At 42.7% G+C, this 57,671-nt stretch carries 47 protein-coding genes, 1 pseudogene and 1 CRISPR repeat array (1 of these 49 running past the window's edge); of the genes and pseudogenes, 30 read left to right on the top strand and 18 right to left on the bottom strand.

What is annotated here, in order from left to right; translation table 11 throughout:
* The 6 genes in view from ASV53_RS02755 to ASV53_RS02730 are tightly spaced (at most 41 nt apart) and all read left to right on the top strand, a layout consistent with a single transcriptional unit that may run on beyond the window.
* Window positions 1-233 carry the final stretch of a TIGR03087 family PEP-CTERM/XrtA system glycosyltransferase gene (locus ASV53_RS02755; RefSeq protein ID WP_094956000.1) on the top strand. It extends 982 nt beyond the left edge of the window, so only the last 233 of its 1,215 coding nucleotides appear in the window; its start codon lies beyond the left edge, outside the window; its stop codon occupies window positions 231-233.
* Window positions 226-1,635, top strand: a complete 1,410-nt coding sequence (xrtA, locus tag ASV53_RS02750; protein WP_094955999.1) for an exosortase A — start codon at window positions 226-228, stop codon at window positions 1,633-1,635. The genes ASV53_RS02755 and xrtA overlap by 8 nt, the downstream gene beginning before the upstream one ends.
* Before the next feature lie 36 nt (window positions 1,636-1,671).
* The gene (locus ASV53_RS02745; RefSeq protein WP_094955998.1) at window positions 1,672-3,567 is read left to right on the top strand and encodes an XrtA/PEP-CTERM system amidotransferase; all 1,896 of its coding nucleotides are present in this window, start codon (window positions 1,672-1,674) and stop codon (window positions 3,565-3,567) included.
* Window positions 3,568-3,581: 14 nt separating this feature from the next.
* Window positions 3,582-4,763 carry a glycosyltransferase family 4 protein gene (locus ASV53_RS02740; protein WP_094955996.1) on the top strand — a complete coding sequence of 394 codons (1,182 nt, stop codon included), beginning with the start codon at window positions 3,582-3,584 and terminating at the stop codon, window positions 4,761-4,763.
* Window positions 4,764-4,797: 34 nt separating this feature from the next.
* On the top strand, window positions 4,798-5,931 hold the full coding sequence (locus ASV53_RS02735) for a glycosyltransferase family 4 protein (RefSeq protein ID WP_094955995.1): 1,134 nt from the start codon (window positions 4,798-4,800) through the stop codon (window positions 5,929-5,931).
* A 41-nt stretch (window positions 5,932-5,972) separates the two neighbouring features.
* Window positions 5,973-6,818 (top strand): glycosyltransferase family A protein, encoded by an 846-nt coding sequence (locus ASV53_RS02730; RefSeq protein WP_094955994.1) that lies wholly within the window; start codon window positions 5,973-5,975, stop codon window positions 6,816-6,818.
* Here the strand turns inward: ASV53_RS02730 and ASV53_RS02725 are convergent.
* Window positions 6,815-8,134 (bottom strand): putative O-glycosylation ligase, exosortase A system-associated, encoded by a 1,320-nt coding sequence (locus ASV53_RS02725; RefSeq protein WP_094955993.1) that lies wholly within the window; start codon window positions 8,132-8,134, stop codon window positions 6,815-6,817. The genes ASV53_RS02730 and ASV53_RS02725 overlap by 4 nt on opposite strands.
* A 305-nt stretch (window positions 8,135-8,439) precedes the next feature.
* On the opposite strand from ASV53_RS02725, the gene ASV53_RS02720 reads away from it, so the two are divergent.
* Genes ASV53_RS02720 through ASV53_RS02700 form a run of 5 tightly spaced genes read left to right on the top strand, consistent with a single transcriptional unit; the run spans window position 8,440 to window position 13,768 of the window.
* Complete coding sequence (locus tag ASV53_RS02720) at window positions 8,440-9,468, top strand: GHMP family kinase ATP-binding protein (protein WP_062687602.1); 1,029 nt, start codon at window positions 8,440-8,442, stop codon at window positions 9,466-9,468.
* On the top strand, window positions 9,456-10,037 hold the full coding sequence (locus ASV53_RS02715; protein ID WP_094955992.1) for a D-sedoheptulose-7-phosphate isomerase: 582 nt from the start codon (window positions 9,456-9,458) through the stop codon (window positions 10,035-10,037). The genes ASV53_RS02720 and ASV53_RS02715 overlap by 13 nt, the downstream gene beginning before the upstream one ends.
* The gene (locus tag ASV53_RS02710) at window positions 10,030-10,758 is read left to right on the top strand and encodes a nucleotidyltransferase family protein (RefSeq protein ID WP_189337811.1); all 729 of its coding nucleotides are present in this window, start codon (window positions 10,030-10,032) and stop codon (window positions 10,756-10,758) included. The genes ASV53_RS02715 and ASV53_RS02710 overlap by 8 nt, the downstream gene beginning before the upstream one ends.
* Window positions 10,746-12,251, top strand: coding sequence for an oligosaccharide flippase family protein (locus tag ASV53_RS02705; protein ID WP_094955990.1), 1,506 nt, complete (start codon window positions 10,746-10,748; stop codon window positions 12,249-12,251). Before ASV53_RS02710 ends, ASV53_RS02705 begins: the two co-directional genes overlap by 13 nt.
* A gap of 29 nt (window positions 12,252-12,280) precedes the next feature.
* The gene (locus ASV53_RS02700) at window positions 12,281-13,768 is read left to right on the top strand and encodes a polysaccharide lyase domain-containing protein (RefSeq protein ID WP_094955989.1); all 1,488 of its coding nucleotides are present in this window, start codon (window positions 12,281-12,283) and stop codon (window positions 13,766-13,768) included.
* Here ASV53_RS02700 and ASV53_RS02695 read toward each other — a convergent pair.
* A complete protein-coding gene (locus tag ASV53_RS02695; RefSeq protein ID WP_094955988.1) occupies window positions 13,749-14,873 on the bottom strand; it encodes a GNAT family N-acetyltransferase in 1,125 nt (374 codons plus the stop codon). The two genes, ASV53_RS02700 and ASV53_RS02695, sit on opposite strands and share 20 nt — an antisense overlap.
* A 157-nt stretch (window positions 14,874-15,030) precedes the next feature.
* On the opposite strand from ASV53_RS02695, the gene prsT reads away from it, so the two are divergent.
* The 3 genes from prsT (at window position 15,031) to ASV53_RS02680 (ending at window position 19,151) form a co-directional block, all read left to right on the top strand.
* Window positions 15,031-17,814, top strand: coding sequence for an XrtA/PEP-CTERM system TPR-repeat protein PrsT (gene prsT / locus ASV53_RS02690; protein WP_189337810.1), 2,784 nt, complete (start codon window positions 15,031-15,033; stop codon window positions 17,812-17,814).
* 133 nt (window positions 17,815-17,947) lie between these two features.
* Window positions 17,948-18,742: a S1 family peptidase gene (locus tag ASV53_RS02685; protein ID WP_189337809.1), complete on the top strand. Its 795-nt coding sequence runs from the start codon at window positions 17,948-17,950 to the stop codon at window positions 18,740-18,742.
* Between the two features lie 4 nt (window positions 18,743-18,746).
* The gene (locus ASV53_RS02680) at window positions 18,747-19,151 is read left to right on the top strand and encodes a VanZ family protein (protein WP_094955986.1); all 405 of its coding nucleotides are present in this window, start codon (window positions 18,747-18,749) and stop codon (window positions 19,149-19,151) included.
* 119 nt (window positions 19,152-19,270) lie between these two features.
* Here the strand turns inward: ASV53_RS02680 and ASV53_RS02675 are convergent, their stop codons facing one another.
* Both ASV53_RS02675 and ASV53_RS25375 read right to left on the bottom strand, forming a co-directional pair.
* Window positions 19,271-20,356, bottom strand: coding sequence for a right-handed parallel beta-helix repeat-containing protein (locus ASV53_RS02675; protein WP_189337808.1), 1,086 nt, complete (start codon window positions 20,354-20,356; stop codon window positions 19,271-19,273).
* Window positions 20,357-21,237: 881 nt separating this feature from the next.
* On the bottom strand, window positions 21,238-21,375 hold the full coding sequence (locus tag ASV53_RS25375) for a hypothetical protein (protein WP_189337807.1): 138 nt from the start codon (window positions 21,373-21,375) through the stop codon (window positions 21,238-21,240).
* A gap of 100 nt (window positions 21,376-21,475) precedes the next feature.
* Here ASV53_RS25375 and ASV53_RS02665 point away from each other — a divergent pair, with 100 nt between their 5' ends.
* Entirely contained in the window at window positions 21,476-22,771 is a 1,296-nt protein-coding gene (locus tag ASV53_RS02665) for a DEAD/DEAH box helicase (RefSeq protein ID WP_094955984.1), read from the top strand.
* Between the two features lie 166 nt (window positions 22,772-22,937).
* Here ASV53_RS02665 and ASV53_RS02660 read toward each other — a convergent pair whose 3' ends face one another.
* On the bottom strand, window positions 22,938-23,171 hold the full coding sequence (locus ASV53_RS02660) for a hypothetical protein (RefSeq protein ID WP_062689001.1): 234 nt from the start codon (window positions 23,169-23,171) through the stop codon (window positions 22,938-22,940).
* A 187-nt stretch (window positions 23,172-23,358) separates the two neighbouring features.
* Here ASV53_RS02660 and adhP point away from each other — a divergent pair, with 187 nt between their 5' ends.
* Window positions 23,359-24,372 (top strand): alcohol dehydrogenase AdhP, encoded by a 1,014-nt coding sequence (gene adhP / locus ASV53_RS02655; protein ID WP_062688999.1) that lies wholly within the window; start codon window positions 23,359-23,361, stop codon window positions 24,370-24,372.
* Between the two features lie 124 nt (window positions 24,373-24,496).
* Here adhP and ASV53_RS02650 read toward each other — a convergent pair whose 3' ends face one another.
* A complete protein-coding gene (locus tag ASV53_RS02650; protein ID WP_062688998.1) occupies window positions 24,497-25,402 on the bottom strand; it encodes a LysR family transcriptional regulator in 906 nt (301 codons plus the stop codon).
* A gap of 177 nt (window positions 25,403-25,579) precedes the next feature.
* On the opposite strand from ASV53_RS02650, the gene ASV53_RS02645 reads away from it, so the two are divergent.
* The 4 genes from ASV53_RS02645 to ASV53_RS02630 all read left to right on the top strand — a co-directional run bounded on the left by ASV53_RS02645 (window position 25,580) and on the right by ASV53_RS02630 (window position 29,194).
* Window positions 25,580-25,717: a VOC family protein gene (locus ASV53_RS02645; protein ID WP_205049174.1), complete on the top strand. Its 138-nt coding sequence runs from the start codon at window positions 25,580-25,582 to the stop codon at window positions 25,715-25,717.
* Between the two features lie 67 nt (window positions 25,718-25,784).
* On the top strand, window positions 25,785-26,309 hold the full coding sequence (locus ASV53_RS02640; RefSeq protein ID WP_094955983.1) for an NADPH-dependent FMN reductase: 525 nt from the start codon (window positions 25,785-25,787) through the stop codon (window positions 26,307-26,309).
* A 297-nt stretch (window positions 26,310-26,606) separates the two neighbouring features.
* Window positions 26,607-27,617, top strand: coding sequence for a manganese-dependent inorganic pyrophosphatase (locus tag ASV53_RS02635; RefSeq protein ID WP_094955982.1), 1,011 nt, complete (start codon window positions 26,607-26,609; stop codon window positions 27,615-27,617).
* A gap of 383 nt (window positions 27,618-28,000) precedes the next feature.
* On the top strand, window positions 28,001-29,194 hold the full coding sequence (locus tag ASV53_RS02630; RefSeq protein WP_094955981.1) for a NupC/NupG family nucleoside CNT transporter: 1,194 nt from the start codon (window positions 28,001-28,003) through the stop codon (window positions 29,192-29,194).
* Between the two features lie 128 nt (window positions 29,195-29,322).
* A CRISPR array of direct repeats spans window positions 29,323-32,472; the repeat unit is 28 nt; unit sequence TTTCTAAGCTGCCTGTTCGGCAGTGAAG.
* A gap of 136 nt (window positions 32,473-32,608) precedes the next feature.
* Here ASV53_RS02630 and cas6f read toward each other — a convergent pair.
* From cas6f to ASV53_RS02595, 7 genes are all read right to left on the bottom strand, one after another.
* Entirely contained in the window at window positions 32,609-33,163 is a 555-nt protein-coding gene (gene cas6f, locus ASV53_RS02625; RefSeq protein WP_094955980.1) for a type I-F CRISPR-associated endoribonuclease Cas6/Csy4, read from the bottom strand.
* Between the two features lie 2 nt (window positions 33,164-33,165).
* Window positions 33,166-34,149, bottom strand: coding sequence for a type I-F CRISPR-associated protein Csy3 (gene csy3, locus ASV53_RS02620; protein WP_094955979.1), 984 nt, complete (start codon window positions 34,147-34,149; stop codon window positions 33,166-33,168).
* An 11-nt stretch (window positions 34,150-34,160) separates the two neighbouring features.
* Window positions 34,161-35,096, bottom strand: a complete 936-nt coding sequence (gene csy2 / locus ASV53_RS02615; RefSeq protein WP_094955978.1) for a type I-F CRISPR-associated protein Csy2 — start codon at window positions 35,094-35,096, stop codon at window positions 34,161-34,163.
* Entirely contained in the window at window positions 35,096-36,400 is a 1,305-nt protein-coding gene (gene csy1, locus ASV53_RS02610) for a type I-F CRISPR-associated protein Csy1 (protein ID WP_094955976.1), read from the bottom strand. The genes csy2 and csy1 overlap by 1 nt, the downstream gene beginning before the upstream one ends.
* A gap of 216 nt (window positions 36,401-36,616) precedes the next feature.
* Complete coding sequence (cas3f, locus tag ASV53_RS02605) at window positions 36,617-39,952, bottom strand: type I-F CRISPR-associated helicase Cas3f (RefSeq protein ID WP_094955975.1); 3,336 nt, start codon at window positions 39,950-39,952, stop codon at window positions 36,617-36,619.
* A 2-nt stretch (window positions 39,953-39,954) separates the two neighbouring features.
* Complete coding sequence (cas1f, locus tag ASV53_RS02600) at window positions 39,955-40,938, bottom strand: type I-F CRISPR-associated endonuclease Cas1f (RefSeq protein WP_094955974.1); 984 nt, start codon at window positions 40,936-40,938, stop codon at window positions 39,955-39,957.
* Window positions 40,939-41,289: 351 nt separating this feature from the next.
* On the bottom strand, window positions 41,290-42,270 hold the full coding sequence (locus tag ASV53_RS02595) for an IS1595 family transposase (protein WP_094955973.1): 981 nt from the start codon (window positions 42,268-42,270) through the stop codon (window positions 41,290-41,292).
* A gap of 184 nt (window positions 42,271-42,454) precedes the next feature.
* Between ASV53_RS02595 and ASV53_RS02590 the strand changes: the two genes are divergently transcribed.
* On the top strand, window positions 42,455-43,363 hold the full coding sequence (locus ASV53_RS02590; RefSeq protein ID WP_239928710.1) for a lipase family alpha/beta hydrolase: 909 nt from the start codon (window positions 42,455-42,457) through the stop codon (window positions 43,361-43,363).
* Between the two features lie 5 nt (window positions 43,364-43,368).
* Window positions 43,369-44,226 carry a lipase secretion chaperone gene (locus ASV53_RS02585; RefSeq protein ID WP_094955972.1) on the top strand — a complete coding sequence of 286 codons (858 nt, stop codon included), beginning with the start codon at window positions 43,369-43,371 and terminating at the stop codon, window positions 44,224-44,226.
* 16 nt (window positions 44,227-44,242) lie between these two features.
* Here the strand turns inward: ASV53_RS02585 and ASV53_RS02580 are convergent, their stop codons facing one another.
* On the bottom strand, window positions 44,243-44,944 hold the full coding sequence (locus ASV53_RS02580) for a lipoate--protein ligase family protein (RefSeq protein WP_094955971.1): 702 nt from the start codon (window positions 44,942-44,944) through the stop codon (window positions 44,243-44,245).
* A gap of 12 nt (window positions 44,945-44,956) precedes the next feature.
* Window positions 44,957-46,243 carry a polysaccharide biosynthesis protein gene (locus ASV53_RS02575; RefSeq protein ID WP_094955970.1) on the bottom strand — a complete coding sequence of 429 codons (1,287 nt, stop codon included), beginning with the start codon at window positions 46,241-46,243 and terminating at the stop codon, window positions 44,957-44,959.
* Window positions 46,244-46,449: 206 nt separating this feature from the next.
* Here ASV53_RS02575 and ASV53_RS02570 point away from each other — a divergent pair.
* Together ASV53_RS02570 and ASV53_RS02565 are read left to right on the top strand one after the other, a co-directional pair.
* Window positions 46,450-46,674, top strand: a pseudogene (locus tag ASV53_RS02570) (EamA/RhaT family transporter); the annotation flags it as partial.
* Between the two features lie 82 nt (window positions 46,675-46,756).
* Window positions 46,757-47,611, top strand: coding sequence for a bifunctional helix-turn-helix domain-containing protein/methylated-DNA--[protein]-cysteine S-methyltransferase (locus ASV53_RS02565; RefSeq protein WP_094955969.1), 855 nt, complete (start codon window positions 46,757-46,759; stop codon window positions 47,609-47,611).
* A gap of 24 nt (window positions 47,612-47,635) precedes the next feature.
* On the opposite strand, the gene ASV53_RS02560 is transcribed toward ASV53_RS02565, so the two are convergent.
* Window positions 47,636-48,511 (bottom strand): LysR family transcriptional regulator, encoded by an 876-nt coding sequence (locus ASV53_RS02560; RefSeq protein ID WP_189337806.1) that lies wholly within the window; start codon window positions 48,509-48,511, stop codon window positions 47,636-47,638.
* Window positions 48,512-48,654: 143 nt separating this feature from the next.
* On the opposite strand from ASV53_RS02560, the gene ASV53_RS02555 reads away from it, so the two are divergent.
* Together ASV53_RS02555 and ASV53_RS02550 are read left to right on the top strand one after the other, a co-directional pair.
* A complete protein-coding gene (locus tag ASV53_RS02555; RefSeq protein ID WP_094955967.1) occupies window positions 48,655-49,725 on the top strand; it encodes a linear amide C-N hydrolase in 1,071 nt (356 codons plus the stop codon).
* Between the two features lie 116 nt (window positions 49,726-49,841).
* Entirely contained in the window at window positions 49,842-51,143 is a 1,302-nt protein-coding gene (locus ASV53_RS02550; protein ID WP_094955966.1) for a lipase family alpha/beta hydrolase, read from the top strand.
* Here the strand turns inward: ASV53_RS02550 and ASV53_RS02545 are convergent.
* Both ASV53_RS02545 and ASV53_RS02540 read right to left on the bottom strand, forming a co-directional pair.
* A complete protein-coding gene (locus tag ASV53_RS02545) occupies window positions 51,140-52,279 on the bottom strand; it encodes a PcfJ domain-containing protein (protein ID WP_094955965.1) in 1,140 nt (379 codons plus the stop codon). The genes ASV53_RS02550 and ASV53_RS02545 overlap by 4 nt on opposite strands.
* Window positions 52,280-52,288: 9 nt before the next feature.
* On the bottom strand, window positions 52,289-53,866 hold the full coding sequence (locus ASV53_RS02540) for a DUF4145 domain-containing protein (protein WP_094955964.1): 1,578 nt from the start codon (window positions 53,864-53,866) through the stop codon (window positions 52,289-52,291).
* Window positions 53,867-54,229: 363 nt separating this feature from the next.
* Between ASV53_RS02540 and ASV53_RS02535 the strand changes: the two genes are divergently transcribed.
* The 4 genes from ASV53_RS02535 (at window position 54,230) to ASV53_RS02520 (ending at window position 57,589) form a co-directional block, all read left to right on the top strand.
* Window positions 54,230-54,946: a FadR/GntR family transcriptional regulator gene (locus ASV53_RS02535; protein ID WP_083541031.1), complete on the top strand. Its 717-nt coding sequence runs from the start codon at window positions 54,230-54,232 to the stop codon at window positions 54,944-54,946.
* Between the two features lie 103 nt (window positions 54,947-55,049).
* A complete protein-coding gene (locus tag ASV53_RS02530) occupies window positions 55,050-55,949 on the top strand; it encodes a 2-dehydro-3-deoxygalactonokinase (RefSeq protein WP_094955962.1) in 900 nt (299 codons plus the stop codon).
* On the top strand, window positions 55,939-56,580 hold the full coding sequence (locus tag ASV53_RS02525) for a 2-dehydro-3-deoxy-6-phosphogalactonate aldolase (RefSeq protein ID WP_062692361.1): 642 nt from the start codon (window positions 55,939-55,941) through the stop codon (window positions 56,578-56,580). Before ASV53_RS02530 ends, ASV53_RS02525 begins: the two co-directional genes overlap by 11 nt.
* A 25-nt stretch (window positions 56,581-56,605) precedes the next feature.
* The gene (locus tag ASV53_RS02520; protein ID WP_094955961.1) at window positions 56,606-57,589 is read left to right on the top strand and encodes a TRAP transporter substrate-binding protein; all 984 of its coding nucleotides are present in this window, start codon (window positions 56,606-56,608) and stop codon (window positions 57,587-57,589) included.
* Window positions 57,590-57,671: the final 82 nt, after the last annotated feature.

Genomic DNA, 57,671 nt, shown 5'->3' with positions numbered 1-57,671 from the left:
CGATGGCGAAGCCTGTTCTCTCATCCACCATCGGCATGGAGGGGCTTGAAAACTACCCGACGCAATACCTTTCTGTCGAGGATTCCCCTGAAGAAATCACAGCTTGGATTATTGAAAAATTAGAGAATCCAGTACTTACCGCAACGGAGTCCCGTCAATGGCTTGAAGCCAATTTTAGCTGGGAGGCCAAACTCACCCCCCTATTAAGCTATTTAGGAGAGAGCCATGAATAACTCTATCATATTACGCTTAATGCTTCCTTTGGCCGCGTGGGGGCTGGTTTTTTCAGGCTCTTTACAAACAATGGTCAGTGTATGGATGCAATCAAAAACCTATGAACACTGCTTTTTGATTGTTCCTATTTCATTATGGCTAGTATGGCAAAAGCGACAAGATATTCGGAAAGTACCTTACACCTCTAGTTGGATCCCTCTTTTCTTACTCATTTTTCCTGCGATGTTATGGCTTCTTGGGCGCGCAGCCGATATATCTTTATTTCAGCACGTGGCCAGTGTAGTCAGTTTGCAACTCATCATATGGGCAGTCATTGGCACCCCAATGGCAAAGCTACTTTGGTTCCCTATCCTCTTTTTGATTTTTGCGGCGCCCTTTGGCGAAGAGCTGGTACCGGCACTTCAGATTATCACAGCTGATCTTTCCGTTTTCTTCTTAAATATTGTTAATATTCCGGTATACCGTGAAGGCCTTTACCTCACGATTCCTAATGGCCAATTTCACGTTGCTGAAGCATGTTCTGGTATACGCTTTCTTATTTCGAGCATTGCCTTGGGAACGCTTTTTGCCTACTTGCAATTCAACCATTGGTGGAAACGAATCCTTTTCACTGGCTTTTCTTTTATCTTCCCTATTGTTGCCAATGGACTCAGGGCTTTTGGCATTATCACTATTGGTTACCTCAGCGATATGGAGCACGCAACAGGTGCTGATCACCTCGTATATGGTTGGGTATTTTTCAGTATTGTTATTTTGGTTATCTTTTTCACTGCCAATATCTTTGCCGATCCTCCTGCGAAAAGCACTGACTTTGCCTTTCATAATGTCTCTACCGAGAAAGCAGATAAAAGTCTGAAAGTTATCGGTTGTTTAACCATGGTTTTACTAAGCTTAGGGTTATGGGAACAATCCTTTAAAACTAACGATATCGTCGCGAAAAACGCAAAGCTGATGCCAAACAATGTCACGCCTATCAGTCAATCAAAATGGGGAATTCAGTTTCAACACGCTCAACAACACGTCTTAGGTCAGAGTCAAGATGGCAGTGTTGAGTACTTCAATGCAATATTCAGTCTTCGTCAAGATGAAGGCGAAATTATCAATCAAAACAATCAATTATTTAATAAGAAACACTGGAGGGAAGTGGCTTCACAGGTTATTCAGTTAACTCCAGATCTCGATGCCACCGAAGTCCTTGTTTTAAATGATACTGGCACACAGATGAAAATCATCTACTGGTACTGTGTCGATGACTTTTGCTCAAGTAAGCCCATTGATATTAAGTGGGCACAAGCGACCCGCTTAATTACAGGACAAAATGCAACGGCAGAAGTACTCGCGGTTGCCAGTACAACTCTTAGCGAGAGCACAATACGAGAACTAGCAAAACAATGGCAGTAGCCATGATGACGGACGCTCACCATAAAAGGATTATCTATGTGTGGAATTGCGGGGATTTTCAATCTTTATCGAACCGCCCCATTACAGCCAGAGCTACTTAAAACCATTAATCGTCGGCAAAGCCATCGCGGTCCAGATGATGAAGGTTACTATTTTGACAGTTACATTGGCTTGGCGCACCGTCGTTTGTCTATCATCGATTTATCAGGCGGTCATCAGCCGCTATTCAATGAAGATGGTAGTATCGCAGTCGTTTTCAATGGTGAGATTTATAACTTTCAATCCTTAGTTGCTGAGCTAACACAAGCGGGTCATGTCTTTAGTACATACAGTGACACCGAGGTCATTGTGCACGCATGGGAAGAATGGGGAGAAAAAGCGGTAACGCGTTTTCGCGGTATGTTTACCTTTGCCATTTGGGATACTAACCGTCGTCAATTATTTATTGCTCGTGATCGTTTGGGCAAGAAGCCTCTTTTTTACAGCCAAACAGCCCAAGGGCAACTTGTTTTTGCATCTGAATTAAAAGTACTGCTTGAACACCCAGAAGTGAGCCATGCGTTACGACCTGAAATGGCAGAAGATTTCTTCATGTATGGTTATATCCCAGATCCCTACACGGCTTACCAGCATATCTATAAACTTGAAGCTGGCCATACCATGCTGCTAACACCCGGAGAGCAATTAAGAACATCCCCTTATTGGGATCTTTCAGCGCCTGAAAATTATTTAAGTTGGGAGCAAACCCAAGGGGCATTGATTGAACAGTTAGAAGACGCAGTAAAAATACGTTTAATGGCAGATGTACCATTAGGGGCATTTCTTTCTGGTGGTGTCGACTCTAGCGCCATTGTCTCTATGATGGCTCGCTTACAAAATAACCCTGTAAACACCTGTGCTATTGGCTTCAATGAAGCTGAATTTGATGAAAGTGAATATGCCCTTCAAATCGCGAACCAATACAGTACCAATCATATCGCTCACATTGTGGATGCTGATGATGTCAGCTTAATTAAGCAACTCAATGATATTTACGATGAACCGTTTGCCGACAGTTCTGCATTGCCTACATACAGAGTATGTCAGCTCGCCAGAAAGTCGGTTAAAGTTGCACTATCAGGTGACGGTGGTGATGAGATATTCGGTGGATATCGCCGCCATCGCATGCATTTAGCAGAGCAAAGAGTCCGCCAAGCAATCCCTTCCCGTTTCCGTAAAACCATATTTGGCTCACTCGGCAGGCTTTATCCCAAGGCTGATTGGGCACCACGCCCATTACGCGCCAAAACAACGTTTCAATCGCTGGCATTAAACCAAGTAGAAGCGTATGCCAGCTCTATATCTAAGCTGCGTGTGGATGAACGCGAACAATTATTTAGTACCCAATATCACCAGCAGTTGAATGGCTATAACGGTATCGATCAATTAACACAACATGCCAATAATGCCCCAACCGATGATCCCCTCAAGCTCATTCAATACTTAGATATAAAAACGTGGTTAGTCGGCGATATTCTGACTAAAGTTGACCGCGCCAGTATGGCTAACTCGCTAGAAGTCCGTGCACCTTTATTGGACCATGAGTTTATCGAGTGGGCTTTTAGCGTTCGTAGCCAAGACAATATTCAGAGCGTGCAAGGTAAAGGGGTACAAGGAAAGTACGCGTTCAAAAAAGCCTTAGAACCCTATATTAACCAAGACATTTTGTATCGACCTAAAATGGGATTCTCCATGCCGATTAGCCAATGGTTTAGGACATCCCTTAAGCAAACGCTACACGATTCTGTTTTGTCCACCAATATGCTGGACAGTGGTTACTTCAATGTCGACCACCTTAAAAAAATGCTACAAGAACACAGCGAAGGTTATCGCGATCATGGTGCGTCATTGTGGTGTTTACTGATGTTCTCTCAATTCATGATGAAGCAATAGGAAACAGTCTCAGTATGAATATATTAACGATTTCGACACTGTTCCCAAATAGCATGGATCCTAAACATGGCGTATTTATTGAGACAAGGCTAAAGCATTTAAAAAAACATTATCCCGACGTGAACATTACGGTTATCGCCCCTGTCCCATGGTTCCCATTCAAGTCCGCTTACTTTGGCCAGTACAGCCTATATGCCAACACACCACAGCATGAACAGCGCAATGGGTTTGAGGTGTATCACCCTCGCTATCTTGTCATACCCAAAATAGGCATGACATTAACACCTGTCACCCTTGCTCATAGTATAGAAAAGCAAATTCAGGCCCTTCTTGATCAAGGGCTGACGTTTGATGCTATCGATGGCCACTATTTCTATCCCGATGGCGTTGCTATCAACCAAGTCGCCAAACGTTTTAACATCCCTTATACAGTAACGGCTCGCGGGACTGACATTAACCTTATTCCACAATTTAGTAAGCCTAAACGGCAAATCCAACAAGTGCTTCAAGACAGTAATCACAACATGGCAGTGTGTGAAGCACTGCGCCAAGAAATGCTCTCACTTGGTGCTGAGCCACAAAAAGTAAGCACACTCCGTAACGGAGTCGATTTGGATCTGTTTCAATTCAGCAATGAAGATAAACAACAGCAACTTCGTGAAGAATTAGAACTACCAGCTGATAAAACGATCGTGATTTCAGTTGGCTGGCTGATTGAACGTAAAGGGCATCATCATGTGATCCGTGCTATCAATGATGTACCAAACGCGATTTTATTGATTGCAGGCAACGGCCCTGAAGATAAAAAGCTCAAGCAACTGGTTACATCACTAGGGCTAGAGGGGCGTGTTCACTTTTTGGGACAACAACCGCAGCCTATGCTGTGTAAATACTATGGTGCTGCCGATACATTAGTTTTAGCTTCCAGCCGAGAAGGTTGGGCTAACGTATTATTAGAAGCGATGGCCTGTGGCACCCCTGTGGTTGCCACCAAAATTTGGGGTTCACCCGAAGTTGTACAACATCCCCATGCTGGGGTATTAGTCGACAGAGAGCCACAGCAAATTGCCAAAGCAATCAACCAGCTTAGCCATAAAACCTTCACACGATTAGATACCCGCAAGTACGCAGAACAATTTGACTGGCAGAGTACATCTGACAAGCAATATGCACTATTTAGTGAATTAGTGAATTAGTGAATTAGTGAATTAGAAAAAAGGTTTATCACGGATGAAGATACTCTACCACCACCGCATCGCTTCCAAAGATGGCCAATATGTTCATATTGATGCCATCGTATCTGCCCTGCGTGATCAAGGCCATACCGTCATCATGGTGGCACCGAACGTAGCAGAAAAAGCAAGTTTTGGTAGTGATGGTGGCTGGGTTTCTCGTCTGCGTCAAAAGTTACCAAAGGTCATCAGTGAGTTACTGGAGTTTGGCTATTGTTTCTATGATTTTATTAAACTCTGCCAAGCAATCAAAAAACACCAACCCGATGCAATTTATGAGCGCTATAACCTCTACTTACCCTCAGGTATTTGGGCGAAGCAGCTATTTAACCTACCACTGATTCTTGAGGTTAACTCTCCACTTTATCAAGAGCGAATGAACTACGGTGGCGTTGCCTTTGGTATGCTTGCAAAATGGTCTGAATATTATGCCTGGCGCAATGCCGATCACCTGCTTCCTGTCACTGAGGTACTTGCAGGCTATATTCGAACAGCGGGTGTCACTAACGACAAAATCACTGTCATTCACAATGGAATCGATAAGCGCGTTTTTTCGTCTATACGCAAAAATGAACGCCATGATCGCTTCAAAAATAAACTTGTCGTTGGTTTTGTCGGTTTCTGTCGCGAATGGCACCAACTAGATCAGGTACTCACGATGTTAGCGCGCCATCAGGCAGATAATGTCATGTTTTTGATTGTTGGTGACGGACCTGTTTTAGAAGCGCTAAAAGACCAAGCTAAAGCCATGAGAATGATTGATCGCATTCACATTACAGGGTTAGTTAGCAGGGAAGACATGCCCTACTGGCTAGAACAAATCGATATCGCGATTCAACCTGCAGTCACACCTTGGTGCTCTCCTCTAAAGCTGATTGAATACTTAGCGACAGGTAAAGCGGTTGTGGCACCTAACACAGCTAATATTCGAGAACTTATCACGGACGAAGTAAACGGCCTTCTTTTTGAATCCAATAATATGCAGCACTTACTCGCTAAAATTGAACAACTCATCAATGATGCAACTTTACGGGAACAACTGCAGAAAGAAGCAGTAAAAACCATAGAAATAAAAGAATTAGAATGGCAAAAAAATGCCAACAAAATCGTTGATTTGATCAACATTCAATGATTATCGACATCTTTACCATCCCCACCTGTAGAGGTTAAATAATGTCTAAAATACAAATCTGTGTGTTTGCTTACAACCTAGAGCATCATATAGAGAAGTCAGTTAACAGTATTATAAAAAACCAAGGAAATTATAGTGCTGACATCTACATCATGGCCAATGGATGCAAAGACAAAACAGCAGAAGTCGCTTACAAGATCGCAAAGAAAAACAAAAAAGTGCATGTCGTAGAGTTGTCAATTGGCGACAAATCTAATGCCTGGAATATATTCACTTACGATTATTATGATCATTCTTCAATCCCTATCTTTGTCGATGGAGATTTAGAATTGGAAAACGATGCCATCAAAAACATCATTGATTTTCACCTCAGTCACCCAGCCTACAATAGTATTTCAAGCTTTCCGTTTGAACATGGAAGAAGTTCTATCGCTTGGAGAAAAGAGTTACTAGAAAAACATCAGTTTACCGGCAACCTATACTTACTATCTCAACCGTTTATATCAAAAATAATAAGCCAAGACGTTAAACTGCCTGTTGGCCTGATTGGCGATGATAGTATGCTAGGCTATTTATCAGCGACGAACTTAGAACAAAACAGTGATCACCCCAAACAACGGATTGGCGTTTGCCAAAGTGCTATTTTTACCTATGAACCCTTAGCTATTTTCTCTATTAAAGACATCAAACTTTATTTAAGACGCCGTGTACGGTATTCAACCCGTTATATGCAACAATCCTCTATTGTACCTAACCTTAAAGTACATGGTTTGTCAGCTATGCCTGAAGATGCATCAACTATTTCTAAAGAACTATTACCAGCAATTCGCTGGAAAAGTTCCAACCTTATTTTTGATATAATTGCGAAGCATAAATTATCAAATTAAACTTTAACTGCAGTCATATCCTGACTACGATGCTGCTTGCAAAAATAGGAATGAACATAAAGGCAATTACTCACCGCGACTAAAGCCCAAAATAACTCAAGGTACGCGAGGGAGAGCGCTGCACCTGCTGCACAAAATGCAAGAAAAGAAACCTTAAGCATTTTGGCAAGCTCATACTCCCAAGCATTTTTTTCGCTTTTATCATTTACAAAATACTTCTCTACCGCAGTTAACTGGAAATAGGTCAGCGATAGAATAAAAGCAAAAAGAATAAAACCAACAAATCCCTGATCACCAATCACTTGAAAGTAAATACTATGTGCTGCGAGGCCTTTTTCACCGGGTTCAGGTGAAGGAATAAAGCTCAAAGCATCAATATTAAGTGCCGTCAGTTGCCACAGGTGTGCATACTGCGCAGCTTTAAAACCACCGCCAAAGATAGGATTATCCATCGCCATCAGGGTATGGATCTTCCACGACGTTACCCGATGCATAAACGAACCATCTTGATCAGCTTGCTCGATGGTATTCATTCGATCAAACCAGCTATCAGGGAGATAGAATAAGGCAACCGATAGCACCAAGCACATCACTATAAGCGATACCATCTTGCTACTACTTCGCATCCAAAAATAACCACCTATAATGATAAGGCCTAATAACCCCCCTCTTGAATGTGTACCCAATACTGAAATAACACAGAATGCAGTTATCCCACAAAGTATGTACTTTATTATTTTACTTTCCTCTTGAGAGAACAAATAAAGCGCCAAGGGGATGGTCATACACAAAGCAACAGCTAAGTGATTATTATCACTGAGTAAATGACTATTAGGGCCTGCTATTTTATGTCCACCAAAAGACAAAATAAACTTTAACCCTTCAACACAACCGTAAAAGCCGATTGATAAAACAACGGCCCAAACAACCATATCAAAATGTGCTTTTTTCCTAACTAACAAGCACACAAAAATAAAAGTAAGAATTATTTTAAAGAATTTAACCCACTCAAACCAAACCAACTCAAAATACGCAAGGGTAAATTGTGTCGCCAATAATGTATGAATACAAAAAAGAAGGACACAAACGAAAAGACCTGTCAGTTTGAATCGAGGTTTGTCCCTTAAAATAAGGTAACCCAGCATAGTTAAAGCCGCAAAAGCAGAGTTATAACTAAAAGAAGCAGCAAATCCACCTAACCAGTGTGTTGGGACAAACAAGCCAGACCAAAGCCATAACGATAATGCAATAAACGGCCGTCTAATAGCAAAAACAGCCATGAAAGCAAACGCTGTAACAAACACAAGATCACGCATCAATCATCCTTTTCTGCTGTTATCTTGGTTGATTTCCAGCACAAGTACACTAATAGTACGAGGCAACCTAAAAAAAGTAGTGATTCCATACTTCATCCCTGAGAAATCTCAAATCAGATTTCGCTGTTGCATATTTATATTGTACTTATTTGCTTTAGTCACGAGACAAACTTGCACAAAACATACTCTGCATCCATCCTAAATATAGGATGACTATTTGATGTAAACCAAGTTTTATCCGCAACAAATACAAACGAGTAGTCGCCGAAATTTCAGTAATTCATGCGCAAGTAAGGATGCTTATTATGATTGTTCGCTCTCGTTCTCCACTTCGTTTAGGCCTTGCTGGTGGCGGCACCGATATATCTCCCTATTGCGACCAATATGGTGGCTGCGTGTTAAATGCAACTATTAATATGTATGCACATTGCACCATAGAGCTACATTCGCCCGAAAAAGGCATTTCTTTTGTCGCACAAGATATTGACGTCACTTACCACTCCCCTTTACTTAACTACCTCGAATTAGAGGGTGAACTCCTCCTACATAAAGCCGTTTACAACCGTATTGTCAGCCAATTTAACGACAACAAACCATTAGCAGTGACGGTTTACACCCACTCTGAAGCCCCACCAGGAAGCGGGTTAGGCTCGTCTTCAACTATGGTTGTAACCATCATCAGTGCTTACCAAAAACTGCTCAATTTATCGTTAGATGAATATGAAGTTGCTCGATTGGCTTACGATATAGAACGTATTGATTGCCAACTCTCTGGTGGTAAACAAGACCAGTATGCAACCACTTTTGGTGGTTTTAACTTCATGGAGTTCTATGAAAACGAGCGCGTTTTAGTTAATCCGCTTCGTATTCGCCAGCCAATTATTAACGAACTAGAGAGCCAGTTAATGCTTTATTTCACTGGTGTTTCACGTTCGTCAGCTCAAATCATTGAAGATCAGGTTAAAACGACCACTTCTACAGATAAAAAACCACTTGAAGCGATGCATGACGTTAAGCGGTTCGCTTTTGAGATGAAAGAACGACTATTGCACTCTGATATCTGCGGCATGTCTGATCTGCTCCAAGAGTCATGGAATGCAAAAAAAGCCACATCAGATTCCATTGCAACTCCCCATATTAATTTGATTGAAGATCGCGCACTAACATCTGGGGCTAAGTCGCTCAAAATTTCAGGCGCTGGCGGTGGTGGCTTCATGATGCTGTTTGTCGACCCTATCCACCGACTCAGTGTTGAGGAATCACTCTCAGATTTAGACGGCAAGATCCAGCCATTCCACTTCACTTGGCAAGGAACACAATCATGGAAAGCCTAACGTATTTTAACCAGCAAATTCGTTCTTCTATCGAAACCAAGCAACGCTTACTTGAGCACGATGACGTGTTAGAAGCAATGGCGCGTGCGGGAGAGATCTGCTTAGAGGCTTATCAAGCCGGTAATCAAGTGCTGCTCGCAGGTAACGGTGGCAGTGCAGCAGATGCCCAGCATATTGCTGCTGAATTTGTGAGTCGTTTTGAATTTGATCGCCCCGGCCTCCCTGCACAAGCGCTTACTACGGATACATCGATACTTACTGCCATAGGGAACGATTACGGCTTTGAAAAACTGTTCGCTCGCCAACTGCAGGCCAATGGGAGAAAAGGCGATGTATTCATTGGCATTAGTACATCAGGTAAATCTCCAAATATCTTACGAGCAATCGAGATAGCAAAAGAAAGAGGCATTACGACCATAGGATTAACAGGTAAAGGTGGCGATATGAAAGCCATGTGCGATTTGTGTATCTCTGTTCCATCATCACATACTGCACGTATACAGGAATGCCACATCCTTATTGGTCATGCTATTTGCGGGTTTGTCGAGAAAGGATATTTCAATGGGTAATACCACCACAACGGCCATTATCCTTTGTGGTGGTCTAGGTACAAGATTGAGCAGCATCACCAACAACAAACCCAAACCTATGGTCAATGTTGCCGGTGTTCCCTTTCTTGAACATCAATTTGACTATCTTATTTCTCAGGGAGTATCGCGGGTTGTTTTAGCAGTATCCCACTTAAAAGAATGCATTATTCACCACTTCGGCGACCAATACAGAAGTCTACATATTGAATATATCGCTGAAGCATCACCACTCGGTACTGGCGGCGCGATTAAAAACGTATTACTCAATGCTTCGTTTCAACCGAATGAAAGCATAGTCATCCTAAATGGTGACACTTTTGTTGAATTTAACTTATCAAAGCTAGAACAAGATAAAACCGATAAATTACTGATTATTGCCGCAAAGGCAATTGACGACACTGCTCGCTACGGCAAACTCACCATCGATAACGACATGCTAGTCACTGGGTTTCAAGAAAAAAAAGCGGGGTCTAAAGGTTACATCAATGCTGGTGTTTATTTAACTCAACCAGAGTTACTTACAAAGCTTCCTAAGCTTGATTGCTTTTCTTTTGAAGAAGACTTTCTGCACCATGAACTTGCTCATCAAACGATAGGCGCCAGTATTCTTGATGGGTTTTTCATTGATATTGGCATCCCTGAAGATTACTACACTTTGTGTGATCTTATGGGATCAGGTCAAATTCAATGTCTTTCGTAAAAAAATTAGCTTCAGCTTCTTTCTGGCTAACCATCGCCTCGTGGGTATCTTCTGCTGTTGGCATACTTACCATGCTAATTTTCGCTCGAATTCTATCCGTTGATGAATTCGGGCTTATCGCAACCGCGACCTTAGTTACCGCTTTTTTTGACCTATTTTCTCGATTAGGTACTGAAGCCTACTTAATTAAAGAGGTTGACCCAGACTCTGAAGACATCAACACCGCGTGGACTATTCAACTCATTATTAAACTGCTTATTGCTTTAACTATATTTAGCTTTTCAAGCTGGACTGCCTCTTATTTTAATGAACCACAGCTTGAGAATATATTAAAAGCGTTAGCATTAATTCCACTCTTTCTCGCCTTTGCCAATATTGGCATTGCGCTATTAAAAAAAGACATGGCATTTAAAACGTTGATGTTCTGGGATGCAAGCGCAAAAATAACCTCCTTTATAATAACACTCATTCTAATTTTAATAACCCCGACATATTGGGCCTATATTGTTGGCATGGTGAGTTATTTCGCTATTATCACGACAACAAGTTATTATTTTTCCAGCTACCGACCAGCACTCTGTTTAAGTCGATTGAACAAACAAATTTCGTTCTCTCAGTGGACATTACTAAAAGGCATCGTCAATTATTTCAACAACAAATGCGATCAACTCATAATATCAAAATTTGTTGGTTCAGCAGCGTTAGGTGCATTTAGTATCACCCAGAGAATATATGAGACAGCATCAGATGTTCTTGTTTTGCCATTTATATCAATACTTTACCCTGGTCTTGGTCAACTTGACAGGAAATCACCACAATTCACGACCATTTTTCACAACACCTTAATTACCACCAGTGTCGTTGTCATACTGTTGACGGGCTTGTTAGCGATAAACGCTGAGCAGCTTGTGATAATAGCATTAGGTAGTGCTGAAAAATGGTCTGTCGTTGCTAACCTCTTACCGATTGCTGCACCGTTATTAATTACACGCATACTCTTATTTGCGCTTTTTGATGTATTAACGTTGCTTGATAAAATAAAGTTTCTCTTCAAATTTGAGTTAATAACAGCCATTGTCTCGAGTATTGTCTTATTTCTTGCTGTGTACTGGGGGGACATTGAAGCGCTTGTTATTGCTAGGATAATACTAACAGCAGTAAGTTGCCTTGTTCTGCTTTTCGTGTTGCAACGCCTGATCTCTTTATCTGTTGCGGCCTATCTTCTCGAATCGCTCCCCTTTGTCATTGCTTCGGGCGCGGCTTACTTGATCACAGCACCGTTTCAGCTGTTACTCATAAATGAAGTGACTAATCTGCTATGTGTATTAGCAACAAGTTTTGTCTACACCTCTATTTACGTTGCTGTATTAATCAGCTTTATCACCCTATTTAAAAACCATTCCACGACCTATGCCCTTATTTCACTTCAACTTAGTAAACTAAAAATGATGGTTTGGCAAAAACTAACAAAGTCAGATGCTAAACAGATGTAATAACGCTAATCAGACTCAATGAGGCAAATATGAAGTTCCCAATAAACAGTATAAAAAGCTACTTTGCCGCCGTTGGTCTTTTCGCCCATATCCTTATCATTTTTTTGGGTTATAGCGTTTACAACCAAGTTAGCAACCAAGCAGAAGCGCTTCCTGAGACACTCCAACGTATTGGACATACGATAAAAAAAGATTACCCTACTGTTGCTATCGCAGGTGACACCCTATTAAACGCCAGTGAAACGCTAACGACCAACAACTATTTTTGGCGAGAGTTTGATAGTAGCAATTGGCCAACGGTAGGCCCTAACTTCTCTACAGCATATGCTGACCTTCCCAGTGTGAGTCGCTCTATTATTGTCGATAATGAACAAGACATCATTAAAGCCATTAATACCGCACAACCCGGTATGGAAATAGTCATCAAAAATGGTGATTACTACCTTGAACAAAAACGGATCAACAGTAGCCTTGCTTATCCTACAGCAAATAACCCCGTTATCGTTAGGGCTGAAACTGCAGGGAAGGTGAACTTAGAACTCAGTACGTTAGAAGGTTTATTTATCAATAGGCCCAACTGGATTATCACAGGGCTGCGCTTCATTGGGAACTGCCAACCTCACTGTGAGCATGCAATGCATATTGTCGGGCATGCCGATAATTTACAAATCACTCATAATGAGTTTGTGGATTTTAACGCCGCTATAAAAGTTAACGGAGTTAACAACAACTATCCTGATTTTGGCAAAGTTTCTCATAATTATTTCTACTTTACCGAACCCAGTGAGTCTTCCAGCTCAGTCACTCCCATTAACCTCGATTCAGGTAACAGTTGGGTACTTAACAACAATATTATTAGAGACTTTATTAAGTTGGGGGGCAATCAAGTCAGTTATGGCGCTTTTATCAAAGGGGGCTCTAATAATGGTGTGATCGAAAACAACCTCATCGTCTGTAACAGTACAAGTAATGATTATGGGGGTTATCAAGTTGGTGTTTCTTTGGGGGGCGGAGGAATGAAACGCGCCACCAGACGAGATAAATCAAATTTTGAAACAAACCTTTCTGTTGTCCGCAACAATATTATGATGCATTGCAACGATGTTGGGGTGTATATCAACCAAGGGAAAGACAGTATCGTCAATAACAATATCCTGTATAACACCAGTGGTATTGATGTTCGCTTTAGGCAATCAACCGCTTTAGTTACCAATAACATCTTAAGCGGTAGCATAAGAGAACGAGATAAAGGCGTTGCTGAACAATTCAACAATACAGTATTGCGCAAAGATTTTTGGGGTGGCGGCGAGAAACTGGATGGTTGGTTTAAAGCGCCTTCTGTCGGCGACTTCACACCCACGAAAGCACTTACCCGTACAGAAACGCCCTACCCGTTTCTAACGACGAGTGAATCAACAGGTAAGACACCATTGCATGATTTTTGTGGAAACCCAGTATTGAATGGAGACACCTTTATGGGAGCATTTAAAGAGGCAATCAGCTGCTTTGAACCATAAGACGCTTAGCACTCCTAGCCATATTTTGTAGCGATAGGGCAAAATGTGGCTGGTGATATTCTATTATCGAAAGTCGCTGACGGTTGTTTGAAAATGTTTGTTTGTATCGAGCCTCTCCCCCCATAAAATCATACATTTTCATCCCACCAGCAAGTGCCTGTTCGATCAATAAATAATGGGCAACTAATCCAGGCTTTAGCTGCGGATCATCACTATATGAAAGTGCACTTAAATAGAAATAAACCACGCCGCCAAAATGAAAGTTATAAATAATACCTAGATCACTTTCACCCGCTGTAACTCGGTGGATTTGTATCATACCTTTTGAGAAATTATGACGAATAAAAGCCTGATGAAATTGAACAAATTCAGGATTCGCAAAGCCACTCTCCCCGAGATTACTCCCCCAGCGATTCATGTGCCTATGCTTAGCCTGCTCAAACAATATTAACGCCTTTTCACAAGAATCTGCTGTATGCACTTTTAAAAACCCGCTGCGCTCATACTTTTTAATACTTCGCCGTATTTGCTTACGTGCACTTTTCGACAGCGATTCATCTAGCGTCTGGCCATTACTATTTAATCGTTTAAAATCGATAAAATAACTGGAGCTTTGCCATACCGTTCGCGGGAACATCGTCCTCGTCTGATCCGTTATAAAAGCATCATGAAAAATAACCTCTTCGCGGCTTGCTCCTACGGATAAACAGTCTCTCGGTTGCAGCCTTAGTTTAACGGCACTAAACATCGCTTCTCTTATTTGCGCTTCATGTTCGCACTCAAGAAGGAAGTCATTATATTCAATCCAAATTTGATCGGCTTGTTCATCTCCGAGTCGATGCAAAGAATAATGGTTGTAACTTTGCCCCAACCAATTTCTTTTCTGTTTCACCGTAAAAATGCCGAGCCCGACTACTTGGTCACTGTTGCAGGCCGTTAGTAACCAAAAATCATCAACAAAGGTTTCGAGCCATGGCCCAATCCAACACCATGAAATAAAGGGATTGGGCTTGGTATTAGGTTCAAGCGCCAGCCACTGATCTTTTACTTCGTTTATCGAAGGGCTATGTAACCATTCGCACTCAATCTGATTTTGGTAATCCATTCAACCATCCATCTTTCAACAGCGTCCTCTGCCTATTAACTAAGAGTAGCAATCAATAATGTAAAGTACTGGACATCCTTCAATTCTTTGCGCTGACAAACTTATTTAGGTCTATCATAAAAATGTCCAGCAATTTTTTGTCATCACAGGGATGCTTATGACTCACAATAAAAGCAAAACTTTCACCCGACTCGCTTTAGCCAGTTTCATAACGCTTTCTTTGGCGGCATGTAATGATAAATCTACCGAAGAATATCTCCAGCAAGCGCAAACCTATCTTGAAGACCAAGATACCAACGCCGCTATTATTGAATTAAAAAATGCCATTAAACAGGCACCAAAAGATAGCCAAGCACGGCAGATACTTGGCCAAATTTATCTTGAACGCGGTAATTTTGCATCTGCTGAAAAAGAACTCGAAAAAGCCCTACGCTTGAAAGGCGACAGTGATTCATTATCTCCTCTTGTTGCTCAAGCATTGCTAGGACAAGATAAAACAGAAGCATTAATCGAATTAGTTGATAACACGCGAACCACAGAGCAGAGCGTTAAAACCGAATTGCTGGCATTTAAAGCACTCGCCCTTCTTAAGCAAGGGAAAATGGAAGAGGCGCAATACAGCCTTTCTCTTGCTGAAAACGCAGGCCAAGACACCCTGTATCAGTCCATCGGACGCGCAACACTCGATGCAGCCAACGAGAACATTGATTCGGCACTTTACATTGTAAATAACATCGTTAAAGAGCACAGTACAAGCAGTGATGCTTGGCTATTAAAAGGACATTTAGAGACAGCGAAAGGTGATAATAAATCAGCGGCTCGGAGCTATCAAAAAGCCGTGGATAACGCACCAGATGCGATTCAATACACGCTATACCTCGCGCAAGCACTTGTCAGAGATGAAGCTTATAAAGATGCAGATAAATACGTTAGCAACCTGCTGAAAATGTCAAATAGCCACGTCATCGTTAATGAACTAAAAGCAAATATACTCTACGCAGAGGGAGATAGTGACGAAGCTAAAGTACATGCTGATCTTGCCATTCAAAACGGCTCTCAAAACGTATCCACTTACCTTATTTCCGGTGTGGTTGCCTTCCAGCAAGGTAAGTTTGAACAAGCGAATGAACACTTCAAAAAGATAGACCCACTGGTTCCCGATAATCACTTTGTAAAACGCCTATACACCATCACTCAATTTAAGCTTGGTGACATTGATGATGCGATGAGCACTCTAAGTAACTTTAACGGGCAAACAGAGCAAGATAGTACCTTCCTTTCTTCTATGAGTGTAGAACTCGCGCGTTTAGGCCGTGAAGATGAAGCGCTTGCTCTCGCACACAAAGCGTCTGCTAATGGGTCAAGTAATAGCCAAGTGAAATTGGGGCTAATCCAGCTTGCCAATAATGACACTGGCGGGCTTGATACTCTACAACAAGCATTAAAAATCAACCCTGATTTGAAAGAAGCCAAGCTAGGCTTAGCCTATTTTTACTTGAAGATGGGTAAGGTCGATGATTCAGAAAAAACAGTTGATGATTGGTTAGCTGAAAGTCCTGCTAACGCTCAGGCAATGTTACTAAAAGGGTTAATAAACCAAATAAAACAACAGCCAGATAAAGCAAAAGAATGGTATCAAAAGGTATTAGCAGCCGATGGTGAAAACATCCAAGCCCACCTCGCCATTGCGCAGCTCGCCGATAAACAAAAAGGCCCAGAAGCGGCCTACTCTCTCGCAATAAAAGCGTATCAGCTCGAGCCAACAAACCCTATGGTCTTCCGCCATATTATTCGTTTTGCTTACCAAGCCGATAAGATGGCTGATTTCAGTCAAATCATCGATGAGCAACGCGCAGCAGATCAAGATAACGATGGCTTAAAAATTCAAAAAGCAACTACGCTCGCTATCAGTACTGAGTATCAAGATGCCATTGAATTACTTGAAACTATTTCACCCCATAATCAAAACAGCAGTTCTTTACGCTTACTTGGCGATCTCTATAACCAACAACGAGATTATGATAACGCGCTCACCTACTACAGTCAGTGGCTACTAAAAGAGCCCCTTAACCCAAATGCATACATTAAAAACATACAACTTAATGAGCTTGTAAATAGAGCAGATAACAGCTTAAAGCTAACAGAAAAAGCACGCAGCCTGTTTATCAACGATACACGATTTACCCTTATGCAAGCTGGCCTGCTACTTAAAACCGGCAAAAGTGAACAAAGCCAAGTCTTATTAAATCAGCAGTCAGATGAAATTAAACAAACCGCTTACTTCTTGCGTTTACAGGCGATGATCTACCTACAAAACAAAGCGTACCCAGAAGCTATTCAAGCGCTAGAACAGCGTTATGACACGCTTCCAAATCCAGATTCAGCCGCTGATTTAGCCGTCGCTTATGAAATGTCGGGCAAAACAGATCAAGCCATTAAATTCTTAAAATCGGTTATCAACGAATATGGCAACAAAGCCGATTCCTTACAGATTCGATTAGCCGACCTACAAGTGAAATACCGCCCCGATGAAGCAATCGGTCAGTACGAAACAATTTTACAAAGAGAGCCAAACAATATTATTGCACTGAACAATATTGCTTGGTTATACCTTGAAAAAGGTGATTTCAACAAAGCATGTAGCTCAGCCAATAAAGCACATGATTTAGCAGCGAAGCGCGGTAATATTCCTGAAGTATTAGATACCTACGGCTATTGCTTGCTGAAATCAGGGCAAATCGCACCCTCGCTTCAGCCGCTGAAAGAAGCCTACGCTAAGAAACATGATGATGCCGAGATTGCACTGCACTATGCCGAAAGTTTATTGGAAAATAAGCAAGCAGATAACGCCAAAGATGTGTTGGAAAAAATCAACACCTCAGATCCTCGCTTAATGGCGATAAAAGGCCAGCTCCAAAATAAACTGACAGCTGTCAATTAGTGCCATAAATCTCATCCTATGCTTACCGCCCGAATAGGGCGGTTTTAGCATCATGACTAGCAATAGAAGGTTCAGTAAAAATACACATGAAGAGCCCCTCCCCCTCTCTTCCGATGTTTAAACAGGTGCGATTATGAAAACGACTCACAGATTCCAGGCATTGTTCACTTTACTGCTTATGATGGCTATTAGCATACCGATAACAGCCACTGCAGCCTTGCCAGATACCATCAGCAAAGTAAAACCTGCCATTGTCGGTATTGGGATCTATAACAAGCTCGCGACACCGCGCGCGCAGTTATTAGGTACAGGTTTTGCCGTTCGCATCTCTAGTCAATCAACGAAGAGCCAGATCATCGCAACCAATGCGCATGTGGTACCCAGTCGATTACTGAACGATGGTAAAACGCAGTTTGTTGTTTTTGTTGGTCAAGGAAAAAGCCCCGACGTTCGAAATGCGCGTGTTATTGCCCGTGATGAAAAGCATGATTTAGCCTTATTAAAAATCACCGGTAAAGCAATACCCACCCTATCGATGGCCAACTTTCAGGTTAGGGAAGGTGAAGAATACCCCTTTACAGGATTCCCTATCGGCGCCATTTTAGGGCTTTATCCTGTTACTCATAAAGGCATGATTTCGAGTATTACACCCGTTGCGATTCCCGCAAGAAATGCAAAAGAACTAACGATAAAACAGCTTAAGCACCTTAAAAACCCCTACATGGTCTACCAATTAGATGCCACAGCTTACCCTGGAAATAGTGGTAGTCCGGTTTATCACCCTGCAACGGGCAGCGTGATTGCCATCGTTAATAAAGTGCTACTAAAATCAACCAAAGAGTCCGCACTTACCAATCCTAGTGATATCACTTATGCGATCCCTGTAAAGCATTTACAACAACTGATTAAACGCACGGCACTAAATTAAGAATATGAAATCATATTGGTTAGCACCTCAGTACAAACTGCTGAAGGTCTATATTGCTTGGGGGGCTTTTAGCTGTTATTTCGTTTTTATAACGCTAATATCACTTGCTGCGGGGGCAGAAACAGACAGTCTGTTAGATTTAAAACAATACGGCATCTTATTTCTAGATAAGATGCTTCATCTAGGGGCTTACGGTTTATTCGTAATACTTGCTAGCCAGTTGGGTTTATCCTTCCACAAATTTATCTCACTGTGCATCGCGCTATCAGCCTATGGACTGTTTCTTGAGTTTTGCCAAGGACAGTTTATTTTAAATCGTGAAGCCTCATGGCTAGATGCTATCGCCAATGTAATGGGTGTCGTTATTGGGTTTATGCTGTTCTATAAATCAGCACGACGAAATAAGTAGTTTTTTACTGTTTATTGTCTGTCACCAATACACAGACAAGAAAGGCCAGCAATTGCTGGCCTTCTCGATCACATTATCTTCACTACATTAGTTACCTTAAAGCAACTCACGATAGTTCGTTACAGCCCGATACTCGGCAATTCAGGAAAAGGGCCTAAACCAAAAGCCGCGCGATCAGCATAAAACTGGTTACCACTTTGATAAAGAGCGGAATCATTCATCGAGCCTACAAATTTATTTTGGGTCACAACCTTAGAGACATCTTTCGCACTGTCTGAAATACCAAAGAAATGGTTACTGCCATTACGCTCTAAAATAATAATATTATCTCTAATCTCTACTGAGTGTGAAATTGCAGGATCAACAGGGTTCACTTCATAACCATAACCGAGTAGCTGGTTATTTGCAGAGTTTGGCCCTTGCTCTAACACGCTCCCGCGAATAACTAATTTTCCTGCATTCGGTACATCGACTAAACGGCTATCATTACCTGTTAACGATGCAATTTCGCTATATTCAATGATCGTTTCTTTTGCGCGGGATTTAATTTCATGCCCTTCATCTTTAGAGCTATAAAATTTACTGTAACGTACTTCTAAACGATCGGCTTTATTCACATAAATCGCATGAGCTCGACCCGCCTTGCCTAAATTTTCAAAACGACTGTATTCAATTCGGATCGTCCCAGTGCCATCATGGGCAAGGATCCCTTGCTCACTATCGTGAAAATACGCATATTTGAGTAACAGGTTCTGCCCCTCTTGACGAATACAAGCGCCATTTTGATCGGGTACTGTGACGCCACTACACTCAATTTGCTCCATGGTTGTGTCGTTGCCTTGGATTACAAATGTCGCTTTACCACTCACAGCCCCCGCTATGAAGTGGGTATTAGGGCTACCTTGGATAGTGACATTACTCGGCTGAATCGTCATGCCCTGACGATAAGTGCCATTACCAATCACGAGTGTACTATTGTCTTTCAATGCATTTTGCGCGTCAGATATATTGGAAAAACTCACGCCATCCACAAGAAAGGTGTTATCCGCAACATCAGGGGTGGGCGGCAATGGCTTAGGTGGCGGGATCGGTGTGGGCCCTGGTTCTGGTGTTGGGTTCGGTGTGGGTCCCGGAGTAGGCGTAGGCCCTGGCGTCACAGATGAATCATCTCCAGCACTTCCCCCTTGGCACGCAGTCAGACCCATTATGCAGCTTAACAATACAGCATATCGTACTTTATTTTTTTGGTTTGTGTTCTTCAACATACTTATCAACCGCTTCCTATCTGGTGTGTTTTTAATTAAGCGAAGCGATTCTATGCGGCTGTTTGTAAGGTATGTCAGCGGTATGTTAGAAGACATTGTTCGATTTATATCCTCCTGTTTCTGAAAGACATTTAACCGACGAACAGTTAAAACCTTAAATAACAAAGACTTAAACAAAAAGGTACACAAAGGCATTCATTCCCTACCATGAATTGTCTTTTTATACTGACAGTCTCACCTAGCGTTTTACCTATAAAAGAAAACAACTGGCTAATAGCGCCCCGGTCGCATCACTACCTCTTTTATAAGATGGGTTACTCGAACATGCTTATTCTCAAAGGTTCTCTCAAAAAATCACAATACTGAAATAATTCCACTAAATTTTAATACCACCACAATGCGCTACCGATCACGTTTTGTATGGCTACACACCCCTTTAGTGGTATGCGCTTAAAAGTATTGCTTCTTTTATCTTCCATTTAGCCCAGAGCGACTACTCTCGATATGAATATGTCAAATAAAGGTAATTACCATGGAATGTACTTCCCCAAAACATCCGATGGAACGAGAGGACAATACAGTTTCATCAGGAAAGGAATCAATGGAAGATCTACTTGAGAGAGTGACTAAACTAGCGCTAGATTCAATGCACCAATTATCCTATGAAAACAATGATTAACGCTTCATTGAAAAATAAGCAAGCAACAATACATTTACTCAAAGGCCGCGATTAGCGGCCTTCATCAAAAATTGACAGGGCAAGATCACATCGAGCACGCAATACCGTCTTACACGTATATCAGTGAAAATAGGGATTAGAATTAACGATACAGCTCATCAACCTCAATAAAATCAGCCAGCGACTCAACTGTAGCCACTGAAACTGTGTATTTTTGGGTTTTATCGGCTTTAACTGTACAAAATCCCTTCATACCTTCACAATTAGTCACCACAGCCACTGATTATTCCTCTATAATCAGCGACCGTATTTTTGGTCAGGCGCTGTTTCTCTTTCTACGATGAAAGCCATACAACAGCCATCTGCTTTAGGAACAAAGAATGTCATTTTCATCACAAGGTTTTTCACCTGATATTGTGCGCGCATTAACCGAGTGTGGTTATGAAAAACTCACTCCCGTTCAACAACAGGCTATTCCACACGCTCGTCGTGGGCACGATATCCTTGCACACGCACAAACAGGTACAGGTAAAACCGCGGCATTTTCTTTGCCTATCATTCAGCAGATTTTTGACAAACAAAAATCACGTAGCCGTTTTAATGTTCGTGCATTAATTCTTGCGCCTACACGTGAGCTTGTTGATCAAATTGCACACAACATCGAAAGCTACACTAAATACACCGACGTTTCTGTTGCGGCTGTTTTTGGTGGTGCAAAAATGTCATCGCAAGAGCGTAAGCTTGAAGCTGGTGTTGATATTCTTGTAGCTACACCGGGTCGCTTAATCGAGCACATCGAGCTGGGTAACGTGAGTTTTGCTAACCTAGAATTCCTTGTATTCGATGAAGCTGACCGTATGTTAGATATGGGCTTTATTAATGCGATTCGCACCATTATGGGCGGAATTAGTCAGCATCCGCAGACCATGCTGTTCTCTGCAACATCGTCTACGCAAATGAATTCATTAGCACAAGATTTATTACGTAAACCAAAGCGTGTCATCGTAACAGCTGAAAACTCAACAGCAGAAACGGTTTCTCACGTTGTGTACCCAGTTGATGAAGACCGCAAGCGTGAATTACTTTCTGAATTGATTGGTAAGAAAAACTGGCAACAAGTGCTGGTATTTGTGAACTACAAAGAAACAGCAAACCAAGTAGTGAAAGAGCTAAAACTTGATGGCATTAAAGCTGTTCTTTGCCACGGTGACAAAGCACAAAGCGCACGTCGTCGTGCACTAGAAGAATTTAAAACAGGCAAAGCACGTGTAATGGTCGCAACAGAAGTTGCTGCTCGTGGTCTGGATATTCAAGGTCTACCGCACGTTGTTAACTACGATATGCCTTTCCTTGCTGAAGATTACGTTCACCGTATTGGCCGCACAGGTCGTGCTGGTCAAGAAGGCCATGCTGTGTCTTTTGTTAGCCGTGAAGAAGAGCTAACACTCGTGCAAATTGAAAAACTCATTCAGCAACGTATTAAACGTATTCAACTTGCAGGCTATGAGCCAGCAGACCGTGATGCGCTATTGCTTAAAATGAATACAAAACCAGCATTTAAAAATCGTCAGGGCCGTACTAACAACCCAGAAGAGCAAGGTTCAGCAGAACGTCGTCTTCGCCTTCGCCGTGCGATTCAAGGCAAATCAAGCAAAGTGACTCGCCTTAAAAAGTAGAGCCATCCAGCGCTAGTAAGCTAAAATGCAAAAGCCCGCTTTCATCATAGCGGGCTTTTTTAATTCACTGTCTAATACCAACCTATCTCTCTACTAGACCAACCTAAGTAATTGCTGATGAGATTGGTATTCTGACGTACTTTGATTGATGATCCGACTTACTGTATTAGCGGTGGCTAACGTCTTCGTATTCACCATCAATGGTATTACTGCCGTGTGGTGCAGCGTGCATGTTAGCGCGATTGAATCGAGTTTCCGCGTGTGCGTAAGCAACTTTACGCTTAATGAATGGCGTTGTTAGTAAAGCTGCAACACTAATGAAAAGACCCATTACTGTTGCCATAATCAATGTAAACGCACCTACAATAAGTGCTGCAATACCAGTCAGTATATTCTTCATCGTCTATGCCTCTTCTTTATGTTCTTTCAGACTAACTGAACAAAGATGAACAATATCTGAACGAAGCCATAAATTGATCCATCTCACAGCAACACGAAAACTTTCAATTCGTGATTTACATCATTTTAAATTCAAAACCAATAGATGAGAATGATTATCAAAATCATCAATCAGTGTGGAATGAATCATGAAAGCAGCTGTAGTAAACGAATTTAAAGGTCCTCTTGTCATTAAAGATATACCACTCCCACAAGTAAAACCTCGTGATGTTTTAGTTAAAATCCATGCATGTGGTGTTTGTCATACCGACCTACATGCGTGCCATGGTGATTGGCCAGTAAAACCTAAAATGCCACTTGTGCCAGGCCATGAAGGTGTTGGAGAAATAGTTGAGGTTGGCAGCGAAATAAAACACCTTTCAGTCGGCGATCGCGTTGGTGTACCTTGGCTGTATAGTGCCTGCGGCCACTGTGATTACTGTTTAGAAGGCCAAGAAACATTGTGTCTAGAACAACATAATGCGGGCTACTCTGTTGATGGCGGTTACGCAGAATATTGTCTGGCTCATGGTGAGTACACTATCAAAATTCCAGATGGGATCAGCTACGTTGATGCAGCTCCACTCTTCTGTGCAGGTGTAACAACATATAAAGCATTAAAAGTTACTGCTGTAAAACCGGGGCAATGGGTCGCAATTGTGGGTGTGGGTGGACTTGGTCACCTTGCTATTCAATATGCTGTCGCTATGGGCATGAATGTCGTTGCTGTCGATACTGGTGCTGAAAAACTATCATTAGCGAAAGAACTTGGGGCCACCTACTGCATCGATTTTTTGAAAGATAAACCATCTGACAAAATTCAACAGCTTGTCAACGGTGTTCATGGTGTTGTGTGTACAGCCGTTTCAAAACCCGCTTTCGAAGAAGCGTACCGCTCGGTCCGTCGTGGCGGCACTTGCGTACTGGTTGGATTACCGCCAGAGGATATGCCAATCCCTATTTTTGATACGGTATTGAATGGTATCAAAGTAATCGGCTCTATCGTTGGCACGCGTAAAGATCTACAAGAGTGCTTACAGTTTGCGGCTGAAGGCAAAGTAAAAGCCATTACTGAAGTGAAGCAATTAGAAGATATTAATGATATTTTCGACGATATGTTGAAAGGAGAAATTACGGGCCGAATAGTAATGGATTTCTCCTAAGCCTTTAATTTTATGAAAAATAAAGCCGGCTTACACTAGCCGGTTTTTGTTAGAGTAAATAAGTGAGGAAAAATTTACCCTTCACTTATTCCATCATCTAAATCGATATAATGCAGTCGCCTTTTTAATCATCCCCTAGCTCTTTTAAAACAAAATCAATAAAACTTCTCACCTTTGAAGACATGTGCTTCCTACTGGGGTACATCATATACACATTGATGATTTGCAATTTAAAGTCCGTAAAAAGGGGAACTAGAAGCCCCTGTTCAATTTCTGACCTTAAATTGAATTTGGGTAACCGTGTAATACCTTGGCCCGCAAGGCAAAGACCCAACTCCATTTCTGAGCTGTTCGTCAGTACTTTGCTATGTATTTGGATCGGATGTATCTGATTATTTTGATCCGTAAATTGCCATACATTCGGCGTTTTCAAGTTGCTATAGCTAATGCAGCGGTGATTCACCAAATCAGCTGGGTGTGTCGGTGTTCCATAGCGTGATAAATATTCTGGCGAGGCAAGAGTGATCCCATGTGACTTAAATATAGGACGGCATATTAAGCTTGAATCTTCAATCGTAGCTGATGCTCGGATTAAAAGGTCAAAGCCCTCGGCAACCATATCAACCCGACGATCATTAAGATCCAGCTCCAAGTTCACTTCAGGGTATTGCATCATATATTTCGCGACTACTGGGCGAATTCTGGATATGCCTAAACTAATAGGACATGAAATCCGTAGCAAACCGCGTGGTTCAAGCTGCCCTCCCGTCATGGCGAGTTCAGCTTGCTCTGCATCAAAAAGTAACTGCTGGCATTGTTGAAAGTAAACTTCACCTTCAGATGTAAGACTTAATGATCGCGTAGTACGATGCAACAAACGCACCCCTAACCGCTCTTCGAGTTTGTTTATCTCTTTACTGATATACGATGTTGAGTGACCACTACTTTCAGCTGCTTTTGTGAAACTCCCGCAATTAACAACCTCAACAAAAATGAGCATTCCATCGAGTAAATGTGCATTAAACGCCATAACTTCCCTCTCTCTATGACAAACTGGGCAACTAAATTAGCTTATCAGTGACACACTTTATTACGTACATTCATCAATTAACAGTCATTTGGAAATAATCCATCCACTATAAGGCTATTAATGATTTTCACGATGTAATTTATAGTTAGTCCATCAGCAGCAACACGAAACATGTTTATGGATGTTGAAATAAAGCATTCCACTCAGCAGCACGAACTGGTAACTCACCCAACGGGGCTCTCTCTATTTATTCGAGACCCAGATCGTAACGTTATCGAATTTATTGAATATACTGGATTAAATGCATTCAACTAGTCAGCGTTAAGAACAGTAACAATGCTCAACATCCAAAAATATAAAATTAGAACTTTAAGGAATCATCATGAAAGTATTAGCATTTGCAGCAAGTAACAGTAAGCAGTCAATCAACAAACAATTAGCAACAGCTGCTAGCCAACTCATAAATGAAGCTGATGTTGAAGTTTTAGATATCAATGATTACGAAATGCCGATTTTTAGCATGGAGCGTGAGCAAGAGCTTGGTCAACCTGCGCAAGCACAGGCTTTCTTTAAAAAGATTGGTGAAGCCGATGCTCTGATTATCTCTTTTGCAGAGCATAACGGTTCATACACTGCCGCTTACAAAAACCTTTTTGATTGGACATCACGTATCGATCAAAAAGTTTTCCAAGGCAAGCCAATGCTATTGCTTTCAACCTCACCAGGCCCTGGCGGTGCAAGTAACGTATTAGCAGCGGCTGCAGGCTCCGCTCCCTATTTCGCAGGTGACGTAAAGGCGCAGCTTTCTGTACCGAGCTTTTATGACAACTTTGATCCTTCTACCTGTACGGTGACAAATCCAGAGATTTTAGATCAACTTCAATCAGCGGTTACCTTACTGAAGTAATACACAACGAAATTCTATTATATGATTCTCGCTGTCGTGCTAAATCCTGCATTACAGCGTAAATCATCACATCTATTGCCAGCATTCATTTAATAAGCAACTCTAAGCTAGAGTATTAAATCGACTGACTCGTATACACGTAAGTAAATATTTCAAATTGTTAGTCAAACCAGTCTTCTTTTGCTTATCGACTCCTTCATTGTTTTGATTTAACTCGCAAAAGGTACAAAAGCCATTATGCGCTTACATATGCCTCTATCACTATGAGCCCCAGTTAAAACAATAATGGATTAGACAATGAAACTACGTTATCTCGCCGTACTCCTTTCTGTGATGAGTTCATCAAGCATGGCATTCGATCTGACAACTCCCCAAGCAAACAATACGGACAAGCTTGTCTGGACAGGTCATTTAAGCCCAGACACCGACACTGTGACATCCGCAATTGCAGCCGCTTATATCTATGGTGGCACTGCAGCCGTACCAGAAGATATCAACCCGGAAAGCCGCTTTGTACTTGAGTACTGTAAAACGACAGCACCTAAACTACTTAAAGATGTGTCAGCAAAACAATTTGGCTTAGTGGATTTCAACCAACAAACTCAACTGCATAAATCTGTCGATGAAAAAAGTATTGTTGCCATTGTTGACCACCACGCTATTGGTGGTAACCCTGTTAACATGACGCAAGTGGCGTCCATTGATATTCGCCCATGGGGTTCAGCAGCTACTATTCTTGCAAACCATGCTGAAACACACGGCATCACCTTACCAGCCAACATTGCATGTACGACGCTAGGCGGTATTTTATCTGACACTATGGTATTCCGCTCGCCAACAACCACAGAGTACGACCGTAGTTATGCTGAAAAGCTGGCTAAAGTTGCAGGCATTAAAGATCTCAATGCGTTTGGCGAAAAAATGCTTGAGGCAAAATCAGACCTCAGCCATGTTAGCGCCGCTGACATCCTGACGTTGGATTACAAAAACTTTGCTTATGGCGGTAAAAAAGTGGGCATTGGTGTTGCGGAAACCATTACTGCGCAACAATTACTGGATAGAAAGCCTGAATTTATCTCGGCAATGAAGGCCTATAAAAAAGAAGCGGGCTTAGATCACCTTTTCTTCTCTGTAATTGACACTAAAAACAAACGTGCGAATCTTTTATGGATAGACAGCGCCGATCAAAAAATTGCTAACGCTGCATTTAAAGGCAAAGCATCTGAACAATGGCTAGTGCTTGAAGGTGTGACTTCACGTAAGCGCCAAATTGGCCCTGCCATTCAAAAAGCAGTTGAAGCTAAGTAGCTAAATTTAGCTTGATACACTTCAAAATTGGTCTCAATTTAAGCCCTTCATACCGTACGGATATGCGGGGCTTTTAAACATAAACGCGTGAAATTTTTTCGATAACGACAACTTTTCTTTCCCTCTTTCAATCGCACCTTCTATTTATTCACATGCTTAATGTACCATCCGCTAAAAATCAGGTTGCATAATTGATGCTTGTGAAACTTTTGTATTTAAGCATGAATAAAATCCCGCTAAATCTCTTCAACACAATTGGTTATCAGCCATAAAGTCCATCTAAACCAGCTTTGTAAATGGGATTTGCGTCACTCTAAAGTGGTAATCCGCATGCGAGCATACACGCAGAATTTGAGAATAATCACAATTGGTACATACCACATATGCCCTACTTACATTTTATTTTTGGCCTTGCTGTTGTCGCCGTTCTTGCCTTATTAGTGAGCAAAGATCGTAAAAGCATAAAACTTCGTTACATCATTCAGCTACTCGTGATTGAAATGAGTGTGGCTTACTTCTTACTCAATTCATCCGCCGGTACTGGTATTGTTACCGAGTTCGCAAATGGATTTAATGGCCTAATGGCTTTTGCCGCTGAAGGGACAAATTTCGTTTTCGGTGGGCTAATCAATGACGGTGGTTTCGACTTTTTCCTTCAAGTTTTAATGCCAATTGTGTTCATTTCGGCGCTGATCGGTATTCTTCAGCACATTAGAGTGCTACCCGTTGTTATTAGTGCTATTGGCTTCTTACTCTCTAAAATCAATGGCATGGGTAAATTAGAATCTTTCAATGCCATCAGTGCGCTAATGGTTGGCCAGTCTGAAAACTTTATTACCTATAAAGATATTCTGGGTAAGATGTCTGAACGCCGTATGTACACCTTAGCAGCAACGGCAATGTCGACCGTTTCAATGTCTATCGTGGGTTCTTACATGCAGCTAATCGCCCCTAAGTATGTGGTGGCGGCGCTATTTTTAAACATGTTTAGTACTTTCATTATTCTGTCGATCATCAACCCTTATGATCATGAAGCAGAAGTGAACTTCGACGATATGATTGCAGAAGCTGAAGGCGAAAGAGTCACCTTCTTCGAAATGCTAGGTGAATACATTTTAACGGGCTTTAAAGTTGCCGTAATCGTTGCTGCAATGCTGATTGGCTTTATCTCACTGATTGCCATGATCAACAAAGGCTTTACTGTAGCGCTAGGTATTAGCTTCCAAGACTTGATTGGCTATGTATTCTACCCTGTCGCTTGGCTGATGGGTATTCCTGCAAGCGAAGCACTGCAAGCCGGTAGTATTATGGCTACCAAGTTAGTTTCGAACGAGTTTGTGGCAATGATGGCGCTACAAGAGCAACTAGATACCCTATCTGCTCATACGGTTGGTACAATTTCTATCTTCTTGGTGTCATTCGCTAACTTTAGCTCTATCGGTATTATTGCTGGTGCTGTTAAAGGGGTGAACGAAGAAAAAGGTAACCTTGTTGCACGCTTCGGCCTGCGCTTACTTTATGGTTCAACCTTGGTAAGTATCCTTTCAGCGATGATCGCTAACATTATGATGGCCTAACGCAGTTCCCCCTGCCCTCATAATTAATTCACCCTAAAGAAAGCCGACTTATGTCGGCTTTGTTGCTATCTAGATAGAGTCTGTTCGGCAGTGAAGCATTAGCATCGGTCATATTCTGAAGCATGTAATTTCTAAGCTGCCTGTTCGCCAGTGAAGAAGGTGCTGAACTTGAAGCTATGGTGGTTTCATTTCTAAGCTGCCTGTTCGGCAGTGAAGTAAACCTATCAGACATTCGCGGTATCGAAACATTTCTAAGCTGCCTGTTCGGCAGTGAAGTAACATAAACCATCAAACAAAGCAGGGGGCCATTTCTAAGCTGCCTGTTCGGCAGTGAAGTAACATAAACCATCAAACAAAGCAGGGGGCCATTTCTAAGCTGCCTGTTCGGCAGTGAAGGTATTTACCAAATCTAGCCCCAACCTCATCAATTTCTAAGCTGCCTGTTCGGCAGTGAAGTTCCGCACGGGAGGTGATGGGTTCAAGATATTTTTCTAAGCTGCCTGTTCGGCAGTGAAGAGTACAAGTCGGCTATTACTTCATTATCTGCGTTTCTAAGCTGCCTGTTCGGCAGTGAAGGTATCGTTTCTGCTGGGCTTGGGTTGATTTTTTTTCTAAGCTGCCTGTTCGGCAGTGAAGATTATTTGGACGCATAACCCGTGTAGCTTACTTTTCTAAGCTGCCTGTTCGGCAGTGAAGTATCGGTCGCAGATACCACGGTGAGCAAGTAATTTCTAAGCTGCCTGTTCGGCAGTGAAGGCAAGCCTTCTGCTTTCGTACCTTGGTTCATATTTCTAAGCTGCCTGTTCGGCAGTGAAGGCAGGTGTGCAACCATCTCACCGCATGTACCTTTTCTAAGCTGCCTGTTCGGCAGTGAAGCTTTTTTATCATATCTTCGTTATTGTTTGACATTTCTAAGCTGCCTGTTCGGCAGTGAAGTTCTAAGTGTCTTTTAAATGTTTTGACGTGTGTTTCTAAGCTGCCTGTTCGGCAGTGAAGGTGCATTTTCAGTCAGTGAGTGGGGTGTAATTTTTCTAAGCTGCCTGTTCGGCAGTGAAGTTGGTGAAGCATTCGACAACATGATGATGAACTTTCTAAGCTGCCTGTTCGGCAGTGAAGAAGACCACCAACAACAGAGTATGTAGGGCTGGTTTCTAAGCTGCCTGTTCGGCAGTGAAGTCTAGCTGGATACTTGCGCATACCACATCAATTTTCTAAGCTGCCTGTTCGGCAGTGAAGTCTGAGAATGCACGTTCATTTGCTCAGCGCATTTTCTAAGCTGCCTGTTCGGCAGTGAAGATCGTTGATGTGAGTTCCGTTTGCTTTGTTGTTTTCTAAGCTGCCTGTTCGGCAGTGAAGTCACTATTGATGCAAGCCGCGTGTTTGTGTTTTTTCTAAGCTGCCTGTTCGGCAGTGAAGTCCGACTGTCGGAAATGGTCGCCAAGCCCGTGTTTCTAAGCTGCCTGTTCGGCAGTGAAGGATTTGGCTGATTTCTTCTTCGCCGCGTTTAATTTCTAAGCTGCCTGTTCGGCAGTGAAGTCGGGCAGCTAGACAACGACACAAACAGTTACTTTCTAAGCTGCCTGTTCGGCAGTGAAGGGTGAGTACATCAAAATAACTCAATCTCGCCATTTCTAAGCTGCCTGTTCGGCAGTGAAGAAGTTGTGGAATTTCGTTAACAGTGTTCAGGGTTTCTAAGCTGCCTGTTCGGCAGTGAAGATATTGACTGGTCATCAATTGATTTAGTTACCTTTCTAAGCTGCCTGTTCGGCAGTGAAGAGATAAGTCAGAAGTAACAAGCGTGCCTGGAATTTCTAAGCTGCCTGTTCGGCAGTGAAGGCCATTGACCACGCCTGACAAGGAAAGCCACCTTTCTAAGCTGCCTGTTCGGCAGTGAAGTTCTTAGGTCCAATCTTTTGGCCAATTCCAACTTTCTAAGCTGCCTGTTCGGCAGTGAAGATGGGGTTGATGTCTAACCCTGCTGCGGTGATTTTCTAAGCTGCCTGTTCGGCAGTGAAGCTTGGAGTGGTGAGTATTCAGGGTTCATACTATTTCTAAGCTGCCTGTTCGGCAGTGAAGATTACTGTTTGACCGTGGACAAAGTTGTCCGTTTTCTAAGCTGCCTGTTCGGCAGTGAAGTGCTTGTCACTCTCAGTGACCTTGCTATCACTTTTCTAAGCTGCCTGTTCGGCAGTGAAGCTTATGGCCACAACAAAAGATAAAGTGATTCTGTTTCTAAGCTGCCTGTTCGGCAGTGAAGTTACACCGATTCAGATACCGCTTTTAATAAAGTTTTCTAAGCTGCCTGTTCGGCAGTGAAGAAAAACATATGGTCGATTTGCGAAGTATCAGCTTTCTAAGCTGCCTGTTCGGCAGTGAAGCTCATAACCTTGCTTTGTTGCGTAAGCGATTATTTCTAAGCTGCCTGTTCGGCAGTGAAGAATGCGGTTAATCCACGGCATGTAACGAATACTTTCTAAGCTGCCTGTTCGGCAGTGAAGCCTTTAATTAAGCCGGTGACGTTGCCTTCGATTTTCTAAGCTGCCTGTTCGGCAGTGAAGTACGCGAGATTGGTGAGGCGCCAGTACATATTTTTCTAAGCTGCCTGTTCGGCAGTGAAGGGTCTTCCACGGGGTCGCCGCGCATTTCTGCGTTTCTAAGCTGCCTGTTCGGCAGTGAAGTTTTCCAGTACTCACCAAGCTCCTGGTATGCTTTTCTAAGCTGCCTGTTCGGCAGTGAAGTGAACTGATACCATTCCAGGCTGGCATTCTTATTTCTAAGCTGCCTGTTCGGCAGTGAAGATTTACTGAATGACCCGCCCGAGTTTACACCTTTTCTAAGCTGCCTGTTCGGCAGTGAAGGGTTCTTTTTTCAAGTGATCGCAGCACTTGTCTTTCTAAGCTGCCTGTTCGGCAGTGAAGAGATAAGCCCAGGACAAATTCACGTGCTTTACTTTCTAAGCTGCCTGTTCGGCAGTGAAGTGTTTGGGTTCTCATGGATTAGCGTTCTTGTCTTTCTAAGCTGCCTGTTCGGCAGTGAAGATCATCATGATTCACTACCCTCTGGTGGGTTTTTTCTAAGCTGCCTGTTCGGCAGTGAAGAAATAAAGCGACTGGAATTAGCAAGGCTCCAATTTCTAAGCTGCCTGTTCGGCAGTGAAGCGACAGTCGGAAATCTTCCAGCCCGTTGTGTGTTTCTAAGCTGCCTGTTCGGCAGTGAAGGTTACTGGCATGGAATGTCTGCCGGACTTGGTTTTCTAAGCTGCCTGTTCGGCAGTGAAGCGTTAATTTTATCGCTGAAGGCTTGATTGTTAAAGAGCTTGAGGGAAATAAACAAGAAAAACCCTATTTTTTAACTACCCTACTCACTAGTTAAAAATCAATGAGTTACAAGTAGCAAAAAAATAGGGTAAAAAAGCTAGAACCAAGGAATAGTTGCTTGTGAACTAAAACCATAGCTAGAGTATTCACCGTTTACGGCTTGCTGGGTAATATCACCATGCTTCACATAAATACGCAGTACGTTTTTATTAGAAAGGCTTTGCAACTGCAAATACGGTAAATCCAATTGTGGTTGTTTGGTATCAGGAATTTTGTGCCGTGCTTCTTCCTCTCTTAACCAACCTTTTGCAATGGATCGCTTACGCAAGTTTTGCGGGCTTTTCTTTTGCAGCCGCGAAACAGTACGATAACCAATTAGATCGGATGGAACGGGCAGCACATCGCCAACTTGAGTGTAATCTCTCAGCCCTTTTAGCCAAGGTTGATCCATAAGTAACTCAATAGTTGGCTTAGATCCATGTAAACGCAGCACATCACCTAGCACTCGGCCATGCTTTGGAAAGCTTACTGCAACCTGCCCTTTGCAAGTTTGAGCCATTACGCGATGGAACTTGGCGAATAGATTATTTAATAAAGCAGGCGCCGTAATTTCGAGATCCGGCTCTACTTGAATATCAAGGTAGTAATCCATTATTACTCTCCGAATACGCCACCGCGAACCAACATCGCCATTAGGTAGTGTTGATCATTAAGCTCTGGGGTTTTATCTTTCAGCATCCAGCTATCAAGAATGTTATAGAAATCTGTTTTGTCTTTTGGTTTACGGTAGGCAACACCACGGTTGGTTACGCTACCATATGGTTCAATGGCAATTGGACCAAACTCGTCACTTTGTGGGTACCAAGTATCAATCGTGCGCAAAGCATTACCAATTTTTTGCGAGTGCATGGCTGCTTGGCCGCCAAGCTGATAAAGGAACTTACTCTTCTTGTCGCCAGAGTTCATTACCAATTCTTGTGATGGAAAAACAGTTTGCGCTTCACCAAGTTGAACATAGGCTTCAACTGTCAATAGTGTTGCTTTTTCGCCTAAAAGCCCTAATTCAATAACAGATGATATTTGCTCTAATTTATCGTTATTGTGATCAAAAGATTTCAAACAAAGATCTTGTGCATCGAATGTCCACTGCTGTTCACCGTGGCTGATACGCACTTCTACTTGCTCTGCACCTACGCGGTTACGCCACAAGAAACGACCATTAGCTAAGTTGGTAGCGTAACGCTTCGCCAGTTCTTTAAAGCCATTTGCTTGAACATAACTAGAGATCTTATCCGCTAAAGCAGACTGATACTCAGGGTTATTACAAGTTGATGGCACAGCTAAGTCGCCTAATACACGCAATGTGAAGGTGACTTTCAGTGTGTCGGAATCAAATGGTAACGCGGCGTTATCGACAGTTTGTAAGTTAGCTTTTTCTACTTCAGCATCGATTTTACTGGCTTTCGCGCCTTTCAAGCGGTTTGAAATGGTACCACGTACTGATTTTTCTGTTACTTGAATTGCAGTCCAGCCACTTTTTTCAGCGCGATCTTGCCAGTTACCTGAAAGCATGACGGCATCTGAACACGCAAGTTTAGATTCAAAAGCCAATACGGAAGGGGTGGTTAATTTTGTCATTGTTATTTTCCTTAAAAATCGAAATCTAATTCTTCATCAGCCATTGTGTCGCCCTCTGCAATCTCTTGAGTCCGACATACATAAAACGGGGCGTGGTAATTGTATTGCCACATTATTTCTTGTAGAGATTCGAGCTTACTCGGCGCTCCAACCCACTCACCAATGCTGTGCACTGGCTCAACAAAGCTCACTGGTGTTTGGTTGTCGCGTACATTAGCGACTTCTCCTGCTGAGTAGGTTGGCGCTATTTGCTTGTAGCCAATTTGAATTGGCACTAGGTAACCTTTGGGCTTTGCTACTTTTTCCCATTTCACTTTACCGCTTTCGTCCGAGTCACTTAATGGCTCGTCTGTCGCTGAAAATTTAAGGGCTGAAAAGTCCAACCAGTTCCCTAACGAACTACCGCTTTGTTCATTCTTTTCAGCCAGTAAATCTGAACGTTCACGTAGCACAAAACCCGGTAATAAACGGCGCAAAATCGCTTTATGGCAATCACTCTTAGCCAGTTTGCAACTGTCGATAGAAGTAATACGCCCGCCTGCTAACTTATGCCTTTCGGCTAACGCTTTGATCGCGGCACATTGTTCATCCCGTATTTGCTCACTAACAATATTGATACCGCTTGCTTTAATCACTAAAGAGACCGTTAAGTGCATGCGCCCTTCTTCATTAATCGGCGCTGTCTTTCCCTCTTTTGTTAACGGGTTTCGAGTCAAGGCAAAGGAGTAAGGCTCGTATTGATTTTCTCGATAAGCATGAACTTGATGCTGGTGACACATGATGCCAACATCGTCTAAACGAATGCCGTGGCTTTGCTGTAACTTACGCGATAACGCATGTACGTAACCAAGAAAGTGCGTAACAGCAGGAAAGCCATAAGTAAACCCAGCAATCGCATTAGCATTACTGATGCATATGTTTTTTAAGATAAGATATTGTGCTGCCATTAGCTTATCTCCCACAGTGCTTGCTTAAAGGCTTCTTGCCATTGATTTGATTCCACAAGGCCGAGTGAGAGCTCATCTTTGGCAAAGTGATTTACATTAGCGACTAACCAACCACCGAATGCTTTAGCAATATCTTGCAGCCATTGGTCATCATGCTGATCCCACTTAGGGTTGTTGGGATCTAGCCAACGACATTGCGCAGCAGGTAGTTCATTGGTCTCGTCACTCCACCCTAGAGATAATTGCTGCCATTGGCTTACTTTGGCAAACACTTCATCAATCACTTCATCAACTAACCGCTTAACTTTGTTTCGGATAGCTAAGTTACTTTCTCGCTCTTGCTGATTCACTTGAATCAAAAAGCTCACTAGGCGCTTGATAGCAAATCGCGTGGCATAGCGAAGCTCTGGGTGAGTAAAGATGTTGTCACTGGTTAGTGGCGCTTTAAGCTGCGATTGCCACTCAGGAGGACGAGTAGAAAATAGATAATTACGCCCACCTCGACCTGAATTAAGCTGTGATACGTTTTGTGGTTTAGAGCCACCAGCAATCGTCACGGCTAAGTTCGGGTATGCCACAACAGGTTCTGAATGCGGTACTTGTTTTTTACGTGCTTCTCGGGCTGCCACCATCTCTTGGCTAAAGCGGCTGTGATTAATCTCTTGATAGATCGCCTGAGAAAGCGAAGAAGAATACAGCGGCGCTAACAAGTGGTACTCGTTATCCGCGATGGGAAAATAAACTTGTTTAGCGAGTGTGTGGCTGCTTGGTGTGGCATCTAGCAACGCTTGCTTTAAGCCAACTCGCCACTCTTCTAGCTGAGTATCATTTTTAGCTATGACTTTCAAAGACGACACATCATCTAATTTCAAGTAATCAAGCAAAGACTCACCGTTGTCATCCGATAGCTGCAATAACCTTGCGACATCAAGCGCTGCTGCATTACCTACTGCGTCAATGGCGGGCATTTGTAGTACGGCAGTATCTAGATAACGATTGTCTTGCCCTAAGTCAGCAGCTAGAACATTTGTGCCTTTGGCGGAACTATGAGTGAACTTAACGGCATGGGTTGCCATGCTGATCTGCGAAGCCCTTTTCGCTGCGCTATCCAACCAGTTTGAGGCATCAAAATCTGAACGTAGCTTGTCTCGCTTATCAGCAAATGTGACGTCAACGCTCTCTATGTCTTGCGCCGTTGTCGCCTGACTACGTTCCTTTTCATGGTCTTTATCGAGTGCTTCTCGCTTGGTTTGATAGCGATCCTCAATAAAGTGATGAATTGCTTTGGTTAATGATTCTGCCATTATCCCTCCATAAGATATGGTGTGACAAGATACCGTAAATTTAACATCAAATACAAAACCTTACAGTGGTATTTGTTTCATATTGAGCATTAATTCACATCTCACTACCATTGGCTTAAAATCTTCGTTTTACGTTCCGCGTAGCTTAGAAATATACTGCAGTATTTTTCATACCGTTTACTACCGAACAGGTAGCTTGCTGAGCTAGCATAATCACTAGCTCATATCTTTCCCTTCAAAAATTCCGAGTACAGGGTGATACAACCATTGCTTGCCTAACTCGTTCTCGCATGGTGCTCGTAAGCTAACCGAAGCAAACTGAATACAGGTTTCTTGCAACTCTGTATCGTGCCATTCGGATAGCTGTTCAATAACCTCAGGCAACTCTGCGGCCCCCCAAATTGAATTACTATCAGCCACCAACAACTCGCCAAAAGGCGCAAAACCAGACGAGTCAATAAGTTCATTCGACACCCTATCCCACTGTTTGAATACAGGCTCTTCATCAAGCTCATTCAACATACATACGTAATCAATAGACGGGTTACTTTGTCTAAATGGTGTCTGCTTTTGGAACTCCGCAAATAAATGCGCTTTGCTGTTGCTGTACCAAGGCTTCACCGTATCTCTGAGCTTTAAATTCATAGCGAGATGTTCGAGTTCAATAAAACCACCTACTTGTTTATTTACAAATAGCTGACTTCTATCAGGTTCAACAAATCTTGGTGAAGAGCTAATTTTATGTAGGTTGCTTGCTTCCATCTGCAAGCATAAATCATGAGACGAAAGCTGAAGACATGGCGTCTTGGGGCCATTTTTACTTAACCTAAAAGTTTGCTTACTTTCGAATCCAGGTTTTGAATAGGCTGCTTTATCTTCGCCTTTAAGCGCCTTAACGTTCTGATTTAAAACTAAAATATTGGTGCTCCGCGGCTCAATGCGCCTGTGCCTTTGCACACGCCCTGCTAACTGGATTATCGAGCGCATAGAGCTTGGTTCTACCACGGCCCAGTCATAGTCATGATCTCGCCCGACTTCCGCCACGGGCGTTGCGAGTACCACAAAAATATGGTGTTGCTCGGGGTATTGGTTCAATGCTGCTTCAACCACTGGCGTTTTGATGATCCCTTGCAGATCGTCTCGGTCACGTTGCAACAGCCCATCTAATTGTTGCTCTATGGCCGAGCGCACCGCTAAAGGATGCTGGCTATGATAGATACAGTAATGGATGCGCGTATTTTCAGGCGGCGGGGTTGCTAACAAGTGCTTTGCTACAGCCACTAAAGGCTCAATATTGGCCATGCGAACAATACCTGCCGATACTGTTTTCCCTTTAGAGCCTTGCAGTTCAGAAACCGTTTTATGATCAACGGCAAGCTGAGTTATTCCTTGATATACGGTTTTAGCAAAAGTTTCGATAACTTGGTGCGGTGGAAGTTTAACCTCTGCTATTTTCAGCCAGTCACCTTTGTGTAGATGCTCGGAATGTTTGGTCAGTTTCTCTGCTCTAAGCTTTGTAAACTCATCGTGACTGGCTCTAAATTCAGCGATACCACCTGCACTACTGGATTTCACACCAAATTCATCAAACCATGCACATGAAACAGGCATGGCAACTTGCTGTCCAATCACTTGATTGTATTGCGCACGCCCACTTTGGTAACAAGCAAATAAGTGTGTGACTAAGGCTGGCGGTAGCGTGGCTGAAGACAGCAGAACACGAGAACCAAGCAAGCCTGAAAAATACACCAAACGCGCAAGTGCTGGATCGTCTTCTAACGAAAAGTCATCTGGTTCATCGAGTACTAAATCACTGGTTAATAGGCGTAACATAGGCGCAATTTGTTGGCCTCCTGTCACGCCTTCTGATACGGGAATAATATGATCTATGGTGCTAACAGATATTGGAGCACTTACTAGTTTATGAACTGCACCTTTATTTTCTAACCAACGATGTAAATACTGGTTATCAATTTCACCGTCATAACGCACATATTCATGCTCGGCAAAGATCTGTTCTGACTCACTTCCACCTTCGCTAGCTCTCTCTAATTTTTCTAGTTCTTCTTGCTGCTTTTGCTTATAAAACAGCTCTTTCACCGCTTGAGAACCAATGTGTACTGCGAGGTCGTCAGTATCTAAGTTCAGCCTTTGCTGTAGCGCATCACCCGTTTGTAAAGTAAGGGTACGTAGGCCTAATGCCACACTAAAACGACAACCTATTGTAGGATTAGAAAGGCCATACATAATACGCGCATTTGCAAAGGTTTTACCTTGGCCTGTGGATGCCATATTTACGCCGAAAAAGCCTTGTTGCTCAGTTTGTTCAGCAATGCTGTAGGCACAGTCGTAGGCTTTATCTTGCCAGCGGAATTTACTGATTTTGCTGCGACGTTTGAAACCTTTGTGATTGGTGATAGCAGGCATTACCCCGCGAAGCTTAGGCATTGTACGCGCTAATATGTAGGCATTATGAGCCACGCCCACGCAGTGCTCATCAAGCTGTTGTTTTGGCTTTCCTGTTTCTCTGTAGGTATTGGCATTGGCGTTATAGCCTTCATCTTGCCAATAGGTATTTGGTTCCCCTGAAGAATATGCATGATCAGCCAACATCAATGCCATGCGAGCAATGTGTAATGGAAAGGCTTTATCAAGGGAGGCGTACTCCGCCAAGTTAGCTTGATTCAATGCACGCTTCGATAGCTCCTTGGCTTTACTGCGCCATTTATAACTTCGCATTGGTGTACCGTGAGGAAACACGGTAACAGCGACTCTTTCTGCAGGAGTAAACTTATCTATGCAATGGTTTAGCGCATTCCAATTGGCGCCAAAGCCCGTAAGCCAGCTATCCACATCATTTAAGTCTTGTTTTGGTCCATCACCAAGGCATTTTGGTAATCGGTGATGAGATAAAATCAACCAGACAATACATTGGGCAAGCGGGGACTGAGACAAATCAGTAAAGCTAACACTTTGCGTTGGGTCACAACCTTCAATTAGTGGTTTGTCATCATTTTCAGAAACGGAACCAAGATGCTCTAACCACTCTTGATCGGTTCTGCCTGCCACAAAACCAATAAACAGTTGGCAAGATAGCCACTCGTGGCGGTAAGGTTCGAACCCTTTGCTTTTTGATTTAGGTTTTAGTTTTTGTTGAAACAGTTTGTTACCTTTCCCAAAATCATGAAACAGAGCAGCAATTCCAGCCATGAGAGCGGAAGTTTGAATGCTATTCATGTTATTTTCGTCTTGGCTTCGAAGAATATCCCGCTGAGTCGTATTAGTTGGAACACTGCCATCTAAATTAAACTTGCGACGATTACCAACAACCCACATTAATTCAGTATGGTTTTTACCACGCACCCAATGGCAAGCGACAGCGGTATTGCGCCTTGCTGTTTTCTTTAGTAATTGTCTTAATGTTTTTAGCCCTTCATAGGTGATTGGCGTCTGCCATGTTCGCCTACCTTTACGCTCTGCAAATTGGTCTAAGACGCGGCGTGTTTCTGGTAAGGCTTGTTTGCTGCACTCAGAAACCAATAAAATATTCACCCTTACTGCTCCACTTTGTTATTTTGCGCCAATGCTGAAGCCGTGCTTTGCAGTGTATCGATCATCACATCTAATGCATGGGCTGAGCGGAACTGATTTAAGCATCGCTGACGAAACTCTTGTTCGTCGTCTCCTTCCATGGCAGCGATAAAGGCTTGAGGTAATATTAACGCATCTTTAATTATATCTGCGACGTCAAACACCAACCCACCTCGGCGCGTTTTACCATGTAATACCGCTAATCCATGAGGCAGGCCAATCACCCAACATGCTGTTGCAGCCAAACCGTAAGCGAGATAATTACCATGGTCTAAAAATCGGTTAGCTATATCACTGCTGTTACCCCTTTCAGAGCGGGTAAAATCGCCATATTGGCTGGCATGGCAAGCGAGCTTATAAAGCGTTTTAGTGGTGGTTGCTTCTAAAGAGAGAAGATCTTGCGTAGTGGCACAGGTTTGCATTTTATCTTCAAAGCGATTCAATGCACTTTCTAGCTGTTCACCATTAAGAGTGAAGTCTTTTTTGATGTTGGTAGACAGCCAGTGCTTACGAATTTGCTTTATGCGTTCTAATTGAAATAGCTTTGCAGCTTCAAGGCGATGATGGTCGTCAAACCAAAAACTTACCCATTGTTGGAGATACTCTGTTGGTCTATATTCAGACTGAGGAAGTAACCAAGACACGTCTACTTGTACTTCGTTGCCCGAGTACAACGGTGTTCCACCACCACCACAAAAACCAACCAGAACCCCAGCTTTGGCTAACTCCCGCATTGCCGCTTGCGTAATCGATGTGCCTGTACCTAGCATTAGTGCGGTCGTATTTGCGATAGGAATATTCCAATACAGGCTTTCTTTACCTTGGTCGGTAACATATTCAACTCGCCCTGCATTTACCAATACACGACAATGCTGCAAGTAGTAAAGATTGGCACGCTTGGAGTGTAGGATCGTTTTCAGATCGCTAGGACTGATTACTTTGGCCATAGATTCACCTAATGATTGATGTTAAACCTTAGTTTCACTCATACCGTCCCGACTTATCGTGATGCAAGGCATAAATTTCTACCCTATTTTTCACGGCTCTCATAACCATCTGAATCCAAATGATTATTTTTAGTGGCATTAAAAAGGGGAATACTCAGGTCGATATCAACCAAGATTTATGGCTAGTACCTGGTATAGGTATGGCTCTGTTCAGCAACTTAGTTGAGAGCCCAGCATCCAGCGATTCTCTCTGTGAATGTAGCCTTTGATAGTGAATCATCACTCAGTATGCGTCGCCATCCTAAGTACTTGGTCAGGTTCTTCGTTGCAACACCGGCTCTGTTCAGCAACTTAGTTGAGAGCCCAGCATCCAGCGATTCTCTCTGTGAATGTAGCCTTTGATAGTGAATCATCACTCAGTATGCGTCGCCATCCTAAGTACTTGGTCAGGTTCTTCGTTGCAACACCACAGAGCGTACAATTTATCCAACGCTTTAGCGTACTGTGGTAACCATTAACATGTTGTATATGGAATACACCCTCTAAGACAGCAATTTTTGAACTGCTAACAATCTCTTTTAAAACAACTTTTAGTCGCTTTGATACAAGTTCATGAGCAAGGTGAGCATCAGCGCATAATGGTGTTTCTGGTTTTATACACCCATTAAGATGTCTATATAGTTCATCACCACTCACTCGTGTTAATACCGCATCAGTAAGGTTTCCTTGTCGGTCGCAAGCAACAAGAACAGGGACTTGTTTTACACGAGGCGTCTTAACACCTTTCTTTTTGTAAATGCTTGAACCACCACGTTTTCTAGGCTTTTTTATTCCGCGTTGTCCTTTATGCGATAACCTGAAAAATGTTTCATCAATCTCGACAATCCCCTCTAAATGTTCGGATTTATTATTTGCTAACAGTGACATTAAGCGGTGACGTATATGGAATGAAGTATCCAGAGAAATGGAGCAACGACGGGCAGCTTTTCTTAAAGACATTCCGTCCAACATACACTCAAGATATTGGTCAAGCACATCAATATAATGGACGCCTGATAATTCGGTTTTCGTAAGAGACGTGAACGTTTTCTTGCAGGGTTTGCACTTAAATCGTTGTTTATTTTGCTGTACTCCCCATTTTTGAACCTTTTTACTATCACAATGCGGGCAATGAGGATGGCTACAAAAATTCTCTTCAATACGCTCTAATAAGCTTTTTGGTTGTTCTTGCGAATGACTATTTGGATCTAGAAGGCTTTTAACACATAGCTTTTCCTCATGTGTAAGATTCTGAATCGATTCTAATAATTGAGTGAAAGAGAAGTTTTCCATACGGCTAACCTCAGTAATTTAGTAGATTTATCTAAAGTATAGTTCACCCACTTAAATACTGAACAGAGCCTTTATGTTACTTAATTATATATGCACCCAATTACATGCTAGCGTTATTTTACTCATCGGATCTCTAACAGGGAGAGTAAAATTGAAACGTTTATTAATTACTTTAATGCTTTGCATGTTACCGCTATCAAGCTACGGCAGCACGAGTGCTACAGGAGCTAGTCAAAAAGGCTATACCGCGACTAAATACCCGATTGTGTTGGTACATGGTTTATTTGGTTTTGATACGTTAGCGGGAATTGATTACTTTTATGGTATTCCCCAAGCCTTATCCAAGAGCGGCGCAAAAGTGTATGTTGCGCAAATTTCAGCGACCAATAGTACAGAACTGCGCGGTGAGCAATTACTGGCGCAAGTACAAAATGTATTAGCAATAACAGGGGCGGAGAAAGTCAATTTGATTGGCCATAGTCATGGTGGACCTACTGCGCGTTATGTTGCGTCTGTTTCGCCTGAGCTCGTTGCATCGGTAACAAGTATTGGGGGAGTGAACAAAGGTTCACGTATTGCAGATATTGCACGAGGGACCATTCCTGAAGGCTCGATTCCTGAAAGCGTTGCTGTGAAATTAGCAGAAGGATTAGTTTCGCTGATTAACTTGCTTTCTGGCGGCGGAGATTTACCACAAGATCCATTAGCGTCGCTGGCTGCGTTAACAACCCAAGGTTCATTGCAGTTCAATCAGAAATACCCAGAAGGTGTGCCAGTAACCGAGTGTGGTGAGGGTGACTATGTTGCGGCTAATGGTGTTTATTACTATTCGTGGACAGGTACCCGTAACTTTACCAATGCGTTAGATCCAACTGACGCAGCGATGGTGGTGTTAGGGTTAGCGTTTGATGAACCCAATGATGGTCTTGTCGGGCAGTGTAGTACGCATCTAGGGAAAGTGATTCGTAATGATTACAAGATGAATCACCTCGATGAAATAAACGGCCTATTAGGTGTTACTCATTTGTTCGAGACAGCGCCAACGACTTTGTATCGTCAGCACGCTAACCGCTTACAACTTCAGGGACTCTAATTACAATGAAAAAGACCGTACTGTTGCTATTATGCATTGTTGGAGTTGCCTGTGCGGTCTATTTCAACTTTGAGTCGCCGACCAAAATCACTGAAGTTCAAGTTCACTCACAACAAGATACCGATATAGATAAAGATTCGGCGCGTGATACCTTTGATTACTTTCTAGCAGGGCTTGGCGAGGAAGACTTGAAGACATTAAAAGCGAATTTCTTGCGCTTCAATCAAGAACAAGCTGAGGGTTATCAGCTTGATGAGGATTTATTTAAACGCTTTATTGAATATCGTGCTGCCTTAGCTGATCTTGAATCGGGCGCTTTTCAAAACCTCGATTTTAACGCCTTGCAGCAACTCGATGATCAGTTACTTGCTTTACAACTGAGGTATTTTTCAGCCGCAGAACAGCAAACTTTGTTTGCGAATGAAAATACGATGCGTCAACTTGCGCTTATACAGTTGAGATTAAAAGAACAATTCCAAGATAAAGAGACCTATCAACAAGCGTGGCAACAAGAGCTTGATCAGCTCTCGCCAGATTTACAGCAAGGCTATCGTAATGCCAGCCTACTAACAGAAATTCATGATACCGAAGCATTAGATGATCAAAATCGATATTTGCAGCAGCAAGCATTAGTCGGAACGGAAGCCGCAGATAGATTGGAACAACTTCGTACTGATCGCAAAGCCTTTCAACTCAAGCTGGATAACTATTTAGCGCAGCGTGCGGATATTGCTGCTGATCCTACTCTAGATACGGATGCACAGTTAACAGCCATTGATGATTTACGCCGCCAGACATTTTCTGCTAATCAACAGCGTCGAGTACGCGCCCTTGAGTCGATGGAGAATCTTCCGAAGAGTTAGCTTGCGTATTCTGCTTTCAGGCATGTTTGATGAAGGCTTGGCTTAGCTGTTGAAAGAGTGAATCAACACTGGGTAGCGTTGTTAAATGTGCGTACAAAGGTGTATGAACTTGCGCATCAATCACGGTTGAATTCCCACAAACTTGGTTATAAAAGTTCACGGGGGCAACGATGTCTTCTAAGTCGACATCAAGCAAAATACAGGCTTGCGACAGTACGATTTGCCCACCGCCTTTTTTGAGTAAAACACGCTGGGCGGTTCCCACTACTTTTTGTTTATTGATATTAAGGTTGTAGTCACCATCACAGTACGACCCTGGTGTTGCGTGAATATCTACGTCTACACCAAGCCCTTTAAAAAACAGGGCTAGAACATGACACAACTGCAAGTAAGCTTTCTGAATATTGTAAGGCTCCTTGCTGGGCCAATGATAAATGTGCGACAGATTAATGATCCCCGGCAATTGGGGAACTGGTGCACCACCTGTTTTTCGTGATGTGAGTTGCCAGCCTTGTGCAGCTAACAGTTGTTTAGATTGCTCGGTAACGGGCCATTTATTACCTGCGGGCAAAACAAGCGTGGGTGATTTTGCTTGCCAAAGTAATAGGGCTTGCGCGATATCACCCGCCTGAATTTGCTGTAATAACGCATCTTCTTTTTCAAAAGCACGAGCAACATCAATGTGTGGGTAACGTACGAGCTTGTTAGTTAACTTCAATGCGTTTTTCCTCTACAGCTGTTCTTGTTGTCGCAATATTTTGCGTTCAGCGATGGTCGATAAGATAAACATCATCATATAACCCAATCCTAGCGCTGCAATAATAGCGACGATATTATTGGTAAATAGTGATAAACCATAATAACCAATAACCAAACTAACAATACCACTTAGGCGAATAAGTAGACTCTGTGTAAAGTGACCATGTGCTTTAATGTAGGCGAGTTGGTATGCGTTAAGCATCATGAAAATAAAGAAAATTGAAAAATGAAATAAGACAGGTACTGCGCCAATATATTCTGCGGGGAACACCCAAAGCACAATTGGTTTTGCCCACATCAGCATGATGCCAAAAAATATGGCTGAGACAATAAAGGCCAGTTTGAATACCCATTTACGAATTAATGTAATTTGTTCATGCTGCTTGTTACGGACACAAACGGCCAGTTCTGGCAGCACAAAACGGTAGATAGGGAAGACAAACAACATGGTCATGTAGGTGAAAATAGGGCGAACCACCACCTGAAAATCGCCGAGTTCATCAATACTAAAATGGCTGATGGTCAGTAGTACCGTGATATATATCATTAAGATACTGGCGCCTGCTTCGAGTGAGGCCGTAAAGCTTTTTTTGACATAATTGATCAGTGTTGGATCTAGCTGAACGGTAGAAAGCGGTTTGGTTGCTATCTCTTTTCTTCGGCGAATATACATAAATCCAGCAACGGCGAGTGAAGATAGAGTCATGCTATAAAAGAGCGAAGAAAGCGGATTTAACCCGACACCGTAGAAACAGAATAAGAACAGTACGGCATTTGCTAATGGGTCTAACCAGGTGACTTTGTTGGAAATACTGTAAAGCCGATACATGGCTACAAGGTTGGTGAAGTAGACCTTTAGCCCCATACTAAAGATGATCCCAACCAACTGAAAATAGCTAACGTTGATATTAAGCTCATGTTTAATATAAGGGATCACTAGCCCCCAAGTGATGAGAACCATAGTGATTAAACTAAAGCGGAAGATATTAATAATGTCGCGATCATTTTGGGTTTGGCTATAACTGACCACCATAGATGATCGAAAGCCTGTCATTAGGATCAGTGACAAGGAAATAATATCTACCACACTATGGAATAGTGCGAGATCTTCTTTAGCGACCCATTGAGCAAGCCAAATTTTAAAGAAAAAACCTATTGATATGCTGGCGAGCGTTGCCCAAATTCCAGCAATAAATGCTCGCTTGAGTCGAGTTAGCGTATCTTCTTGTGGTGAATCTTGTGTGGCTATCTTATCCATTTTACTGACGATATTAACAATGATGATTAGATACTACTTGATTCATCATGCTAGGTACTACTGATGCAACACTAAAAGTGAAAAATAATTATTCGCATTTGGTGTTGTGCAAGGTGAACTTATCACAGGCAATTGCGCAAGAATCGGGTTGAGGAATGAAAGGGCTTCATTCACAGTTAGCTATAACGCTACCAAGGGAAATAAACATGAACAGCTTTTTTCGATTAATCACGCTAGCGGCAATATGGGGTGGGTCTTTTCTCTTTATGCGCATTGCAGCAAATCCTTTAGGCCCTGCCGTGCTGATTGAGGCGCGAGTCGGATTAGCCGCGGTGACATTATTGGTTATTGCTTTGTATTTAAAAAAACAGCTCAACATGGCGGGGAACGCTAAACATTATTTTACCTTGGGGCTGTTTAATACTGTTATCGGTTCTATTTTTGTCATAACAGGCACTATGTTAGTGACGGGCTTTTCACCACGTCAATTTTTTCAGCAAAAGGCGGTACAAGGTGAGTAATTCAGAGAGTCATCGTCACTACCATGTCGTTGAGCAAGCGATAAACTTTATTCATCGCAATTTTGAACGTCAGCCAACCCTGGCTGAAATTGCACAATCTGTTTATATGAGCGAGCATCATTTACAACGGGTATTTTCAGAATGGGCGGGGATCTCGCCTAAGCGTTTTTTACAGGTTGTGACCAAGCAAGCGGCATTGGATGCATTAAAACAAACCCGAAATCTAATGGAAGCAAGCCAATCAGTAGGCTTATCGGGTACCAGTCGGTTACACGATTTGATGGTGACGTGTGAAGCCATGACACCGGGTGAAATTAAAAAAGGCGGGGAAGGGGTCAGTATTCAGTATGGCGTCGCCGTAACACCCTTTGATGAGGCAGTGATTGCGTGGACAGGTCGTGGGATTTGCTTTCTTCAATTTACCGATAACCATGAAAAAAACGTGATTGATGAGTTATACCAGCAATGGCCAAACGGGACATTCAAGATTAATAGTGAACAAGCACAGCAATACAGCGATACCATATTTTCTGTTGAACCGGATAAAAAGCTGGCAAGAGGCAAGATTCATTTAGTGCTGAAGGGTACAAACTTCCAAGTGAAAGTATGGGAGGCGATGATCAATACTCATTCTGGGCAACAATTGTCCTATTCTCAAGTTGCGCAATTTATGGGTTCGCCTAAGGCGTCAAGGGCGGTTGGAACGGCATTGGCCAATAACACGATTGGCTATTTGATCCCGTGCCATCGGGTGATCAAAAGTAATGGCGAACTGGGGAACTACCGTTGGCGACCGGATAGAAAAGCGGCCATTTTGGCATGGGAGAATGCAACTCAAAACGAATAAAATCGAACATGGCTGGCTCGCTTCCTAATGGACTGGAAACGCACGTACACCGTCGATAAACATCTGCATGGCGGGGTTGATCGCTTTTTCTTTTAGCCAAGTCAGATCTGCATGCCAGTTCGGGTATATATCGTCTTTTTCTTGGTTCTGAATAACATTACCGGCTAATAAGGCTTCTGCACAAACAAATTTGGGTAAGTGTCCCCAACCTACACCTGCTTTGATTAAGTTGAGCAGTTGGGTGGCATTGTTGCAAAACATATAGCGGTGGCTGAGCACATCAGCATCACGCATGCCTATATCGTGTAAAAAGGTAAAGGTAAGTTGTAATTGGTCGAGAAAATCACGATGAGAAGCATGCGGTGGCAATGCCCATTGTGGAGGAACGACGCGAATCACTTCAAAGTTATACCCTTTGCTGACGACCATTTCTGTCGGCATATTGATGGTACTGAACATGAGGCCAATATCAGCTTGGCCTGATAGCACCCACCCGCGAACTTGTAAGGTATCACCATTCAGCACTTTTAGCGTGAGGTAGGGATATTGTTTTAGAATCTCGGCAATGAGTAAATCAAGCGCGGGTTCTATTAAGCTCGCATCTATCGCGATAGTGAGTTTATCGGGGATCCCTTGTAATAAGCTATCGACCTTAGCATCAAAATGAGCCGACTCTTTTAACATCGAGAGAGCAAAGTTATAGAGTTGCTTACCTTCATGTGTGACTTCAAGTGATTTTGGATGACGAATAAATAGGGTCAACCCAGTATCAATTTCTAGATTATTAATTTGCTCTCGAAGCGTCGAAACGTGCTTACCGATATGGCGCGCTGCTTGTGCCATGCTTTTTTGTTCAACAGTGGCAACAAAAGCTTGGAGTTGGTCTAACGAGACAGCCATATTAATCCTCATACTTGATAGTATTGAAGGGGGATCCCCTATGCTTAGCGGCTTTTAGATTAGAATAACTTAGCGATAATAGCTACATCGAAAGGGCATGAACGCCCTTAATGAATAAGGTTATTACTGTCGAGGGTTAAGTTATGAAAAACTTCAAACTGAATAAATTCGCCACTATTTTTATTGCTGCGACGGCATTTGCAGCTGTAACGTCAACGGCGCATGCCTGTTCACGTATCACGCTTGATACGCCGCACGGTGTCTCGACAGTGCGTTCACTCGATTGGGGTGATCAACTTGGCAATGTTACTCAAGTAAACCCTGTTGGTATTGAGCGCATGAGTGCGGAAACACCGAGTTATGCGAAGACCATGGCGTGGGAAACGAAATATCACAGCGTTGCCCAGCGTGAATATGATGTTTTCCATGGTGTTACATCTGATGCGATTAATGCTAAAGGCTTAGCGGCATCATTGCTTTATATGTACGATTCACAGCAATTTATTAAAGACTACCAAGACTCTGGTGCTCCAGCAGTTAGCTTTCTTAATGTGATTGATTATCTCGTTGAAAATTACGCAACCGTTGATGAAGTGGCTGCTGCCTTTAATGCTAATGCGTTCCAGATTGCATGGGCCGATGGTTTACATGGTACGCAACACGGCTTGCATATTTCTGTTCAAGATAAAGCGGGTAACATTGCGCTCTTTCAATTGAACAAGGGCGGCAAGATGGTGATGCACCGTGGTGATGTAAAATCCGATCTTCGTGTCATGGCCAATGCGCCGTTACAACAAGAACACCGCGCGTATGTGGAAAAGGTGGATTTAACCGACTTAGCAGCGAAAGAGATTCCCTCATCGATTTCATCGCTTGATCGTAACTTACGTGGTTTGTTTAACACGAGCCACATTGCACTCGAGGAAGACAAAAGTTGGGCGCAAACTCGCGGTAAATTATTGAGTACCTTCAATGCGGGTAACCTTGTACCACAGGATCTGATTGACCCAGTGAACGGCGAAACTTACGCGACGTGGACCCAATTTGTTTATAACCATGACAACGGTGATTTCTTGTTCACCAATTACGATACTCGTGAGCAAATTGGTTACAACTTTAACGATACACTCGCTTTTACAGAAACTATGTGTGCAGACACAGTAAAGCAAGCTTCTGAAGGATTGAATACCGTGACATTTGGTAAGTGCCAATAACAGAAGCTACCATTATCGATTAAGAACCCCCTATCATTTGCTCGGCAGTTGATAGGGGGGCGGCCGTTCAATAGTCTGTGATGCAGACAATGTGTTAATCCAAATAAGGAAAGGTGATGCGATTGCGATTATGCGGGCTATTCAGTTTTGTAATGTTAGCCCTGCTTGGTTGTTCGTCGTTTCATAGCTTGCATCAGAATGTAAAAACCATTGATAAAAGCTTTCCAGAGTATTCGATCTCTATTTCGAACATGTCATATCAATCGCCCGTTGTTATTGTTCAACTGCGATCGCTCGATCCCCTTGATGTCCTGTCTGTTGATAGCACTTCACGAAGTAATACGCTCCAACTCAGTGCTTTTGACCAAACCCATTACTTACTGGTTTTTGAAGACTTAGACAGTGATTTCATTATGCAAAGTAATGAGCCGAGCCAGCTTATTGATCTTCGAAACTGGCATGATAAAGCGAGGGCAAACTCGAATTCATTAAGCGTAACTCCCCCTGCTCCAAGTATTGAGATAGTTTTAGCGCAAAAAGATGATCAGTTCGAAGCGCCATTTATTGGGGTAAACTTCATTTTCAAGTTAAACATTGAACTTAAAAAGGCCGCGATAGGACAGATCACATCACTTACATCAGAGACGTTTAGCCGTAATACCGCAAATATTGGGATGTGGAAGCCCGCAGAATTTATCGACAGTAAATATGCAGGGCTATTTTTTTTGCAAGCCTATGACCCAGACAAGATTCCGGTATTGTTTGTCCATGGCATGAATGGGACTGGTGGGGATTTCACGCCGATTATCGAGCAGATTGATACTAAGCGTTATCAAGTTTGGCTGTATAATTACCCTTCTTCATTATCCTTGCCTTTTTTGACCAAAGCGTTATCAGAAATAATGAAAGAGATCACCCAAAGGCACTCAATTGATTCCCTTCACTTGGTTGCCCACAGCATGGGCGGATTAATAGCAAAAGGCTATCTCAACCAGTGCTCAGCCGTTAAAGAGTGTGATTTTATCCGTTCATTTACTTCTATTTCATCGCCGTTTTCTGGGGTGAAATCTGCAGAAATGGGCGTTAAATATGCGCCTGTAGTTATGCCTGCATGGAGAGGCTTATCCCCTAATAGCACCGTAATTTCGACCTTGTTTGATGTGAGCGCTAGCGAAATATCACCACCGCATTTTCTGATCTTTGGTTATCGTTTAAAAGGCGCGCTTAATGCTGAAAGTAGCGATGGCGTTATTAGTCTTTCGAGCCAACTGAGACCGTCTGCTCAGTTACAAGCTGAGAGGGTCATTGGCTTTGACGACGATCACGTCACTATTTTATCTAGCCCGAATATGCATAACCAGTTGTTTGATTTTTGGCAAAAACAAGAAATAGCTGAAGCTGGATATTTACAATTTTAGCTGGCTTTTTCTGCACACCAAGTTTGACGGCATTGGCTAAACCAAGCGTGAACAAGCTGGCGACTTTCTTCCGATGGAAGGGCATTTTTAACACCTGAGATTTGGTCAATTTCAAATGGGAAGCGTCCACGAGGCAGGCGGCGTATGCCAATGGTTAGGCGTTCAGGATGCTGCATGCTAAATGCACAGTACCGTTCTGAGCTAATACGGCTGTGATAGACCGAAATACAGTGGCGCTGCTTTCTTCCCTCTTCGACTAAGGCTTGGTAGTCTTTGATTGGGATGATGCTTCTAGATCCTTTGAGTGGAAGAGAATAGGGGACATCATGATCTATGGGTTTTACTCTCTCGCCATAAATTCGCTGGTTACGTTGCTCTGTCCAGCGATCATGTAATTGCTCTAATGCGGCTAATGATGGCTGTCGAACAATATGAGCAATAGGATCATGAATACCAAGATCGCGCCCGAGCATTAATACATCCTGAAAGGTTGCTAAGCCACAAGTGCGATAGCCCCGCTGCTCTTTGGCGACAGAGAGCCCCAAGCGACTTCCAGTAAGGAAAGGGTGGATTTGGTCGAGCACCAGATTGTTGTACTCAATTGATGAGTAGTGCTTAAATTTAAGGTAGCGCTGTTCTTTGACGTTAAGTAAACGGATGATGTGCTCTAGTTCGCTCCCTTGATTAAAGCGTAAATTCAGGCGGTCTAAAAACTTAAGCGCGGCTTTTCGCCCATCAAACCCTAATGCTTGTAGAATGCAGCGTTGCCCTAATTGACACAATCGAAGTGCACTTTCATTATCCACCCGAAAGCGATGGCATACCAAGACTAAAATGATAGGGCGGCTTGCTAGTATTTGCGCGGCTGCTGCTGAATTGGCAGCAAGCCAGAGTAATTGATACTGGTATTCAGGAAAGGGCTCCGTTATTGCTAAATAACGCTCAGGTATTTGTGAAAGCCATTCGCCATCGAGGTCATACTGCGCCACAAAATTAAGCCCGATCCCTAAGCCGCCGTCTAAAGGTGTTTTTTTATTTGGGAACACGCGATAGCCACGGAGTTTGTTGTGCCAACTGCTTAATTCAATATCAAAATCATAGCCAAGCTCGGTGGTTGATATAGTTAATGCTGTCATGTTGAGCCCTTATTTACGTTTCGCTTTTTTAGCCAGTTTACGTTTACGCTTTTGCTTATCTTTGCTGGTAGCGCTTTTTTGATTATTACCTGATGAACGAAAGCCACAGCGTTTCATCACGGCTTTTCCTTCCGTACTGTTTATAAACTCTCTTGCTTCTGAGTGCCCAGCATCAGCGGCTTCTTTTAACATCGTTGGAATATCGGCAGGGGTTTTAACTGATTTCTTGGTTGTGAATTCAGCCAATGCTAATTGGGCCATACGGAATTTAATCTCTGACGCTTGGTGTTCATCGTCCGCCTGGTAAATCGCGCGTTGATATAGCTCTGATACCAAGCTGAAGTACGCACTGTTTTGGCAGATTTGTGTAAACAACTTACTTTCATACCAGAGGTACTCAGGGAGATCTTTATAGTGATCAACCATGATTTTTGCTGCGCATTCAGGTGTGATTACGTTGAAAACATGCTGTTCGGCATAGGCTTTCACGAATTGATAGCCAGGTGAACGCCGTGCTTGGGCATTCACCAGTGCTGATTTGATGCGCTTTGCAGCTATTTCCGAGGGCTGATTTTCATAAACATCGAGCATACGAAAGGCTTCGCAGGTATAGGCTTCTAATACATTGAATTTAAGAGCCTGATGTAACCAATTAGCATATTCATCTGTAGCAACCGTTTTAGATAACATCGCAGATAGCGCTTCACTACAGCCTTTTTCTGCAGCTTGCTTGATGAAAATCAGCCCTAGTTTCGTTTCACCGTGATTTGCTAAATAGCGACCGTATTCGTAGGCGGCTTCTCCCGTTTTATCTTGCTTGATGGCAAGCTTAAAGCAGGTTTTTGCATCACGTTGATCGACGTTTTGTAATAGTTTTTTCGCGTAACTTTTCGCAAACAATAACCAAGTTTCACTGTGTCCTTGCACGTGCGCTTTTTCTAGCCAATAAGCGAGGTCTGCTTGTTTGTCGGCAAATGCATTTTTAGTCCACCAACGGTCAGTGCCTTTAATAGAACGCATGGTTTCAAGTTCATGGTAGAAGCGATTAGCAAGGTAAAAGCTGGAATCACGATGACCATTTAAGGCTGCAGCGACATGTTCGCTGATGTCACACTGCAAAGGTTGATGCCAATCAGGGATCTGCTTGCAACAGGTATTCAAAACTTTCTCAGCAACATAGCGAGCAATATCATGAAGATTGCGCATGTGTTGGCGCATACGCAGTGTGGACACCTCCAGCTTAGCAACATGATTACCATTAATTTCTGTTAGATGAACAGAGCGGTTTCCCTCTAAACGAAGTGAATTCATCGCATCGATAACCCAGCCCTCAATACACCCAGAGGCATCGAGCATTTTAATTTTGTTGGCCAGTTCACCGTGAACGGGAGGACGTAATGAAAAGTGTCGTCCTAAGTCATGGCAGGCAATTTCTACGAATAACCGCATTTTTACGAGGCTAGATTGAGGATCGTTCGCAAAGTAACGCTCAGCTAAGCAAGCTTGGGTATAAAGCTCGCCTAGCCCTTCTTTTAAGAAAGCGAAATTGCCTTGTTCTTGCTGTATATCCATTGCCTGTGTTTGCATGACTAGCCCCTGATGTGTTGTGAACAAGTGCTATATTAAACATCCAGGCGACAAAATGTGTCGCCTGGATATTTGGCCGTACATTTTATCGATATACAGTGAGGCAGCTGAAATTTTAAGGTGGGGTAAATTGGGTGAGTGTACAGATCCAGCGTTCTCAGAAAGTGCTTGGAAGTATTCCGTGTTTTCCTGAGTCGATTTCAACATTAGAAATGACACAGCGTTTAGACAGCGCGGATCTGATTAAATGATAACCTTGTAGGTTAATTTTTTGTTGTCGTTATGAAGCTGAAGATAGATCACAGAAGCTGGTTAAATTTCGTTCTACCATGTATTACAAGATAGAGGTGAATGAATACAAGAATGACAAAATCGAAATCAACCTTGGCGATAAATCAGATTGTCTGTGACATTTTAAAAGAGCGAACACCTGCTGGCGCATATTTAAAAGGTGAAAATGAACTAGCACTATCATTAGGTGTTTCTAGAACTTCAGTACGCAGTGCTTTGCAGACATTAGCAAGTAAAGGCCTAATAACCATAACGCCAAAAGTGGGCAGCATTGCAAATACGCCCGATCAGTGGAATTGGTTGGATCACGATGTACTACGTTGGGTGACGGAATATAAAGCATCCGATACTTTTATCCCGCATTTACTTGAAGTGCGCTTGATGGTGGAACCCAACGCAGCGGCACTGGCAGCTTTAAACGCAACAGGGGATAACCTTGCCGCACTTGAGCGAAGCTACAACATGATGGCCTCTGGGCTGGAACATAATGATAGGGTACAGATCAACACGGGTGATATTGAGTTCCATAAGCAACTTTTACTGGCGACCAAGAATCCGTTTTTGATTTCTCTAGGTGATGCCTTAACAACGACTATGGAAGTGTCTTTTTCCCGTACTTTAGAGAAAGATGTATTGCTCAGTAAGCCCGCGCTGGATGACCACTATTATGTGATGGACGCGGTAAGAATGCGTAAGCCTGAAGATGCACGAGAAAAGATGCGTGAAATTATCATGGGGGCTATCGCGAAAACGGTTAAAACCCTTAAAGGTACTGATTTAATACGTTAGTTACACAGCCATACTAATAAGCTTGAACACTGCAAGGTGTTCCTTTTCTACATGAAACGCCTTGTATTACAAGATTGCAATCATAGTAACACATGGAGGGGAAATGAAAGCGAGTTGGATTGCAGTAGATTGGGGAACGACAAATTTTAGGGCATTTTTAATGTCCGATACGGGGGAGTGTCTAGATAAAATCCAACAAGCAAAGGGGCTGTTATCTGTAGATCAAGATCAGTTCCCCCAAGTGTTTGATGAGTTAATCAGTCGGTGGAACGGCATATATGGCCATTTACCTGTGATAATGGCTGGCATGGTCGGATCGCAGCAAGGATGGTGCGAAGTGCCTTACGTTCATACGCCGGCATCTGCACAAGACTTAGCGAATAACATACACAGTGTGGATCTTCTTTCTGGTAACAAGGCAAAAATTGTCTCTGGTGTTCGTTGTATTAATGCGTTTGGTAACCCTGAAGTCATGCGAGGGGAAGAAATACAGCTTATTGGCTTAGGCGAAATAATAAAATGTGACTTCAACGCTATTCTATTCGGTACTCATAGTAAAAATGCTTATTGGTGTGATGGGAAAATAGAAAGTTACTCAACGGTAATGACAGGTGAATTGTATTCTCTTTTGGTTAACCACAGCATATTAGGGAAATCATTACCTGAGCAGGTATTTAATAAAGACGTATTTATTAAAGGTGTTGAAATTGGTAATAAATATCCATTGAATCATGTGCTATTTAGTGCAAGAACCTTTAAATTATTTGATGATGTCCAAGATACCAATATACATACTTATATATCGGGGTTACTTATTGGGCATGAGTTTATAATATCAAATCGGTTGAATAAGTTATATTTAGTCGGTTCACAAAAGTTAGCATCAAATTATGCGTTGGCATTAGAACACCTTAATATCGAGTTTGATGTTATTGATGGTGATGAATGCTTTTTGAAAGGCATGACAAAAATCTATAGCAAGGACGAAAGCAATGAATACTGAAGAGCTAAGAAATAATGCATGGTTTAAAGAGTTACCATTAATAGCAATATTACGCGGTGTTGAACCAAGTGAAGTTCTAGATATTGCTAATGTCTTAATTGATAACGGATTTAGATTTATTGAAGTGCCTTTAAATTCGCCTGATGCTGTATTAAGTATAAAAATGCTTGTAGAAGCCTATGGCGAACAAGCCGTTATTGGCGCAGGCACTGTGACCAATATTGATAAATTAATGCCAGTGCTTGAAGCGGGAGCACGATTAATTGTGACACCGAATATGAACCCAGAAGTGATTCGAGCAGCCCGTGCTCATAATTGTGTGGTGTTCTCTGGTGTACAAACCGCAACGGAAGCGTTTACCGCTGTAGATTGTGGTGTTACCGCATTGAAATTCTTCCCGGCAGAACTTATTCAGCCATTAGGGGTGAAGGCAATCAAATCAGTATTACCTCCTGAAATGATTTGCTGCCCTACTGGCGGTATAGAGGCAGATGCCGAGCAAATGAAGTCTTACGTTGATGTTGGCGTAGACGGCTTTGGCTTGGGGTCTGGCTTGTATAAGAAGGGCATAAAGCCCTCAGAGCTAAGCGTACGCGCGAAGGCGTATCGTGACAGTTGGATGTCCATTTAATATACGAAAAGCAAAAGGTTATCTTATGAAACTAAGTAAAATTGCTGCTCTAGCTGCTGTACCCCTAATGGCAATGTCGTTACATGTTCAAGCAAAAACTATGCGTATTGGTATTGGGGTACCTGAATCTCACTTTGAATTTGCAGCAATGCAAAAATTTGAGAAATACGTAGAAGACAATACTGATATCTCAGTAACTATTTACCCGAGTAACCAGTTAGGTAATGACCAAGAGGCATTAGAACAAATTAAATTTAATGCGGTTCAGATGAATTTACCATCACCGGCTGTGCTTGGTAATATTGTGAAAGATTTCAATATATTAACCCTGCCTTTTATCTTTCCTAATGATGATGTAGCCAATCAAGTTGTTGATGGTGAATGGGGACAGGAATTGTCTTCCAAGCTAGAGAAAGCTGGTTATGTGGGTTTAGGCTACGGTAACTTCGGTTTCCGTCATGTCACTAATAATGTTCGCCCGATTAAAACGATTGCAGATATGGATGGCTTGAAACTGCGCACTATGCAGAATAAAGCCCACCTTGATGCTTTCCGTTCGCTAGGCGCAAACCCAACGCCAATGGCATTCTCTGAGCTATTCTCATCACTTCAGCAAGGTGTTGTTGACGGTCAGGAAAACCCGTACACCAATATTTACTCGCAGCGCTTATACGAAGTTCAAAAATACGTGTCTGATACGGGCCATGTGTATTCTTGGGTTGTCTTTGTCGTCGGTAAAAAGTTCTACGATGGCCTGACAGCCGATGAGCAAGCCACTATGCAGCAAGCTGCTCGTGTGGCGATTGACCACATGCGAGTGTCGGTTAAAACCCAAGATGAGAAATCGTTGCAAGGTATGATAGATGCAGGCTTGGTTTACACCCCACTTTCACCAGAAGTAAAAGCCGAAATGCACGAGAAAGTCGCACCTGTTGTTCAAAAATATGCCGATAGAATTAACCCTGACTTATATAAAAAGCTGACAGAAGAAGTCACTAAGTTACAGTAAATTATCGCAAAGGGGCTGTGCAATGCAGCCCTATAATTAAAATATGGTGCTGTTATGAATGATAAGAAAACTTCATTCTTAG

The sequence above is a fragment of the Photobacterium sanguinicancri genome (assembly GCF_002265265.1).
Taxonomy (GTDB): domain Bacteria; phylum Pseudomonadota; class Gammaproteobacteria; order Enterobacterales; family Vibrionaceae; genus Photobacterium; species Photobacterium sanguinicancri.
The sequence above is the reverse complement of the archived record's forward strand: the minus strand, read 5'-3'. Positions and strand labels throughout refer to the sequence as shown.

Excerpts from the sequence above, each read along its gene's own strand:
- xrtA (WP_094955999.1), top strand. The coding sequence starts at position 226 with ATGAATAACTCTATCATATTACGCTTAATGCTTCCTTTGGCCGCGTGG.
- ASV53_RS02745 (WP_094955998.1), top strand. The coding sequence starts at position 1,672 with ATGTGTGGAATTGCGGGGATTTTCAATCTTTATCGAACCGCCCCATTA.
- ASV53_RS02740 (WP_094955996.1), top strand. The coding sequence starts at position 3,582 with ATGAATATATTAACGATTTCGACACTGTTCCCAAATAGCATGGATCCT.
- ASV53_RS02735 (WP_094955995.1), top strand. The coding sequence starts at position 4,798 with ATGAAGATACTCTACCACCACCGCATCGCTTCCAAAGATGGCCAATAT.
- ASV53_RS02730 (WP_094955994.1), top strand. The coding sequence starts at position 5,973 with ATGTCTAAAATACAAATCTGTGTGTTTGCTTACAACCTAGAGCATCAT.
- ASV53_RS02725 (WP_094955993.1), bottom strand. The coding sequence starts at position 8,134 with ATGCGTGATCTTGTGTTTGTTACAGCGTTTGCTTTCATGGCTGTTTTT.
- ASV53_RS02720 (WP_062687602.1), top strand. The coding sequence starts at position 8,440 with ATGATTGTTCGCTCTCGTTCTCCACTTCGTTTAGGCCTTGCTGGTGGC.
- ASV53_RS02715 (WP_094955992.1), top strand. The coding sequence starts at position 9,456 with ATGGAAAGCCTAACGTATTTTAACCAGCAAATTCGTTCTTCTATCGAA.
- ASV53_RS02710 (WP_189337811.1), top strand. The coding sequence starts at position 10,030 with ATGGGTAATACCACCACAACGGCCATTATCCTTTGTGGTGGTCTAGGT.
- ASV53_RS02705 (WP_094955990.1), top strand. The coding sequence starts at position 10,746 with ATGTCTTTCGTAAAAAAATTAGCTTCAGCTTCTTTCTGGCTAACCATC.
- ASV53_RS02700 (WP_094955989.1), top strand. The coding sequence starts at position 12,281 with ATGAAGTTCCCAATAAACAGTATAAAAAGCTACTTTGCCGCCGTTGGT.
- ASV53_RS02695 (WP_094955988.1), bottom strand. The coding sequence starts at position 14,873 with ATGGATTACCAAAATCAGATTGAGTGCGAATGGTTACATAGCCCTTCG.
- prsT (WP_189337810.1), top strand. The coding sequence starts at position 15,031 with ATGACTCACAATAAAAGCAAAACTTTCACCCGACTCGCTTTAGCCAGT.
- ASV53_RS02685 (WP_189337809.1), top strand. The coding sequence starts at position 17,948 with ATGAAAACGACTCACAGATTCCAGGCATTGTTCACTTTACTGCTTATG.
- ASV53_RS02680 (WP_094955986.1), top strand. The coding sequence starts at position 18,747 with ATGAAATCATATTGGTTAGCACCTCAGTACAAACTGCTGAAGGTCTAT.
- ASV53_RS02675 (WP_189337808.1), bottom strand. The coding sequence starts at position 20,356 with ATGGGTCTGACTGCGTGCCAAGGGGGAAGTGCTGGAGATGATTCATCT.
- ASV53_RS02665 (WP_094955984.1), top strand. The coding sequence starts at position 21,476 with ATGTCATTTTCATCACAAGGTTTTTCACCTGATATTGTGCGCGCATTA.
- ASV53_RS02660 (WP_062689001.1), bottom strand. The coding sequence starts at position 23,171 with ATGAAGAATATACTGACTGGTATTGCAGCACTTATTGTAGGTGCGTTT.
- adhP (WP_062688999.1), top strand. The coding sequence starts at position 23,359 with ATGAAAGCAGCTGTAGTAAACGAATTTAAAGGTCCTCTTGTCATTAAA.
- ASV53_RS02650 (WP_062688998.1), bottom strand. The coding sequence starts at position 25,402 with ATGGCGTTTAATGCACATTTACTCGATGGAATGCTCATTTTTGTTGAG.
- ASV53_RS02645 (WP_205049174.1), top strand. The coding sequence starts at position 25,580 with ATGGATGTTGAAATAAAGCATTCCACTCAGCAGCACGAACTGGTAACT.
- ASV53_RS02640 (WP_094955983.1), top strand. The coding sequence starts at position 25,785 with ATGAAAGTATTAGCATTTGCAGCAAGTAACAGTAAGCAGTCAATCAAC.
- ASV53_RS02635 (WP_094955982.1), top strand. The coding sequence starts at position 26,607 with ATGAAACTACGTTATCTCGCCGTACTCCTTTCTGTGATGAGTTCATCA.
- ASV53_RS02630 (WP_094955981.1), top strand. The coding sequence starts at position 28,001 with ATGCCCTACTTACATTTTATTTTTGGCCTTGCTGTTGTCGCCGTTCTT.
- cas6f (WP_094955980.1), bottom strand. The coding sequence starts at position 33,163 with ATGGATTACTACCTTGATATTCAAGTAGAGCCGGATCTCGAAATTACG.
- csy3 (WP_094955979.1), bottom strand. The coding sequence starts at position 34,149 with ATGACAAAATTAACCACCCCTTCCGTATTGGCTTTTGAATCTAAACTT.
- csy2 (WP_094955978.1), bottom strand. The coding sequence starts at position 35,096 with ATGGCAGCACAATATCTTATCTTAAAAAACATATGCATCAGTAATGCT.
- csy1 (WP_094955976.1), bottom strand. The coding sequence starts at position 36,400 with ATGGCAGAATCATTAACCAAAGCAATTCATCACTTTATTGAGGATCGC.
- cas1f (WP_094955974.1), bottom strand. The coding sequence starts at position 40,938 with ATGGCCAAAGTAATCAGTCCTAGCGATCTGAAAACGATCCTACACTCC.
- ASV53_RS02595 (WP_094955973.1), bottom strand. The coding sequence starts at position 42,270 with ATGGAAAACTTCTCTTTCACTCAATTATTAGAATCGATTCAGAATCTT.
- ASV53_RS02590 (WP_239928710.1), top strand. The coding sequence starts at position 42,455 with ATGTTACCGCTATCAAGCTACGGCAGCACGAGTGCTACAGGAGCTAGT.
- ASV53_RS02585 (WP_094955972.1), top strand. The coding sequence starts at position 43,369 with ATGAAAAAGACCGTACTGTTGCTATTATGCATTGTTGGAGTTGCCTGT.
- ASV53_RS02575 (WP_094955970.1), bottom strand. The coding sequence starts at position 46,243 with ATGGATAAGATAGCCACACAAGATTCACCACAAGAAGATACGCTAACT.
- ASV53_RS02560 (WP_189337806.1), bottom strand. The coding sequence starts at position 48,511 with ATGGCTGTCTCGTTAGACCAACTCCAAGCTTTTGTTGCCACTGTTGAA.
- ASV53_RS02555 (WP_094955967.1), top strand. The coding sequence starts at position 48,655 with ATGAAAAACTTCAAACTGAATAAATTCGCCACTATTTTTATTGCTGCG.
- ASV53_RS02550 (WP_094955966.1), top strand. The coding sequence starts at position 49,842 with ATGCGATTGCGATTATGCGGGCTATTCAGTTTTGTAATGTTAGCCCTG.
- ASV53_RS02545 (WP_094955965.1), bottom strand. The coding sequence starts at position 52,279 with ATGACAGCATTAACTATATCAACCACCGAGCTTGGCTATGATTTTGAT.
- ASV53_RS02540 (WP_094955964.1), bottom strand. The coding sequence starts at position 53,866 with ATGCAAACACAGGCAATGGATATACAGCAAGAACAAGGCAATTTCGCT.
- ASV53_RS02535 (WP_083541031.1), top strand. The coding sequence starts at position 54,230 with ATGACAAAATCGAAATCAACCTTGGCGATAAATCAGATTGTCTGTGAC.
- ASV53_RS02530 (WP_094955962.1), top strand. The coding sequence starts at position 55,050 with ATGAAAGCGAGTTGGATTGCAGTAGATTGGGGAACGACAAATTTTAGG.
- ASV53_RS02525 (WP_062692361.1), top strand. The coding sequence starts at position 55,939 with ATGAATACTGAAGAGCTAAGAAATAATGCATGGTTTAAAGAGTTACCA.
- ASV53_RS02520 (WP_094955961.1), top strand. The coding sequence starts at position 56,606 with ATGAAACTAAGTAAAATTGCTGCTCTAGCTGCTGTACCCCTAATGGCA.